40 protein-coding genes (2 of these 40 running past the window's edge) are annotated in these 57671 nt (G+C 50.5%); 21 read left to right on the top strand and 19 right to left on the bottom strand.

The window, feature by feature from the left end:
- The 5 genes from CFF01_RS14790 to CFF01_RS14810 all read right to left on the bottom strand — a co-directional run.
- Positions 1-2528, bottom strand: the 5' portion of a protein-coding gene (locus CFF01_RS14790; RefSeq protein WP_198387061.1) for an endonuclease. Its footprint begins 115 nt before the window's first position; only the first 2528 of its 2643 coding nucleotides appear in the window; the start codon lies at positions 2526-2528; its stop codon lies off the left edge, out of view.
- A 75-nt stretch (positions 2529-2603) separates the two neighbouring features.
- Positions 2604-5816 carry an ExeM/NucH family extracellular endonuclease gene (locus tag CFF01_RS14795; RefSeq protein ID WP_088905299.1) on the bottom strand — a complete coding sequence of 1071 codons (3213 nt, stop codon included), beginning with the start codon at positions 5814-5816 and terminating at the stop codon, positions 2604-2606.
- Between the two features lie 32 nt (positions 5817-5848).
- The gene (locus CFF01_RS14800) at positions 5849-6901 is read right to left on the bottom strand and encodes a hypothetical protein (protein ID WP_088905300.1); all 1053 of its coding nucleotides are present in this window, start codon (positions 6899-6901) and stop codon (positions 5849-5851) included.
- A gap of 1024 nt (positions 6902-7925) precedes the next feature.
- On the bottom strand, positions 7926-8591 hold the full coding sequence (locus CFF01_RS14805; protein WP_033540616.1) for a helix-turn-helix transcriptional regulator: 666 nt from the start codon (positions 8589-8591) through the stop codon (positions 7926-7928).
- 259 nt (positions 8592-8850) lie between these two features.
- Positions 8851-9456 carry a DUF2238 domain-containing protein gene (locus CFF01_RS14810; RefSeq protein WP_033540617.1) on the bottom strand — a complete coding sequence of 202 codons (606 nt, stop codon included), beginning with the start codon at positions 9454-9456 and terminating at the stop codon, positions 8851-8853.
- A gap of 426 nt (positions 9457-9882) precedes the next feature.
- Between CFF01_RS14810 and serA the strand changes: the two genes are divergently transcribed.
- Together serA and ygfZ are read left to right on the top strand one after the other, a co-directional pair.
- Entirely contained in the window at positions 9883-11112 is a 1230-nt protein-coding gene (gene serA, locus CFF01_RS14815; RefSeq protein WP_033540618.1) for a phosphoglycerate dehydrogenase, read from the top strand.
- A 261-nt stretch (positions 11113-11373) separates the two neighbouring features.
- Positions 11374-12345: a tRNA-modifying protein YgfZ gene (gene ygfZ, locus CFF01_RS14820; RefSeq protein ID WP_088905301.1), complete on the top strand. Its 972-nt coding sequence runs from the start codon at positions 11374-11376 to the stop codon at positions 12343-12345.
- A 68-nt stretch (positions 12346-12413) separates the two neighbouring features.
- Here ygfZ and CFF01_RS14825 read toward each other — a convergent pair whose 3' ends face one another.
- Together CFF01_RS14825 and CFF01_RS14830 are read right to left on the bottom strand one after the other, a co-directional pair.
- Entirely contained in the window at positions 12414-13433 is a 1020-nt protein-coding gene (locus CFF01_RS14825) for a response regulator (RefSeq protein WP_088905302.1), read from the bottom strand.
- Positions 13434-13592: 159 nt separating this feature from the next.
- Positions 13593-18887: a PAS domain S-box protein gene (locus CFF01_RS14830; protein ID WP_088905303.1), complete on the bottom strand. Its 5295-nt coding sequence runs from the start codon at positions 18885-18887 to the stop codon at positions 13593-13595.
- 504 nt (positions 18888-19391) lie between these two features.
- On the opposite strand from CFF01_RS14830, the gene CFF01_RS14835 reads away from it, so the two are divergent.
- The 11 genes from CFF01_RS14835 to CFF01_RS14885 all read left to right on the top strand — a co-directional run bounded on the left by CFF01_RS14835 (position 19392) and on the right by CFF01_RS14885 (position 31623).
- Positions 19392-20057 carry an ABC transporter ATP-binding protein gene (locus tag CFF01_RS14835; protein ID WP_088905304.1) on the top strand — a complete coding sequence of 222 codons (666 nt, stop codon included), beginning with the start codon at positions 19392-19394 and terminating at the stop codon, positions 20055-20057.
- Entirely contained in the window at positions 20050-22740 is a 2691-nt protein-coding gene (locus CFF01_RS14840; protein WP_088905305.1) for an ABC transporter permease, read from the top strand. Before CFF01_RS14835 ends, CFF01_RS14840 begins: the two co-directional genes overlap by 8 nt.
- On the top strand, positions 22737-23837 hold the full coding sequence (locus CFF01_RS14845) for a lipocalin-like domain-containing protein (RefSeq protein ID WP_088905306.1): 1101 nt from the start codon (positions 22737-22739) through the stop codon (positions 23835-23837). The genes CFF01_RS14840 and CFF01_RS14845 overlap by 4 nt, the downstream gene beginning before the upstream one ends.
- Before the next feature lie 611 nt (positions 23838-24448).
- The gene (locus tag CFF01_RS14850) at positions 24449-24718 is read left to right on the top strand and encodes a chaperone NapD (RefSeq protein WP_033540625.1); all 270 of its coding nucleotides are present in this window, start codon (positions 24449-24451) and stop codon (positions 24716-24718) included.
- Positions 24715-27198, top strand: a complete 2484-nt coding sequence (gene napA, locus CFF01_RS14855; RefSeq protein WP_088905307.1) for a nitrate reductase catalytic subunit NapA — start codon at positions 24715-24717, stop codon at positions 27196-27198. The genes CFF01_RS14850 and napA overlap by 4 nt, the downstream gene beginning before the upstream one ends.
- Before the next feature lie 58 nt (positions 27199-27256).
- The gene (gene napG / locus CFF01_RS14860) at positions 27257-27988 is read left to right on the top strand and encodes a ferredoxin-type protein NapG (protein ID WP_088905308.1); all 732 of its coding nucleotides are present in this window, start codon (positions 27257-27259) and stop codon (positions 27986-27988) included.
- An 8-nt stretch (positions 27989-27996) separates the two neighbouring features.
- The gene (napH, locus tag CFF01_RS14865; RefSeq protein WP_232479450.1) at positions 27997-28884 is read left to right on the top strand and encodes a quinol dehydrogenase ferredoxin subunit NapH; all 888 of its coding nucleotides are present in this window, start codon (positions 27997-27999) and stop codon (positions 28882-28884) included.
- On the top strand, positions 28881-29303 hold the full coding sequence (locus tag CFF01_RS14870; protein WP_033540628.1) for a nitrate reductase cytochrome c-type subunit: 423 nt from the start codon (positions 28881-28883) through the stop codon (positions 29301-29303). Before napH ends, CFF01_RS14870 begins: the two co-directional genes overlap by 4 nt.
- Before the next feature lie 812 nt (positions 29304-30115).
- Positions 30116-30400, top strand: a complete 285-nt coding sequence (locus tag CFF01_RS14875; protein ID WP_198387176.1) for a hypothetical protein — start codon at positions 30116-30118, stop codon at positions 30398-30400.
- Between the two features lie 58 nt (positions 30401-30458).
- Positions 30459-31055, top strand: a complete 597-nt coding sequence (locus CFF01_RS14880) for a glutathione S-transferase family protein (RefSeq protein WP_088905310.1) — start codon at positions 30459-30461, stop codon at positions 31053-31055.
- 70 nt (positions 31056-31125) lie between these two features.
- The gene (locus CFF01_RS14885; RefSeq protein ID WP_088905311.1) at positions 31126-31623 is read left to right on the top strand and encodes an AAA family ATPase; all 498 of its coding nucleotides are present in this window, start codon (positions 31126-31128) and stop codon (positions 31621-31623) included.
- Between the two features lie 635 nt (positions 31624-32258).
- Here the strand turns inward: CFF01_RS14885 and deoC are convergent.
- From deoC to xapA, 3 genes are all read right to left on the bottom strand, one after another.
- Positions 32259-33032 carry a deoxyribose-phosphate aldolase gene (deoC, locus tag CFF01_RS14890; protein ID WP_088905312.1) on the bottom strand — a complete coding sequence of 258 codons (774 nt, stop codon included), beginning with the start codon at positions 33030-33032 and terminating at the stop codon, positions 32259-32261.
- 96 nt (positions 33033-33128) lie between these two features.
- A complete protein-coding gene (locus CFF01_RS14895; RefSeq protein ID WP_088905313.1) occupies positions 33129-34391 on the bottom strand; it encodes a NupC/NupG family nucleoside CNT transporter in 1263 nt (420 codons plus the stop codon).
- Between the two features lie 8 nt (positions 34392-34399).
- Positions 34400-35230 carry a xanthosine phosphorylase gene (gene xapA, locus CFF01_RS14900; protein WP_088905314.1) on the bottom strand — a complete coding sequence of 277 codons (831 nt, stop codon included), beginning with the start codon at positions 35228-35230 and terminating at the stop codon, positions 34400-34402.
- 166 nt (positions 35231-35396) lie between these two features.
- Between xapA and CFF01_RS14905 the strand changes: the two genes are divergently transcribed.
- From CFF01_RS14905 to CFF01_RS14915, 3 genes are all read left to right on the top strand, one after another.
- The gene (locus CFF01_RS14905) at positions 35397-36299 is read left to right on the top strand and encodes a LysR family transcriptional regulator (protein ID WP_198387063.1); all 903 of its coding nucleotides are present in this window, start codon (positions 35397-35399) and stop codon (positions 36297-36299) included.
- 822 nt (positions 36300-37121) lie between these two features.
- Complete coding sequence (locus CFF01_RS14910) at positions 37122-37586, top strand: DNA polymerase III subunit chi (RefSeq protein ID WP_088905315.1); 465 nt, start codon at positions 37122-37124, stop codon at positions 37584-37586.
- Positions 37587-37606: 20 nt separating this feature from the next.
- On the top strand, positions 37607-40486 hold the full coding sequence (locus CFF01_RS14915; RefSeq protein WP_088905316.1) for a valine--tRNA ligase: 2880 nt from the start codon (positions 37607-37609) through the stop codon (positions 40484-40486).
- 107 nt (positions 40487-40593) lie between these two features.
- On the opposite strand, the gene CFF01_RS14920 is transcribed toward CFF01_RS14915, so the two are convergent.
- Entirely contained in the window at positions 40594-42249 is a 1656-nt protein-coding gene (locus tag CFF01_RS14920; RefSeq protein ID WP_232479451.1) for a methyl-accepting chemotaxis protein, read from the bottom strand.
- Between the two features lie 596 nt (positions 42250-42845).
- Here CFF01_RS14920 and CFF01_RS14925 point away from each other — a divergent pair.
- Both CFF01_RS14925 and CFF01_RS14930 read left to right on the top strand, forming a co-directional pair.
- Positions 42846-45809, top strand: a complete 2964-nt coding sequence (locus CFF01_RS14925) for an ImpA family metalloprotease (RefSeq protein WP_088905318.1) — start codon at positions 42846-42848, stop codon at positions 45807-45809.
- 435 nt (positions 45810-46244) lie between these two features.
- Complete coding sequence (locus tag CFF01_RS14930; RefSeq protein ID WP_088905319.1) at positions 46245-47783, top strand: MFS transporter; 1539 nt, start codon at positions 46245-46247, stop codon at positions 47781-47783.
- A 15-nt stretch (positions 47784-47798) separates the two neighbouring features.
- Here CFF01_RS14930 and CFF01_RS14935 read toward each other — a convergent pair whose 3' ends face one another.
- From CFF01_RS14935 to CFF01_RS14955, 5 genes are all read right to left on the bottom strand, one after another.
- Entirely contained in the window at positions 47799-49847 is a 2049-nt protein-coding gene (locus CFF01_RS14935; RefSeq protein WP_088905320.1) for an EAL domain-containing protein, read from the bottom strand.
- A 207-nt stretch (positions 49848-50054) separates the two neighbouring features.
- Positions 50055-52352 (bottom strand): OmcA/MtrC family decaheme c-type cytochrome, encoded by a 2298-nt coding sequence (locus CFF01_RS14940; protein WP_088905321.1) that lies wholly within the window; start codon positions 52350-52352, stop codon positions 50055-50057.
- A 159-nt stretch (positions 52353-52511) separates the two neighbouring features.
- The gene (locus CFF01_RS14945) at positions 52512-53477 is read right to left on the bottom strand and encodes a LysR family transcriptional regulator (protein WP_088905322.1); all 966 of its coding nucleotides are present in this window, start codon (positions 53475-53477) and stop codon (positions 52512-52514) included.
- Positions 53478-53637: 160 nt separating this feature from the next.
- Positions 53638-54348 carry a pseudouridine synthase gene (locus CFF01_RS14950; RefSeq protein WP_088905323.1) on the bottom strand — a complete coding sequence of 237 codons (711 nt, stop codon included), beginning with the start codon at positions 54346-54348 and terminating at the stop codon, positions 53638-53640.
- On the bottom strand, positions 54338-54979 hold the full coding sequence (locus tag CFF01_RS14955) for a helix-turn-helix transcriptional regulator (RefSeq protein WP_232479452.1): 642 nt from the start codon (positions 54977-54979) through the stop codon (positions 54338-54340). Before CFF01_RS14955 ends, CFF01_RS14950 begins: the two co-directional genes overlap by 11 nt.
- A gap of 139 nt (positions 54980-55118) precedes the next feature.
- On the opposite strand from CFF01_RS14955, the gene CFF01_RS14960 reads away from it, so the two are divergent.
- Complete coding sequence (locus CFF01_RS14960; RefSeq protein ID WP_088905325.1) at positions 55119-55724, top strand: NADPH-dependent FMN reductase; 606 nt, start codon at positions 55119-55121, stop codon at positions 55722-55724.
- A gap of 70 nt (positions 55725-55794) precedes the next feature.
- The gene (locus CFF01_RS14965) at positions 55795-56223 is read left to right on the top strand and encodes a VOC family protein (protein ID WP_088905326.1); all 429 of its coding nucleotides are present in this window, start codon (positions 55795-55797) and stop codon (positions 56221-56223) included.
- A gap of 40 nt (positions 56224-56263) precedes the next feature.
- Here the strand turns inward: CFF01_RS14965 and CFF01_RS14970 are convergent, their stop codons facing one another.
- The 3 genes from CFF01_RS14970 to CFF01_RS14980 all read right to left on the bottom strand — a co-directional run bounded on the left by CFF01_RS14970 (position 56264) and on the right by CFF01_RS14980 (position 57213).
- Positions 56264-56512: a hypothetical protein gene (locus tag CFF01_RS14970; protein WP_088905327.1), complete on the bottom strand. Its 249-nt coding sequence runs from the start codon at positions 56510-56512 to the stop codon at positions 56264-56266.
- A gap of 15 nt (positions 56513-56527) precedes the next feature.
- Positions 56528-56782 (bottom strand): hypothetical protein, encoded by a 255-nt coding sequence (locus CFF01_RS14975; protein WP_088905328.1) that lies wholly within the window; start codon positions 56780-56782, stop codon positions 56528-56530.
- A gap of 101 nt (positions 56783-56883) precedes the next feature.
- Complete coding sequence (locus tag CFF01_RS14980; RefSeq protein WP_088905329.1) at positions 56884-57213, bottom strand: DUF1971 domain-containing protein; 330 nt, start codon at positions 57211-57213, stop codon at positions 56884-56886.
- Positions 57214-57365: 152 nt separating this feature from the next.
- On the opposite strand from CFF01_RS14980, the gene CFF01_RS14985 reads away from it, so the two are divergent.
- Positions 57366-57671: the 5' portion of a YcxB family protein gene (locus CFF01_RS14985; RefSeq protein ID WP_088905330.1), read on the top strand. It continues 177 nt past the right edge of the window; 306 of the gene's 483 nt are visible here — the first part of the coding sequence; its start codon is at positions 57366-57368; the stop codon falls past the right edge of the window.

Raw genomic sequence — 57671 nt, forward strand, 5'->3', positions numbered from 1 at the left:
ATGCTAACAAACTCGCTGACGCTTTCTCCGTCAACAGTTACCGTGAGCTCAAACACAAGCTCTTGGTCAATATTGACGCTAGGTGACGTCACATCAAGTGTCAGGCCAGTAGCGGTATACTCTGCCGAACTTCCAGATACCTGCTTCCAGCTATAGCTAGCGCCTTCTGGCGCATCGGCAACAGTTGCTGTGATAGAAGTAGCATCACCTTCGTTCACTATGGTGGTACCGGCAAACTCCACATTCAGACTCAAAGGCACATTGATCACGCTTAAGCTCACCGCTTTGCTTGTTTGCAAAGTGCCGTCGCTGATGGTCACAGTAAAGTTCAACGTCTCGTCGGCGTTAACCATTGGTGCAGTCAGAGACAATATTGCCTGGTCACCAACAAGCGTTTTCTCTTCACCAAGGACTTGCTCCCACTTATAAGTCAGAGCAACGCCTTCACCAGCAGTGATTGCAGAAGCGTCTAGGGTGTATTCAGCGCCTTCGGTGACACTCTCAGGCGTTACAAGATCACCGTCGACCACCAAAACGGGGTTTGGGTCGTCACCACAGACGGCACCATACACTTCTTGCACTAACTCTGGACGGTCAATGAAAGGATTACGGTTACCCTGGTATTTATATACCTGGTTGTTACGGTTCTGCTCATAACTATCAACAGGGTCTAACTTGTTCCATGCATACAGCGTACAGAGCGTACCAATCAGCGGAGCGCTATCCTCGTCTGTCGTCGTTAAACGATCAACGGCAACGAGATCAGGCATATTAGTCGTCGCGGTATCGGTTCCTTGATAGCGGGTATCCATATACATGATCATACGGGCGACATCGCCTTTCACTTGATCGCGAGGCTCCCAGCAGTCGGTAGTCAAGTCCAGATAGTTACCGGTACCCACACCATTAAATAGCACCTCTTCACCTGTATCCTTACAGGCTCCAAAGTCATTATTGCTTCGCGCCGTGTTGATACCAGGATCAGAAGGACGTAGGTGATGGGCATCGGTATACCCCCACTGAGACTCGCTTGGGAAGCCATGGCTCTTGGCCCAAACGTGTTCACGGTTCCACTTGCCGACACCACTACCGCTCGTCTGGTTGTCGTACTTGGAAATCGACTCACCTGTGTAGATTTCGATAACATTTTTATCGTTAGCGGAATCTTGGTCAGCGTAGGTCAATGCACTCCATACCTGCTTATAAGTCAGTTGCTTATGATCTTTAGCAATGATAACTGACAAGGCATTCTTCAACTCTTCTGCATTGGCAAATTCGCCACTCAAAACCTCTGAGTAATAGATTTCGCCATTGAAACTAGCAGGATCGGCAACCGGAGTCAGGGTCTCACAACCCGTACAAGGACCTGTTTCTGGCTTTGGCTCTGGAGGCGTGACAGAACCATCACATGCCCCCTCACCAGCACAACCCAGACCATCAGCGGTATCGCTATCAAATACGGCCCATTGGTTGTTGGCACCTGGGAAATCGGCTTCGGCTACCGTGTCACCAGCAGTGACACTGGCTTTACGACGCAGGGTCTTATTTTGAGTAGAGAAGTTGGCGTCGTTTGGATCTGTCCAGGCAGACCCCGGATCTTCACCGCGCTTCCCGAAGCGATCGATAACCACATCATCTTTGGTCAATACCAGCGCATCGTCACCGTTAAAGTAAGTGACGGTAGATGCACTGCCTTTCTTAAACGCTTCAGCGGCACTTGCGTTGTGGAATATAACGCTCTTGCCTGGCTCCAGAATGCCAGTCAACGTCTCTGTATTACCTGGATCAGTGCTTCCGTTGCCAAACAGGGTCAGCTTATAAACGTTGGCATCCAGATCGATAGCACTGCCACCGACGTTGGAAATCTCAATCGCTTTATTGTTGCTGCTGCCTTCAATATATTCGGTAATCAAGAGTACGCCAGGCGTCGCTTCAGAACTACAAGCGCCTTCACCCGGGCAGCCAAGGCCGTCAGATGTGTCTTGGTCGAAGACCACCCATTGATTGTCAGTACCGGGGAAATCCGCCTCGGCTAAAGTATCTCCAGTGGTGACGCTGGCTTTACGACGCAGTGTCTTATTTGCAGTAGAGAAATTCGCATCGTTTGAATCCGTCCAAGCCGAGCCCGGATCTTCACCACGCTTACCGAAACGATCGATGACTGCATCGTCTTTGGTCAATACCAAGGCATCATCACCGTTGAAGTAAGTGACGGTAGATGCACTGCCTTTCTTGAACTCTTCAGCGGCACTCGCGTTGTGGAAAATAACGCTCTTGCCAGGCTCCAGCGTACCAGTCAGCGTCTCGGTATTACCTGGGGCAGTGCTTCCGTTGCCAAACAGCGTCAGCTTGTAAACATTGGCATCAAGATCGATAGCGCTGCTACCTAGGTTGGAAATTTCAACGGCTTTGTTGTTGCTGCTGCCTTCGATGTATTCTGTAATCACTAAATTAGCACTGGCACCTGTTGATAGGCTGCCCAAAACCATAGCAGTAGCCGCAGCAACTGCATTCTTTTTAATTCTCATAATCGTATCTCTATTTAAATCCTTGATGGGAAACGCACTGCCCAAAGGCAGGCGTTTCATTATCGAGATCAACGCTTATTTGCGAAGACGACGGCGCATAACAGCCAGCCCGAACAGGGACAACAAGCTGATGAAGCCGGTGCTACCAGCCTTACCATTACCGCCAGTGTGATCGACTTCCTCTTCGACAATGTCTGCAATCAAGGCGTCGCGGTTAGATACCTTAGCTCGGAACTCTTGCTTAGATCCTGCTACCAGTTCACCATCACGCAGTAGGCTTACGGTGACCTTGTAGATAGCTGACGGCGCGCCAAAGACCTCGAAATTCACCAAAGCTGTCTCTTCATTCGCAATGACAACATTAGGCAGAACCATTTGGGTCAAATCTAAGCGCTGTTCATCATCTGCTGGCGTCATGCTGATGGTCGCAACATCGCCAACTTGAACAATGTCAGCTGGGAGCTGGTAAGGAACCTTGATCAGTTTTCTCAGTTTTGGCAGGTTAAGCGGCACGTTAGCATCCGCATCACCTGGCTTATAACTCAGGGTAATGAGTGCTGGGTCGTGGTCCGACGCGCGATAGATGTCTGGTTTATAGAACTTATGCGTACCAGTACCGTCGATGCTTCCTTTAAAGCGATTTTGATAGTCATACAGCCCTGTCTCTGCCGCATTAACATGCCAGTCAGTCGCATCAATCACGCGATCTTTTAGAGAGGGTGAGATCAAGATATGGTCAAGTGAACCAATTTCGTCACTGAATGAGTAACTCCATGGTGTCTTGCCCTTCTCCTTAAACTTTTCACCAACGATATCTATGTAGCCATAGGTCTTAGTGATAGTGACCGGAGAGCCATCTTCGTTAAACTGGGGCTTAGGTCCAAGGAAAGTGTGGCTAGCGGTAACAATCGTCTTGTTACGTGGGTTCTCAGTAAGCACCAGTACTGGATCTTCTTTACCATAGGCGTTCAAATCACCAAGGATAATCTTATCCCCTGGAATATCTTCCATCTCTTCGCCTAAGTGCACAGCGCCAGCGACGCGGAACTCGGCACAAGATCCTTGGTAATCAAGATCCGGAGCAGTACGGTTGTTCCAAGTCGTGGCATTACCAAACTCAACACCTTGCCACTCTTCCCAACAAGTAGAGCCTTTTGACTTAAAGTGATTGACTGATAACGTCAAGCGCTTACCTGTTTGGTTAATGATAAAGGTTACAACCAAGGCATCACGATGGTAATTCTGACCGTTCTCAAGAATCTCCTCGTACTGATCTTTGATCACCTCACCGAGATTGTTCACTATGGTAGGCGCTTTCTGTTGAGGCATTGGGATAACGCGAGTACGTTCAATGCTCATCTTGCTTGGACGATATATGATACCGGTAGCGATGGCGTCAGAACCAATGGCGTCCAGGTTATCCAACATTTGATTGCCGTTGTTGTCGAAGCCAACAAACACATAACGGTTCTCTGTGGAGTTAGGGCCATTATAATCTTGAGCGCGCTCTTCCACATACTCGATATTGACCTGGTTGACGATCTCAGCGATAGCACTGGCATCACCAAAACCGTTGTTTTCAATCTCCATCAGGGCCATTACATCGGCATCCTGAGCACGGATAATTTCTACCAGCTTAGCTCTCTGATTAATGTATTCATCATAGCTATCTGCACCTCGGCTTTGACCATAGTTGTTATTGTCGCCACCGAAAGGAGAGTTGAAGAAGTTAAACAGGTTCTGACTGGCAACGCGGATAGCAAACTCATCTTTTGCCACGTTCTCTTTCAGATCAGGCTTAGTCGTACGCGGTAGGTTGTGAATAAAGTTATCACTGGTCAACTGGTTGGTGATCGTCAGGCTGTAATCCTGATCATACTTGTCAGTACCTGGGATCAACTCAGTTTCATATTGACTGATCACACCCTGGGCGTTAACCAGACTATCGTCGATACGAATATAGTTGGTGTGTGGGTCACTGTTGAAACCAGCGTAATAAGGTATTTCGGTACCATTTGACTTAGTGGCACTTTCAATCACTAAACGATAGTCATTGTTTTGCTCATAGGCCGCCTTAGACTCAGGGCTTCCCGCAACATGCAAATGGTTGGGCTGCAAGTTAGGACGCTTATAAGCCGCCACCATGTTGTTACGGTTATGCCCTTTTTGACTGTCGAGGTAGTTGTAACTGAAGCTGCGAGTGATACGCATATCTTGGTTACCTTCAGTCTGAGGATCCAGATCTGTAGGCAAGCTAACTAACATACCTTCGTAACGCTCTAGGGTCTTATCGAAAGAGCCGTTATCGGCTTCTAGCACTTCAATGGGAGTCGCGACGGTTACGGATATGCTGGAGTCGGTAACTTCCCAAGTATCTGCAGCAAGCGTAGTTTGGCCTTCCAATTCAGTGACAACGCTGCCAAGGCAAACCTTCTTACCCACCATACCGCTGTCTGCACTGCCACTCTTAACGAAGATACCGTCAGAGGTCATTGGGTCGCCATCAACTTGCACATCCCGCAGATAAAAACCTTTATTGGGTAGAGATACAACTGCAGTAACAATACCTTCTACGGCAACCTTCTCGTTCTCTATAGGAGAGACAAATCCAGTTCCTTGAATAGCATTAATGCGAGTAAGGTTCTCACACACAAAGGGGACATATGCTTCGGCAAAGTTGGGCGCACCTACCGTTTCAGTAGTGAGTTCAAGTTGTTCCCATTGAGATGCATTGTACTTATCTGATTGAGGTGGTGGATTGCCATCTAGAGTCAACCTGCGGCGAAGAGTGACGTTCTTAGCCCAAAAACTGGTGTCATCGACACCACCAATACGGTCTATGGGTTTGCCATCATGTTGGATGAAAAATCCGTCATTCCCGCTTAAGTCTAAATGGGAATAGGTCGATGGGTCGCCATCACTAATTACGTAGGTTCCACCGTTACCCGTTACCGTATCTTTGTAGTCTTGGCTGGCATCCTTATTAAGAATGACCAAAGACTTACCAGGTTCAATGGTTGCTCCAGTCAAAAGAGGAGTACCATCCGCCTTTTTCAGTTCATTATTGTATTTACCGTTACCACGCAAAAATGCTTTGGTTGTATCGGTGAAAGTAAAGGCTTCTGTTGCATGAGTATTGGTGATCTCAACAGCGCTCATTTCTGCACCAGGATCGGCAGGGTAATGATCTTTTTGGGTCATTTCGGTGATCAGCAGGTCTTCAACGCCAGCAAAGGCGCCCATGCTGATGGTGCTGGCAATGGCCAGCGACAGGAAACTTTTCTTCATAGTAAACTCTATAAAATTGAATTCGATTCGGACTAGAAGTAGATACGCGCGTACGCATAGCCAGCTTCAGGGGCTTCGCCAACTCGGCCTTCTACAGACAGCACGATGTCGCGGGCAGGACGATAGTTGAAACCTAAACTGGCCCACTGACGCTCTTTTCCGTACTCAGGTGGCAGCTCAGAGTAGTCGTAATTCGGACCGATCAAATCCCAGCCCTCGTACTCTTCATGGTTTACAGAACCAATTAATTCCCAATGTTCATTCAGATCGTACTTAGCACTAACCGTTAGCCCCTGATTACGGAAGGTCTGATAATCTAAGTGCACTTCACCACTCTTGCGTGTGGATAGGTCTTCATCTTCTAAAAAGCCATTTAAACCAATAGAAAAATCAGGCATCACTTTCAGTCGAACACCCACCCCTATCTGTTGCTGTTCACCATATTTACTGATGCCGTTAGAACCGCCGCGAGTTTCTAAGCCAACCACGACAGATACCAGATCAGACATCCAGCCAACATATCCGTTAACTATGTCACCTTGCAGAGCACCACTCTTGTGTTCACCCTCGTATGAGTAAGAAACGCCGAAAATAAGGTTTTCAAACGCAGCTTGATATTTAACAGTGTTTTCTTGATCACCGGCTTCACCCGTTTCAACAGACTTGTTGAAAGTGAAGTCACCAAAGTGGTCATAATCGTCGAATGCAGTATCGGTTAAGCCGAGTTCAATCCACTGGTTATCGGTTAAGAGATAGCCTACGTACAATTTGTCGATGGCCAACTCAAACTCACCGTCGCCGCCAAGCCAGTTACGACGTTGGTAATCGAGTTCAAGACGATAGGTAAACTGTTGACGTTGACCCTCCACGCCCATGGTGGCGAAGCTATCATCGACATAGCCCTTGGTATCGTAAAACTCATCATGGTTGTAATCTGGATGAGTATCAAAATGCCCACCAACACCTACTTCACCATATAAGCGAACGTGATCACCTTGATTATCACCATCTAACATCACCGCGCTCACTGAACCCGCACTAAGCATTGTGGCGGTAGCGATTGCAACTACAGATTTTTTTAACATTCCTGTTACTTCCAATTAGTAATTTGTCAGCCAATAGTTGAAGGCCGAACTTAAAATTAAAAATGTTTATTAGTAAATTCTTAAACTGCCAACTACTTAGGTAGGTGGAGCACTCGATGGCGATATCGACGATACCTTGATTACGCTTTTCATATATCAACCCCATTTTTATAATAATCACGCTAAATCCCATTAACGTGCGCCGCGATTGTTGCAAAATGTAGCAACAAAAAAAAGAAGGGTTAGTCACATTTGAAGTGCATAAATGGTTGTTAAGAAAAGAAAAATAGCCCAGGAATGACCACAACAAAGAACAAGCTAAAAACACGTAGAGCATAAACTCTAACTAATCATAGGCTTAACAAAAAACAAGGTTGCCTGTTATTTTTGTGTAACTTGATGTGAAATTTGAATGTTTTTTTTATGAAAAACTAAATTTAGATCACTAAACTGCCACTACAAACTAGAGGTGGGTCGTAAAATCGGTAAATCTGCCGTTTTTAACCACACTTTAAAGTAGAAGTTATCAGCCCCTCATTGGTAACCCGCCATGATTAGAATGATTTAAGCACTCTCGAATGTACAACCAGAACCACCAAGGTTTTATACCTTCTCCGATAACTCAAACAGGCATTTACTGACCTTTAATACTGCGGTTTTGCCGTTAAAATTTAACTGATGGAATATGGTGATTTTGTAATTGCAGAATGCCAGTGTTTAACTCAAGAGAAATTTCAACTCTTAGTAGCAAGAATAGTAGCGATGACTTTTTTTGGGGGGGGAGATTAGAAATCGATCTATAAACTTAAAAACTTATTGTAGAAATAAGATGTGGCCTTGAATAACAAGGTGCCAACGCAACTCTTGATGATTAGGTTTATCGAAGGGCGCCATAAAAATCAGAGTCCGAACTGAATTTGACTCATTTTTACCCAGCGCCATTTTTCAATTAAGTCCACACAAACATCGATAATTGAAGCTTTCAATCAAGGGGATATATGGACTTTGTGCTTAGCGTTCCTACCTAAGAACAAAACTCGAAATGACAGGCGTTCGCCTGAGACCAGCGCAGCAGCTCGACACGATTGCGTGACTGTGTCTTACGAAAGATAGAAGAGATATGGGCCTTCACCGTATGCTCGCTGATACAAAGACGATCGGCAATCTCCTTATTGCGGGCACCGCTTGAGACCAGCTGTATGATGGTGCGCTCGCGGCTGGTTAACTTTTGCAGCATGGCCACCATGTCTTGAGTCAGCTCCACCCCGCTATCTTGGCGGTTAACGAGTTGGCGGAACACCTTAGAGATCAGAGGTCTGTCATACCATAGCTCGTCATTCACCATCTTACGCAGGCCAGTTAACAAGAGATCCATCCGCTGGTCGGAAAAGAGTAAACCGCGTACGCCAAGTAATAGCGCCGATTCGGGCTCCAGGGTGCCGCGATCCACATGATAGAGGGCCAGAGGCACATGGGGGAGTAAACGGGCGACAATCAGGGGCACACCCTTGCTATCTAACGCTGCGCCTTTTTGAGCGATCAGATAAAAACTGTTGCGGTCTCGCTCAGGATCTAAGTCGCTGACCTGACGCGCTATACGTGTCTTTAACCCGATAGATTCGGCCAGAACGGCCAAATGACATTGTGTCGAATCTTGATGCAGGAACACCAGTTCATCAATTTTACTCATACGCTTCTCTCCCTGAAAAGCATTTCATCGCATCATCAATCATAATGAGTTCAGCTATCCCTATTATTTATCTTTATGAACTTCCTTTCCAAAGTCCAAGTCATCACCGAATTCAATCGACCAGGACTAGTAAAAAAGTGTGTCAGCTATATTAGCTAACTCTGGTGAGAATAGTTATCACTATTGGTTATATCAAGCTAATTTATCACATCAGAAGCATATAATAATGCTTCTGATGCCGGAGACAAGCTACAGATTATTATTGCTTTTTCAATTTTTGCAGCAGACTATCATGCCAGCGAGACAGTAAAATGACACACGCTAGGGCGCCGATCAAGGCCATCCCCATGTCTGACTGAGTGTCCCACACATAGCCCTGGGTACCGAGAAATGCCTCGGCATCTTCGCCCGTTGCCAACGCCACCCACCACTCGATCAATTCATAGAAGGCCGACAATGCCAAGGCAAAGCAACACACCACAAAATGACACCAGGCTCCAGGTTTCACCACCTCAAGACGCAGAAACACCTCTCTTGCCAATAACGCAGGGATAAAGCCCTGGGCAAAATGGCCCACCTTGTCATAGTTATTGCGTTCGCTGCCCATCCATTCGGCTATGGTGTCAAACAAGGGCACCTCGGCGTAGGTATAGTGTCCGCCAACCATAAGAACAACGGCGTGTATCAAAATCAGGCCATAGGCCAGTGAAGTCAGCGGAAAACGTTTGCGGGTGAAATAGAGGATAGGCAAGGCGATCAACGCAGGGACAACCTCTAAAAACCAGGTAAAGCTATCTTTAGGTTCAATCCCTGACCAGATCAGCACGGCGAAAAAAATTGTGAGCCACACAGTGCTTTTATTCAAAATAAGAACTCCTTAGATGATATTGTTTTAATATCAGAATAATAACTTTAGCCATCTAGCCCTCCACACTGACCAAAAAAGGTGCTATTTTGTGGAGGCATTGACATGCAACAGATAAAAATCACCATAAGAACAGGGCTTGTAGACCTTTCTGGGCGCATTTTTACGGCAACACAGGTACTTTGCGCTTAATCACTTTCTCTTTGTAGTCATTCTACACAAGTAAGCAAGAAAACAGCATAGAGTCACCATTAACCTTGCGCTGCAAGGCTAAGCGTCCTGCCGCTATCGATGTTAATCGCTTAATCTGGATTTGCACCAAGTATTAGGCCATTGAGATCTAAGGGGAACAGGTCTGTGGGTAATAAAAGCCGCCCTAAAAGCGATACTGACCTAGCAACAACCGACAAAGAGGGTACCTAAATCATGGCGAAACATTCGCTGGACAAGGATAAGATCAAGATCCTGCTGTTGGAAGGCGTCCACCAATCTGCGGTAGATGTATTCAAGCGTGCAGGTTACAACAACATCGAATATCACAAGGCATCACTGGGGGAAGAGGCGCTGCTAGCCTCGATTAAAGATGCACACTTTGTTGGCATTCGATCTCGTACCCAACTGACCAAGAGCGTGCTGGAACAGGCGGAAAAACTGGTCGGGATAGGTTGCTTCTGTATCGGTACCAACCAGGTTGACCTTGCTGCGGCAGAAAAACTGGGCATTCCTGTTTTTAACGCTCCTTTCTCCAATACCCGCTCGGTCGCCGAACTGGTACTGGGTGAGATCATCATGTTACTGCGTGGTATTCCACAACGTAATGCCCTGGCTCATCGTGGCGGTTGGCTCAAGAGTGCATCTGGTAGCTTCGAAGCCCGTGGTAAGACTCTCGGCGTGATTGGCTATGGTCATATTGGTACTCAGCTGGGGATTCTGGCCGAAACCTTAGGCATGCGTGTTATCTTCTTTGATATCGAAGACAAGCTTCCCCTAGGTAACGCGCAGCAGATCCACTCGCTAGAGCAACTGCTTTCCCTAGCCGATGTGGTCAGTTTGCACGTGCCTGAAACCCCGCAAACCAAGAACATGATTGGCAGCAAAGAGCTGGCAGCTATGCGTCAAGGTAGCATTTTGATCAATGCTTCACGGGGGACTGTGGTGGATATCGATGCCCTGGCCGAATCGATCCGCTGCGAGCATATCGTCGGCGCCGCCATCGACGTCTTCCCGGTTGAACCTAAGTCCAACGATGACGAGTTTATCAGCCCACTACGCGGCCTGGACAATGTCCTGCTGACCCCTCACGTTGGCGGCAGCACTCAGGAAGCGCAAGAGAATATCGGCATCGAAGTGGCTGGTAAACTGGCGAAATACTCAGATAACGGCTCAACCATGACGGCCGTTAACTTCCCTGAAGTATCGCTGGCTCAGCATAAAGACACCTCACGTCTGCTGCATATTCACCACAACCGTCCCGGTATTCTGATCAAGATTAACCAGGCCTTCGCCGAGAAGGGAATCAACATCGCGGCCCAGTACCTGCAAACTACGGCAGAGATTGGTTACGTGGTGATGGAGGTCAACTCAGATCAGGCCGATGAGGCCCTCGAAGAGATGAAGGCGATCGACGGCACTATCAGAACCCGTCTGCTGCACTAAGCGCAAACTCGCTCTTCCCCAAAAGGCATCACCTAGGTGATGCCTTTTTAATGCCCGAAGGCTCTCATCCTGGTTTCGCCGATAGGCTTTGCTGGCGCTAAAAAGCAATTTACTTCATAAATTTAACCAATTCCCGGCATCATTTTGAAGATTCATCCTCCGCCCCCTTTAAAATTAATCCTGCGCCACTATATTAATGACAATGAACCCATAAAGGTTACAATCGACCTTTAGCCTCTCCCATTCGCCCAGGAACATGATATGACGCTTACCGTTTCTCAACCTCAATGGTCTCTTACCGAAAAACTGCCTCCCGTCGTCTTCTGCCAACTGTCTCATCTTGGCCTTATCTCAGTCACGGGCGAGCAGGGACGCAGCTTTATTCATGGTCAGGTCACGACAGATATCAGCTCGCTGACAGACGACCAATGGCGCTGGGGCGCGCACTGCGACCCTAAAGGAAAAATGCTGGCTAGCTTCAGAACCTTCTCCCATCAAAAGGCCCTGTTGCTCTTGATGCCCAAAGAAACCCTGGCCTTAGATCTGCCTCAGCTACAAAAGTATGCTGTATTTAGCAAGGCTGAGCTGGTCGATGATAGCGCTAACTGGTTATTGCTGGGCGTGACAGGCCTTGATGCCGCTAACTGGATGAGCCAACACTTTGGGGAGCTAAGCCCATCACTCACCACAGTACCAGGCGGCGTTATCTTACGTGACGGCGAGCGTTTCATTCTCGCTATCAAGAGAGAGGCTCAGGCAGAGTTACTGGCCAAGATAGAGCAGCCCATCTACGACTATAGCGTCTGGCAGGCCGAGGAAATTGCCGCCGGGCTGCCCAATATTTATGCCCGTCACCAGGGGCAATTTGTGCCGCAGATGTGTAACCTGCAGGCAGTCGATGGCATCAGCTTCACCAAAGGCTGCTACATGGGCCAGGAAACCGTGGCCCGCATGAAATACCGCGGCGGCAATAAGCGCGCCCTCTATATTGCTAAAGGCACCGCCAGCCACGCGCTACGTCAAGATGCGCAGCTTGAGATGCAAATGGAAGAGGGAGAAGGCTATCGCCGTGCTGGCAGCATACTGGAATCCGTACAACGTGACGGTCAATTGCTGCTAACCGCCGTACTACCCAATGATACCGCCATGAGCGCCAAGCTCAGAGTGGCAGGCGATGAGGCCTCCGAGCTGTCCCTGGTACCACTGCCCTACTCGCTGGATGAAGAAGAGTAAGTCAGCACAAAAAAGGCGCGATAAGCGCCTTTTTTTATTACTTGCTGTTTTAACTAGGTTCTTCTTAATTATTCATTGTCGTTATGGGTATCGCGGATCTTCACCGCCTCACCGACGATCACCTTGAAATGCTCCACCAGCTCAGGGTCAAAATGTTTACCCGCTTCACGCTCAATCAGCGCCAGGGTATCTTCTATGCTCCAGGCCTTCTTATAGGGTCTGATGGAAGTCAGGGCATCGAACACATCCGCAATAGCGACGATGCGCCCCTCGATGGGAATATCTTTTCCCGCCAGCCCACTGGGATAACCCGAGCCATCCCACTTTTCATGGTGAGTCAGTGCGATACGCCGCGCCATCTCCAGCAGGGGATCCGGATGCTCGCCGATGATCTCGGCGCCTATCTCGGCGTGACGCTGCATCTCTTGCCATTCATCTTGGTCTAACTTGGCAGGTTTCTTCAAGATGGCATCTGGGGTGCCTATCTTGCCGATATCATGCATGGGCGAGGCGTTGTAGATCAGCTCACAAAAACGCTCTGACATCCCGGCCTGGCGGGCCAACAAACGCGCATAATGACTCATGCGAATAACATGCATCCCTGTCTCGTTATCCTTGTACTCGGCGGCGCGCCCCAGTCGGCGTATGATCTCCAGGCGAGTGTCCGTCAGCTCTTGAGTACGCGCCTTAACCTCCTGCTCTAATAAACGCTTCTGATCATAGAGGGCAAGATGAGTCTTTACCCTGGCCTTCACCACGGGAGCGCTGACAGGTTTGGTGATATAGTCCACCGCACCGAGCTCAAAGCCCTGGGTTTCATCGGAGACATCGGTCAGGGCGGTCACAAAGATCACCGGAATATGGCTGGTCTGAGGCTCCTGCTTGAGGCGTTTACACACCTCATAGCCATTCATCCCCGGCATCATGACATCGAGTAAAATGAGATCCGGGGCATTCTTAGTCGCGATCGCCAGGGCCTTGGGGCCATCGATCGCCACCTTAACCTTGTACTCATCGCCTAAGATCCCCACCAAGATATCGATATTCTCAGGGGTGTCGTCCACAACCAATATCGTGGCCTTCTCCATCAATCCCTCTCCTTTTGCGCCCCGTTGGGCTAATCACAATTGAGTATAGTTGGCACTCGGCCTAGGCAGAGTATTGCTTTCACTCTTACTCTAAGCGTTCTTCCTCTAAGCACTCTTTCTCAACGCTCCAGTCCAAGCTTTTGGCTTAGATCATCAAACTTAAGCAAATATCTCTTCAACCAGCTCTATCGCTTCGTCAAACTGGTAGGCGTTGACCATATTCAGCACTGGCACCATCTTCTGCGCCAATGACGATGGCAGGCGCTCGCGAATAGACTCGACCTTAGCTACCGCCTCAGAGTCCGCCTCTTCGAGCATCTGTAGCAAGGCCTTTATCTCGCTATCCAGCTCTTGGGGTGTCATCTCGGGCTGCGTTTGAGCTGCACCGGCCCCCAGCAGATTGTCATCACCGCCTGTCTGTCGCAGCCAATCGCCGATGGCGCCGCACAGACTGTCGATAAGCTCACCCATCTGCTCCAGCGCCTCTTTAATATCGGCCTCAGGCGTTTGACTCAGACTCGACTCTATCTGTTTAGCCATCTCGACTAACTCTGGGCAACAGAGGTTACCCGCCACCCCTTTCAGGGTATGGGCATAACGAATCGCCTCCTCATGCTGGCCCTGACTCAAGGCGGTGGCGATAAGCTCAGCGCAGCGAGACTGGCCGGTGTAGAAGCGCTCGAATATTCTGCGATACAAACGGGCAGAGTTTTGAACCAGCTGTAATCCCTTGTCCACATCCAGCAAAGGATGAGAAGGCCAATAAGCATCTTCCACCTCAAGGGGTGCGCTTTGCCCCTCTGCGGTATCTGAGGCAGAACGATTATTCCCCAGATATTCCAGCAGCGTCTTATAGAGGAGTGAGACCTCTATCGGCTTGGCGATATGGTCATTCATGCCCGCCCGCAAGCACATCTCCTTGTCACCGGCCATGGCGTTAGCCGTCATGGCGATCACCGGCAGCGAGGCCCAATCGGGGTTCTTGCGTAGCTCTGCCGTGGCCTGATAACCGTCCATCACGGGCATCTGACAATCCATCAACACCAGGTCGAAGCTCTGCATCGCCAGCTTCTCCAGGGCCACCTGCCCATTCTCGGCGATAGAGAGCACAACCCCTACCTGCTCGAGAAACTCGCTGGCGACCTCTTGGTTCATCTCGTTATCTTCCACCAGCAAGATTCGCTTACCCTTGAGCTGGGCCAATAATGCCTGACTGATCTCTTTGCCCTTGCGGCGCACAGACACGGCCCCCTCCTTACCCAGGGCCGACATGATGCCGTCCAGCAACCTGGAGGCGCTGATTGGCTTAGTGATATAGCCGGTGATCCCCGCCTGCTCCGCCTTGTCGATAAAATCACTGTCAGCATGGGCTGAGACGATCAAGATCTTAGGCGGGGTCGGCAGCAGAGACAGCATCTGCTTTGAAGTCTCCAGACCATCCATCTCAGGCATACGCCAGTCGATCAAGGCCACCTGGTAATCTGTCTCCTGACAACGGGTCAGGGCCTCACTACCGCTACGCACCGTATCGACGCTAAAGCCCATGCTCTCAAGGGTGCTGCGTAAAATATCCCTGGCGGTGGCGTTATCGTCGGCCACCAGAATGCGCATCCCTTCCAGCTCCTGCTCCACCTTGATCAGCTGGCTGTCAGAGATCTTAAAGCGGACGCTGAAGAAAAAGGTGCTGCCGTTGCCAAACTGGCTCTCCACGCCAATCTCACCGCCCATGAGTTCCACCAACTGCTTACAAATCGCCAAGCCGAGACCTGTGCCGCCATACTTGCGCGTCGTCGAACTGTCCGCCTGACTAAATGACTTAAACAACTTGGCGCGCTGCTCCTCGGTGAGGCCGATACCGTTGTCGCGCACGCTAAATTTCAGCAGTATCTCCTCATCCTCTCGCACCAGCTGGCTGATCGAGAGCATCACCTCTCCCTGCTCGGTAAACTTAATAGCGTTATTCATTAAATTGATTAGCACCTGACCCAGGCGCAACGGGTCGCCCACCAAGTGGCGCGGAATATTGGGCGCTACGGCAAACAACAGCTCCAACTGTTTGTCGGCCGCCTTGGCCGAGAACATGTCGCTGAGATCTTCAAGCAAGGTATCGAGCTGGAAGGGCACGGCCTCGATATCCAACTTGCCCGCCTCAATTTTAGAGAAATCCAGGATATCGTTGATGATCCCCAGCAGTGACTTAGAGGCGCGATCTATCTTCTCCACATAATTTTGCTGTTTCTTATCCAGCTCTGTCTGTAAACAGAGCTGCGACATGCCTATGATGGCATTCATCGGCGTGCGGATCTCGTGCGACATGTTGGCCAGGAAGTCACTCTTAGCCTTGCTGGCGGCATCGGCGGCATCCTTGGCCAAAATAAGCTCCTGCGACAGCTGCTTAAGGGAGCTGATATCCGCCATAGAGATCACCGCAGAGCGATACTCTCCCTGCTTGTCCGATAGCCCTGTCATGTTGGCATCCATCCACATGGCCTGGCCGCTATGATTGATCAGGCGGATATCCAAGTTGGCACTATCGCCACCATCACTCATCAGTGACTTGAAGCGATTCTTCGCCTCCAGCCCCTGCTCTGGGTCTTGATAATCGAAGAAGAGACTGCCCTTAAGCTGCGCCCTGGGTAGCTGCATGTAATGACTAAATTGCTCGTTGCAGTCCAGGATGACACCACGCTCATCGACATTCACAATCCCTATGCCGGCGTTATCAAACAGCGCCCTGAAATGCGCCTCGCGTTTGGCCAGTTCTCTGTCCATCCGCTTACGCTCTGTAATATCCATGAGATAGCCATGCCACACTAAGCTGCCATCTGCCTCCCTGTCACCGCGGGCGCCCGCCTGCAACCAGCGCTCCTCACCCGATGGATGCAGGTAACGAAACTCTTCGGTCCACTTGAGCCCTGAGTCACTTTTCCCCGACAAGGCCCGAATAATGCGGGGACGTTCGGAGTCGACAATACAGTTAGCCACCAGGTCAAAGTTGGCCAATAGCTGATCGCGATGAAAACCTAACGTGGTAATACAGGCACTGGAGAGGAAGGTAAAGTAACGCTTGTCATTGTCGAACCAGCGCAGCTGATAAACGGTATTGGGAATGGATTCTGTGATGGTCTCAAGCTGCTGCTGAGACTGGGCAATCTTCTCCTGAGCCAGCTTACTCTGAGTGATATCCTGAATGCTGCCATCAAACCAGAGCGCCTTGCCCTCATCGTCGTAGCTGGCCTTACCCTTTTCATGCACCCAATGGACACTGCCATCTCTGTGCTGAATACGGTACTGCACCTCGAAGGTCTGCTGCTCGGCGATCCCTTTGTTGATCGCCGCATCTGCCAGCGCCCTATCGGCTTCAAGGATCAAACTGGCAAAAGTGCGCTTACTGCTTTCGATAAAGTCTTCGGCGCCGTAGCCGGTGATCTCGGCAATATTGTCGCTAACATACTCCATCACCCAGCTCTCACCCAGACGGGTACGATAGACAGCGCCGGGAATATTGCTCACCAGACCGCGAAAACGACTCTCGCTGTCTTTAATCCGCTTAGCGATCGCCAACTCCTCGGTCATATCCCGCACCGAAGCGGCGACCTGACGCTTACCATCAACATCGGCTGGCAACAGGCCTAAGCTAACTTCCACCGAAAACAGACTGCCATCGGCCTTCTTGGCTTTCAGGGTTCGCCCCAATCCCTGCCCCATGCGGCGATCGACCCCTTCGCTGACAAACTTAGCCCTGAGCGCCGCATGATTGTCCACGGTATCGGGCACCAGCTGATCGACACTCAAGGCCAACATCTGCTGCGCATCATACCCAAACAGCTGCTGACAACGACTGTTGCTAAAGACTATCTTGCCCTGCTCATCGACAATCAGCATCGCCTCGGGGGCCGACTCCAGCACGGCATTGGACCAGGCCGCCGCCGAGAACTGCTCGGTCACATCGTTAAACAACATCTCGATAGAGAGGAGTTCACCGTTATCGGCCAGCAGCGGCTGCATAAAGAGATCCAACCGTCGTAACGTGCCGTTGGCGGCAATCATCTCCACCTGATGGGGTGGCACGCTATTGCCCTGCAGGGCACTGTCCATATACTCCCAGTTCACCTCGTTGATGGGGTTATCGGAGAACATGCGCTGATATTTGCGTTTGAGCAGATCTGGGCTTACGCCCAAGACCTTCTCAACCCCGGCGCTGACCTGGGCTATCTGGCCGTCGGGCTCAAGGGAGCAGTAAAACGATTTATCGCTCATGCCATCAATCAACTTGGCAAAGCGGTTCCCCCGGGAATCCAGTAGCGCCTCTTCACGCTGAGCCAGCACCTCGGCCAGTTCATTAAACTTATCTGTCAGGGTCACCACCTCGCTCACGGCGCCTCTGGGGCTGTCGATGCGCTTGGTCTTACCCGCGCCGAAGGCAACTATCCCCGCCGCCAGACGCTCGATGGGTAGCGACAGGCGCCTGGCGGTGAGATAGCCAGTTAAGTAAAGCACTATCGAGATAAGCAGTAAGGTGATCACCAGCGAAGAGAGGCCCATATAAAGCTGATGATAGAGTTTCTCCTCATGGGTCATCATCACCACGCGCCAGTTGAGCTTAGGCACCACACCGACGCTGGCCAGATAGGCCTGGCCATCTTTGGCTATCATGCGACTATTGCCAGATTCAGCCCCACCGATTAATTGCAGAAAGTCCTGATTTTCACTCGACGAAGACAGCCAGTTATCCTTGCCCTGAGACATAATCAACTGACTGTTTGGATGGTAGATAAGTTGCCCGTTCTCATCTAATACCAGCATACGATCCGCCTCGATGCCCGCCATACTCGGTAAGGTATCTAACGCCAGATCGACCGTCACTACCCCCCAGTAGGGACGCGACGGGCCAAAGGGTTGTGAGAAGGTGATCATCAAGATATTACCGGCGCCCTCATCGAAATAGGGCAGCGACCAGTAACCGTCGATATTATCGATAGCCTCGCTCCACCAGGCCCACTGACCATCGGTGTAGTCATAGCTATCGGCGCCGATATCCAGCATCTTTATCCCCGCTTGGTCGCGGTAGACATAGGGAGCATAAGGTTTTTGATTGTCTGTGAGTTCGGGGCGAAAGGCGATGGCGCTGGCGTAGAAATCTGTCTGGCGCTCCAGGCGACGGGTGAGCAGGAGTTTAAGCTCGGCATCCTCAGCGAATAATTTGTCATGGCCCATTTGCCCCAGCAGATCGGCAAAGGTGCGGGTATCTTGTTCGGCAAAGGAGAGGAAATAATGAACCCGTCGGGCCACCATTTCCGCCTGTTTCTCCAGATCGCCGTAGAGGTATTTTTCCTCGGCCTGATAATTAAACCAGGCATAGAGACTAAAGACCATGGCCATGATGGCAATTAGCGGCAAGGCAATTTGTACAAGTATCCGGCTACGAAAGGTACGAAGTCTGCTCATATCCATAATCCACAGTGCTATCGGCGCTTGACCCTAAGGCCCTGCTGTTGCTTACATCTATCCTCACCTAACTCCCCAAAAAGCGGGGCTATAGGTGCCGTATTAGCGCTCACTCTCTTGTGTCTGTCATTGCCGTTTTCTGACACAAAATCTGGTTCTTCAAAATAGTGAAAACTTGCTAACTTCATGATGAACCAGAAAAATACTTGTTCATTAAATCACCTTGCTTAACCGTAATCAACAACTTAACAACATCTTTACCCATTAGGTTTTAAGTATAAAACAGGCGAAAAATAAGCGACTTTTTATATTTCTCTCCCCCATCAGCCCTATTTCTTAGGCATCAAGGGATCGCACCGAGCACTTGATACGTATAGTGAGCAAAGCGCAGGCTAACTGCCATCACATCCCCTACTGATTGCACCTTGCAATCTGCTATCGATAGGGTTATCAATGGGTTTCATCATACTTTGCCAGATATAGATTCAGGCAAAAACCTAAGGACAGACAATGACGAGTGTCGCGACGCTAAGTGAGATCTCTAAAGGGTTTAACGATGGCGATAAGTTTCATCTGGTATTGGATAAACTGGATTTAACCCTCAACCAGGGAGAAACCGTGGCGCTCACCGGCCCCAGCGGCAGCGGCAAGAGCACCCTGCTCAATATTATCGCTGGCTTCGAGCGCCCCACCAGCGGCACCCTGACCCTGCTCGATCAGGCCAGTACCCATTGGGACGACAGACGCTGGAGTCAGTTCAGACATCATCAGTTGGGCGTGGTCTTTCAGCAGTTCAACCTGCTTACCCCGCTCAATGTGGAAGACAATATCGCCTTTCCGCTGCATCTTAATGGCGCGGCCTGGAATAGCTGGTGCGATCATCTCACCGACGCACTGGGCCTAAGGCCACTCCTAAAACGTCATGTGGATGCCTTATCGGGCGGTCAGCAGCAAAGGGTCGCCATCGCCAGAGCACTGGCCCATAAGCCCGCCTTACTGCTGGCCGACGAACCCACAGGCAACCTGGATCAGACCACCAGCCTTGAGGTGATGGAGCTTATCTGCGCCCTGGCAGGCGAAAACAACACCAGTATCTTGATGGTGACCCACTCAATGGAATGCGCCGCTTTTATGCAGCGCCGCTGGCATCTGGATCTCGGGCGGGTACATGAGTAGCCCTAAGCGCTCGTCCCATAAGGGCGAAAACATAAATAGCCCTAAGCCTTCGTCCCACAAGGGCGAAAACATAAATAGCCCTAAGCGCTCGCCCCATAAGGGCGAAAACATAAATAGCCCTAAGCGCTCGTCCCTTTGGTTAGCCACCCGTCAGACCCTGAGGGTCTTTAACGCTCACTATCGTCAGGCGCCCCTGCAAGCGGGCGCGATTCTGATCGGTATCATATTAGCCGTCACCTTATTGACCGGAGTGAGGGCCACCAACGAAAGCGCCATCGACAGCTACAGCGAGGCCGCCGAGCTACTGAGCCATCAGGCCAGCTCTCTCATCATGCCGCGCACGGGCCAAGCCCTTGATGAAAGCCTCTACTTTACCCTAAGGCAGCGAGGCTTCTCCCACAGCCTTGCCGTACTCGAGGGGCGGGCGCTGGATCAACACCAGCAGGCTTGGCAGATAGAGGGCAGCGATCTGGTTGCCGCGCTGGCGGCGGTATCAACGGCGCCAACCCAAGAGAGCACAAACCAAGAGTCAAACCACAAGAAAGACGCACCACCTGTGCCATCGATACGGGGAGAGCTCCCCCTTGGCGCCCTGTTGGCCGGCGAGCCTTTGGTATTAATGAGTCAAAGCCGGGCTGACGCTCTAGAAGGCGGGCAGCTCATTCTCAATGGCACCTTACTGACAGTGCAGGCCATCGACGACAGTTATCAGCTGGGGGATCGCCTGCTTATGGATATCTCGCTGGCGCAAACAGTGTTAGCTAAACCTGGAGAGCTTAGCTACATCGCCCTGTTCAGTGAACCCGGCGCCAGACAGGCCGAGCTTGAACAGCTACTCAGTGATAAGGTCAGTCTGGTTGAGAGTGATAACGGCGAGGCGATGAAGGCGCTGACAAACAGTTTTCATCTCAACCTCACCGCCATGAGCCTGCTGGCCTTTGTTGTCGGGCTGTTTATCGCCTATAACGGCGTGCGCTATAGCCTGCTCAAGCGCAAGCGACTCATCATACAACTGCAACAGCAAGGGGTGCGGCGCAGCGCCATCATGCTCGCCTTAGGCATGGAGCTTATGGTGCTGGTGCTGCTGGGCTCACTTATCGGCTTTATTCTGGGGCTTCAGCTAAGCTACTGGCTGCAACCTATGGTATCGGTCACTCTGGAGCAGCTCTATGGCGCCCACATACTGCCCGGCAGCTGGCGTTGGCAGTGGCTGGCCCAGGCTAGCCTGCTCACTCTGGTCGCCGCGCTGCTCGCCTGTAGCTCCTTGCTGCGCGAGCTGATACATCAACCACTTGCCCAGGGCAGTGGCCAGCTCAGCCTGCAACGCAGTGCGACCAAGGCGCAAAATCGCCTCATGCTGGTCGCCCTTCTTCTCGGTGGCATCACCCTGATACTCATGCCACTCAGCCAGGACTATAAATTCACCATGGCCTTACTGGGGCTTGTGGTGCTGGCCATCCCCATGGCCTTACCTTATCTGCTAAGAAAGCTTATCGGCCTAATACAGGGCCTGAGTCCAAAGGGACTTATCGCTTATCAAATTGCCGAAACCAAAGAGTTATTACCGCCTCTCTCACTGGCCATGATGGCCATGCTACTGGCGCTAACAGCCAACATCGCCATGAACAGCCTGGTGGGCAGCTTCGAGATCACCCTCAAACAATGGCTGGATGCCAGACTGCATGCCCAGCTTTATCTGCGACCACCCGCCAGTCAGATGATCGAGGTGGAAAAGGCGCTGGCACAATCGCCTGAGGTGACGGGACTCTATAAGCAGTGGCAGATTAAGACGCGCTATCAGCAGACCCCTATCTTTTTGCTGACGCGAGATCCTTACTCTATCGAGCACACCACCATCATCAAACAGGCCCAGCCTGAACTGTGGCAGGCGTTTTTCTCATCAATGCCTGACTCAGCGTCGCATTCCACAACGCCGCATTCCTCAACGCCGCTGGTCCTGGTCAGCGAACCCTTTGCCATCAAGCATGGCAAGCAACTGGGGAATAAGATTCAGCTCGCCGCACTTGGGGAGACACCATTGACCATAGCCGCCATCTATTATGATTACGGCAATCCCTACGGCGAGGTGATCATCGCGCCAGCCCTGTGGCAAGAGGCGCAGCTCGGCGAGACACCGCTCAGCCTGGCGCTCACCTATGATGGCGACCTAGATAACTTAAGCCAGCAGTTACAGGCGCGCTTCAACCTGCCCGATGCACTGGTCTACAGCCAGGAGAAGATAAAGTCCCAGGCGATCACCATGTTTAAGCGCACCTTCTCTATCACTCAGGTGCTCAATAGCCTGACCCTGATGGTGGCCGCCATCGGCCTGTTCAGTGCTTGCTATATGCTGACCCAGGCTCGGCTGGCTCCCATCGCCCGCCTCTACGCCCTGGGGGTGAATCGCCGCCAGCTGGTGCAAATGATCGTCGGTCAGATGCTCTTAATGGTGCTGCTCACCTGCCTGGTGGCGCTACCGACGGGGGCACTGCTGGGCTATCTATTGATCCACAAGGTGACACTGCAGGCCTTTGGCTGGAGTATCGCCATGGTCTGGGACTGGCAGGCCTATCTGCAACTGGTGGGGCTGGCATTACTCGCCAGCGCCTTGGCTGTCGCTTTCCCCCTCTACCAACAGACCAGACGCCCATTGATCTCAAGCCTACAGAGGGAGGTGCTATGACACGCTTACTAATGCTCAGTCTCATCGCTCTGCTACTGGGCTGTGATAAGCCTAAAGAGGAAACGGCGGGCGCCATGGGTAACCTTATGGGCTCTAACACAGAAGGTTATGCCCAGGTCATCAAAGGCAAAGCGCTTAGCTTTCCCAAGGATCACCAGGCCCATAATGATTTTAGGCAAGAGTGGTGGTATCTGACCGCCAACCTCACCACAGAATCTGGTGAGCCTCTCGGGGTGCAGTGGACCCAATTTCGTATCGCCCTGTCACCAGGCTCAACTGAATCACCCCTTGACTCAGCCAGTGCAAGCTCCTCCTGGGCGACCAATCAGCTCTATATGGCCCATAGCGCACTGACCACAAGTGATAAACACCTGACGCAGGAGCGCTGGTCTCGCGGCCACCCTGAACTGGCAGGCACCAGCACGGCGCCGCTAACAATAAAGCTCGATGAGTGGCGCTGGCAGAGTCAGGGCGAGCAGCTGTTTCCCGCCGAGTTACAGGTCGTTGGCGACAAGATGAGTTACCAGTTAACCCTTAAGAGTGACGCGCCGTTGCAACTGCAGGGCGATCAGGGCTACAGCATCAAAAACGCCAGTGGTAAGGTGGCCTCCTACTACTACAGCCAACCCTTTATCGAGATCAGTGGCAGGGTCAAGATCGACGGCCAAACCCAAAAAGTGACGGGTAAAGGCTGGTTAGATCGCGAGTGGAGCTCACAATTTTTAGACCGACATCAACAAGGCTGGGATTGGTTTGCCCTGCGCCTGGATGATGGCTCGGCGCTGATGCTGTTTCAGCTCAGAACAAACACCCAGGAGAAACCCTTCTTCAGCGCCCGGCGCATGTATCCAGATGGCCGCGGCCGCAACATAGAGAGCCAGGCCATCACAATGAAAGCCACCGACTGGCAACAGATAGGCGAGTCAAGCTACCCTGTGGCCTGGCAGATCGCCATCCCCAGCGAGCAGCTAAAGCTCACGATCTCGCCCCTCAATCCAGACAGTCTGATGCCCCTGAGCGTGCGCTACTGGGAAGGGCCTATCCAGATAAGCGGCTCCCATCAGGGCCAAGGGTATATGGAGCTCACCGGCTACTAGCGGCTCGTCACTAGCTGGTCGTTACTAGCTGATCGTCACTAGCTGGTCGCCAATGGCGAGCAGCCCATCAGCGCTATATACCTATGATGATATAAGCGTCATCCATGTTTACCGGGCTCGCCCTCACCTTCTTATAAGATGAAATGAGCCAAGTTAACCCGGGCCGACAAGGCCTTGTGGTCTCAAGGTATATAGCAGTCACCGGCAAGCGCGCCGCCGATGCTTTTCAATCTTGGATATTCCCCTTGCATCCCGTCGCGGGATAAATCGCTAAATTAGCACAAACCCAATTAATTTAAGGCTTTCACGCGAGTTTAAAAACCTCGTTTTATCGTGCGTTTTAAATCGGTCGCTAGGCAATATTGGACAAATTATCCAAGCTTGTTGAGGTAAAAATCAGCCAATGTCCAGCGCTAAATCCTGTTTAAATTTCGAACTGAGAGTTAGGTCACACGAAAAACTTTGATCTCGATCTACAAAAGCGCCAGTTACCCCTCAAGAGGTATACCCCTATAACCAGCAAGGTTTAGACTGAATCATATCCTTATGCGGTCAACACCCTAAATATCGCCAATATCCCGGGTGTCCAGCCGCCACAACAGGGTTAACCCATGACACAGGAATATCATGTTACCAGCCTGGTGGTTCACGCCTCACCAAGCGCAGTAACTCAAGTTACAGCGGATATCAACGCCCTGGCGGGCGCCGATATCCACGCCGTTACCGACGAGGGTAAGTTAGTCATTACTCTGGAAGGCGCCACCCAAGGTGCCATCCTCGATAACGTCGAAGCCATCAACGCCCTTAGCGGGGTGTTATCAAGCAGTCTTGTCTATCACCAAGTTGAACCATTAGAAGAAAAGAGTGAGGAAACACCATGAGCATTAGCCGTCGCGAGTTTCTAAAAGCCAACGCCGCAGTTGCCGCTGCGACCACGGTTGGTGTCACTCTGCCAGTGAAGATCGTTGAAGCCGCTGAGCAGAATGACAACATCAAGTGGGATAAGGCCCCCTGCCGTTTTTGCGGCGTGGGCTGTAGCGTATTGGTCGGCACCAATAACGGCAAAGTCGTTGCCACCAAGGGCGATCCAGAAAGTCCGGTCAATAAGGGCCTTAACTGTATTAAGGGCTACTTCCTATCCAAAATCATGTACGGTAAAGACCGTCTTACCACGCCGCTACTGCGCATGAAGAATGGCCAGTATGACAAAGAGGGTGAATTTACCCCGGTCAGCTGGGACAAAGCCCTGGATACCATGGCTGAAAAGTGGAAGCACACCCTGAAAACCAAGGGTCCTACCGCCGTCGGCATGTTCGGCTCAGGCCAGTGGACCGTTTGGGAAGGTTACGCCGCCTCTAAACTGCACAAGGCAGGCTTCCTCACCAACAACATAGATCCAAACGCCCGTCACTGTATGGCTTCGGCCGTAGGTGGCTTTATGCGTACCTTCGGTATCGACGAGCCTATGGGCTGTTACGATGACTTAGAAGCCGCCGATCAGTTTGTGCTCTGGGGCGCCAACATGGCCGAGATGCACCCAATCCTTTGGGCACGTTTATCGGATCGTCGCCTAAGTAGCCCTGATAGCCGCGTGCATGTGTTGTCGACCTTCGAAAACCGCAGTTTCGATCTCGCCGACAACCCTATGGTATTCCGCCCTCAGTCTGATCTGGTGATCCTTAACTTCATCGCCAACTACATCATTCAAAACGGTGCGGTGAACAAAGAATTTGTCAGCAAGCACACTAAGTTTGCCCTGGGCACCACAGATATCGGTTATGGTCTGCGTCCTGATCATCCGCTTGAGAAGAAAGCCAAAAACCCAGGCAATGGCAAGTCTAGCGCCATCAGCTTCGACGAGTACGCTAAGTTCGTCAGCACCTACACCCTGGAATACGCCGCCAAGATGAGTGGCGTCGAGCCAGAAAAACTCGAGATCCTGGCCAAGGCCTACGCCGATCCTAAGGTGAAGGTCATGAGCCTGTGGACCATGGGTATCAACCAGCACGTACGTGGTGTTTGGGCTAACAACATGCTCTACAACCTCCACCTGCTGACCGGTAAGATCTCTACCCCAGGTAACAGCCCATTCTCGCTAACCGGTCAACCGTCAGCCTGTGGTACCGCCCGTGAAGTGGGTACCTTCGCGCACCGTCTACCTGCCGACATGGTTGTGGCCAATCCTAAGCACAGAGCCGTGACCGAAAAGCTATGGCAAGTACCAGAAGGCACAATTCCGCCTAAGCCCGGTTTCCACGCCGTACTGCAGAGCCGCATGCTCAAAGATGGCAAGCTCAACTGTTACTGGACCATGTGTACCAACAACATGCAGGCTGGCCCTAACATCAACGATGAGATCTACCCAGGTTTCCGTAACCCAGAAAACTTCATCGTGGTGTCAGATCCTTACCCAACGGTCACCGCCATGGCTGCCGACCTGATTCTGCCGACCGCCATGTGGGTCGAGAAAGAAGGTGCCTATGGTAACGCCGAGCGCCGTACCCATATGTGGCACCAGCAGGTCAAGGCACCAGAAGGCGCCAAGTCTGACCTTTGGCAGCTAGTTGAGTTCTCTAAGCGCTTCAAGGTATCAGAAGTTTGGCCAGCAGAACTGGTAGCCAAGAAGCCTGAATACGCTGACAAGACGCTCTATGATGTGCTGTTTGCCAACGGGGTGATCAACAAGTTCCCCACCTCAGACTGTAAGGGTGAGCTAAACGATGAGTCAGAAGCCTTCGGCTTCTACCTGCAAAAGGGTATCTTCGAAGAGTACGCCCAGTTCGGTCGCGGCCATGCCCACGACTTAGCCGACTTCGACACCTACCACGAGACCCGCGGTCTGCGCTGGCCTGTGGTCAATGGCAAAGAGACGCTGCGCCGCTTCGTCGAAGGTAGCGACCCTTATGTCAAAGCCGGTGAAGGCTTTAACTTCTACGGTAAGCCAGACGGTAAGGCGGTGATCTTCGCTCTACCTTACGAGCCTGCCGCCGAAGAGCCGAACGAAGAATACGATCTCTGGATGTCGACGGGCCGCGTGCTCGAACATTGGCATACAGGGTCTATGACCGCCCGCGTTCCCGAGCTGTATCGCGCCTACCCAGATGCACAGATCTTCATGCATCCGGAAGACGCCAAGGCCCGTGGTCTACAACGTGGTGATGAAGTGGTCGTGGCCTCGCCTCGCGGTGAAGTCAAGACACGTGTTGAAACCAAAGGCCGGAACAAACCGCCACGAGGCGTGGTATTTATGCCATTCTTCGATGCGCGCCAACTGGTCAACAAGTTGTTACTGGACGCCACAGATCCTCTCTCGAAAGAGACAGATTTCAAGAAGTGTCCGGTAAAAGTGATGAAAGCCTAAAGCGGTTCAGTGAACCCTTTAATCGCTTGAGTTAAACATCGAATACGAAGAGCTAGATATGAGCCAGGTCAATCGCAATAGTAAAACTAAGGGGGTCAATCGCCGCCAGTTCTTAGCCACTACGGCTAAGGCAGGTTGCGCTATGGGTCTCTTAGGGCTAGGTGTCAGTGGGGTTGCCAAGCAATCCTCGCACCTGGACCCTATGGCGGTTCGACCACCTGGCGCCTTGGATGAGCAAGATTTTCTGTCGGCCTGTGTACGCTGCGGACTCTGTGTTGAGGCCTGCCCCTACGACACCCTGAAACTGGCTCGCTGGTTTGAGGGTGCCCCCACGGGTACGCCTTACTTCACGACCCGCAAAGTGCCCTGTGAGATGTGCGAAGATATCCCCTGTGTGAAAGCCTGCCCTTCGGGTTCGCTGGATCACGGCTTGACCAATATCGAAGAGGCCAAGATGGGGATAGCGGTACTGATCGACGAGAAAAACTGTCTCAACTTCAAAGGGCTGCGTTGTGACGTCTGTTACCGCGTCTGCCCCTTGATCGACAACGCCATCACGCTCGAACGGCAGCGTAACCACCGCAGCGACCACCACGCCATGTTTATCCCCACGGTCAACAGCGACACCTGTACCGGCTGTGGCAAGTGTGAACATGCCTGCGTGTTGGAAGAAGCGGCCATTAAGGTGCTGCCGGCTCATATTGCGCTCGGTAAAACCGCAACCCACGATACCTATATCAACACAGAAGAGACCACGCTGGAGATGTTGAATAAGGGGCTCACACTATGAAGAACGGCATGAGTAATACGAAGATGACAGCGCCAGGCGCGGCTCAGACACGTTTCGCTCAGGCGGCGATCGATGAACTAGGCTGGTGGCGTGCCCACAAGTTCCTGTTCCTGCGTCGTGCCAGTCAGCTGTGTGTGCTGCTGACCTTTGCCATCGGCCCCTGGATGGGGCTCTGGATACTCAAAGGTAATCTCTCTTCCAGCGAGTTGCTGGGGGCTGTGCCCCTGTCAGATCCCCTGGTCACCCTGCAGGTGCTGATGACGGGACACCTTCCCGAAACCGCGCTGCTTGTCGGTGCGCTCATCATAGCGCTGTTCTACCTGCTTGCGGGTGGACGGGTGTTCTGCAGCTGGGTCTGCCCGGTCAACCTGGTCACCGACGCTGCCAGCTGGCTAAGACGCAAACTGCGTCTGCCACGCACCGCCGAGATGCCCAGGAACCTGCGCTACTACCTGCTGGCCCTGGTGCTACTACTGCCCTTGGTCACAGGCATTACCGCATGGGAGTGGGTCAACCCAGTGCCTATCCTCTACCGCGCCCTGCTGTTTGGTGCCGGTAGTGGGCTATGGATACTGGCGATGATCTTCTTGCTGGATCTCTTCATTAGTGAACGGGCCTGGTGTGGTCACCTGTGTCCCACCGGCGCCCTGTTTGCCCTGCTGGGCAAGGCGAGCCCGGTTAAGGTCTCTGCGGTCAATGCCAAGGCATGCGACAACTGTATGGATTGTTTTGAGGTGTGTCCCGAGCGGCAGGTGTTAAAGCCTGCTCTTAAAGGCGACAACCCCATGATAGTCGACAGTGATTGCACTCAGTGCGGCCGATGTATCGATGTTTGTGCCCAACGCGTTTTCCAGTATCAAAATAGAATTGCCCTAAAGGCGGAGAACAACCAATGAAAAAAGTACTCACTTTAGTCGCGCTGATGGCGCTAGGTGCCTGTTCCGGTCAGCAAAGCGACATTGCGGCCGAACCTGTGAATATCAGTTCACTCGGAAAAGGCGAGATCACCGCGGTACGTGCCGCTGACGAGATGCCGACCTATCCAAGCAGAGGTCAGTCAATCGAGCGTGGCTTCGTCCACCAGCCACCGCTGATCCCGCACAAGGCCGACTACCCAATCAGCATCAAGAAGAATGGCTGTATGACCTGTCACAGCCCAGAGAAAGCTAAGCGCATGAAGGCGACCGAGATTCACGCGTCGCACATTCTGCCAGACAGCAAGCTCAACTATGAGTATTTCAACTGTACTCAGTGTCACGTGCCACAGGCGGAAAACAAGCAGAAGTTGGTTGAGAATAATTTCTCGAATCAATAAAACTTGAAGTTCGGGTCTTGCAGACTTGAACGTTAGACGCTGAAAACATAAAAACCACCCGACAAAGGGTGGTTTTTTATTGCCTGGCCGCAACCTTGGCCTAGCTAGTTGTTAGCATCTAACCGTATTGCCGTTTGGCCTCGCGCTGATAATCGCACCTTCATGGCAATCTATCGCCTGCCTAGCGGGGATGGAGACACATTGTAATTAATGTGCGAAAAACTCAGTGTTAGAGTTAACGTCGCGGTCGTTGGCTAAGTCGATTTGAAGGTCGCACCTTCGCTGTAACCTAACGCCTGCCCGGCGGGGGAATATGGAGACACATTGTAATTAGTGTTTGAGAAACAGAATATTAGCGCTAAGCGTCATGGTCATTGGCTAAGTGAATTTGAAGGTCGCACCTTCATGGCAATCTAACGCCTGCCCGGCGGGGGTTGTGCAAACACTATTTTGGCTCGCCGCAAGCACATCCATGTGGGCTCTGCGAAATCATCCATGATTTCGAAGGCCAAAATCGTGTTTACACTGAGTATCTAACGTCTCTTCGATTTAACTTCATTAGTTATCGATAGAATAAACCAAGCATACTTCTAGCACGGCGGTACTGACCTACATGGATGTAGGGAATGCCAAAAAATGTAGGGAACATTTTTGGCCATGCCGCCGAGAGCCAAAAGTGTGCTTACACCCGTATCTAACGTCTCTTCGACTTAACTTGATCTGTTTCTGCCTTTGCTAGGGCATTAAGTCCGGTTGATTTTTCCTATCTAACACCCATTTAAATTAAGACGGTGAATTGATAGGTTAGGCAAATGGATCTTGTAGGGCGATTGGGTGGCTGGGAGCCACTATTATGCTATTTCGTGGCAGGCTTTCTCTTTATCCTGCTTCTGTGGGCACTGGCAAGGCTGGTCGGCTGGGCCAAGGGGATGCCCACTGGGGCTTATCTCGCCTTGGCGTTATTTCCTTTAATTTCGTTATTTCCCATACCGCCGAGTGAGATCAAAAAATTGCAGCGTATTAAACAAGAAGAGGTTAAACGGGAGCAGGAGTCTTGCGACCCGGCTAGCGATGAGCCGCCCTCGGGTGCTTTGTAATGAGCGAGTTCTGTAAAAAACGTCTGTTTGGCAGGCGTTAATAACATAAGGAGTATGTGTGAAAATCTACGGCGATCTGCAGTCTGGTAACTGCTACAAGGTGAAGTTGTTGTGCGCCCTGTTGGGCATTGAACATGAATGGATTTATGTGGATATTCTCGCGGGCGATACCGGCAATAGCGAGTTTCTGGCCAAGAACCCCAACGGCAAGATCCCCCTGCTGGAGCTCGATGATGGCCGCTGCCTCAGCGAGTCCAACGCCATCTTGAACTATCTCGCCACCGACAGCGAACTCCTGCCCAAAGACAGCTTTGCCCTCGCCAAAGTGCAGCAATGGCAGTTCTTCGAGCAATACAGCCATGAGCCCTATATTGCCGTGGCACGCTTTATCGCCAAATACCTCGGGCTGCCGGACGATCGCCGCGCCGACTATGAGTCAAAACAACAAGGCGGCCACAAGGCGCTGGCGGTGATGGAAGGCCAGCTGCAAGAGACGCCCTATTTAACCGGCGAGCAGCTGACCACGGCCGACGTCGCTCTGTATGGCTACACCCATGTGGCCGACGAAGGCGGATTCGATCTCAATCACTACCCGGCGATTCAATCATGGCTTAAGCGCATCGCCGCGCACCCCAAATATATGGCTATGGTTTAATATCACCAATACCTAATATAGCTGCGGTATAAGCATGTAAAAATGGCCTAACACGGATAAGGGACAATAGATGACACATAAGGGAAAACTCTTCTTTTTCTGCGGCAAAATGGGCGCGGGCAAGTCGACCAAGGCAAGACAAATCGCCGATGAAAAAGGGGCGCTGTTACTGTCGGAAGATGAATGGTTAGCGGCTCACTTTCCCAATCAGATTGAGTCATTTGACGACTATATTCACTATTCAAGCCTCATCAAACCCTTCATCAGAAACCATGTGGCACACCTGATAAATATCGGCACTAAGGTGGTGATGGATTTTCCCGCCAACACTAGGAAGCAGCGGCAGTGGTTTATCTCGCTCTGCCACGAGCTAGCTTGCGAGCATCAGCTCATCTATCTGGAGCTCAGCGATCAGCAGTGCCTGGCTCAAATAGGCAAGCGGCGCCAGGAACAGCCAGAACGCGCCCACTTCGATAACGAAACCATGTTCCATCATGTGACGCAATATTTTGAGCCGCCAACCGACGATGAAGGTCTGAATATATTGCTAGTCAAAGGGGATGACTAAGTTTGAAGTAAAAGGTTGCCCCCTTTATTTGCTTTAACCGAATTTGGCTGCATTGTAATTTATTGAAAGTATTTGAGGGTCGTACCTTCATGGCAACCTATCGCCTACCCGACGGGGGAATAGGGAGACACATTGTAATTAGTGTCTGAGAAACTGAATATTAGCGCTAAGCGTCATAGTCATTGACTAAGTGGATTTGAAGGTCGCACCTTCGCTGCAATCTAACGCCTGCCCGGCGGGGGTTGTGCAAGCACTCTTTTGGCACGCCGAGGTTCCGTCCCTGGAGGCTTCACGGCGGCGTCCATGCCGCCGAGAGCCAAAAGTGTGCTTACACCCGTATCTAACGTCTCTTCGATTTAACCTCACTGAATTCTCCCAGAGACAAGCAATTATTTTTCGATAAAAAGCAGGCAAATATGTGACATTACATATTGATGGCCACTAACAAGATAGATTAAAGTATAACCAGTTAAGGACAGAGCTAGGCCAACTCGACTCAAACATCGACCACGCCATTCAGGGAATGAAAAGCCAACCACCATGAGCCAATCAACTCCCTTAAAAAGTTAACTCTGACCCCATTTATTCATTTATTTAAAGAGAATCAAGGACGAGGATAATCGCTTTACGTGCCATCAGTAATCTCCTTGCTCCATTTGAGATTCAGCACCAAGTGTTTTGAGTAAATCAACCAATAAGCTTGAAGTACCGAATCGATAATGTTGAGCATTCAACCAATCACGACCCATTATATTGGAAGCAGATTCTAGATAATCCTTGGCATCCTCAGTGGTCTTTACGCCGCCAGCGGCTTTAAATCCTACTTTATCTTGTGCCCCTAAGTCATAAATGGTCTGAACCATAATGCGAGCAGCTTCAGGTGTGGCATTGATAAGAACTTTTCCGGTTGAAGTTTTGACAAAATCAGCTCCAGCACGAATAGATAACTCAGTCGCCTTTCGGATTAAGTCTTCTGTTTTAAGCTCACCAGATTCAATAATTACCTTTAAAGTGACATCCCCACAAAGCTCTTTTGCAGATTTGATCATTTCAAAACCAATCTGTTCATTGCCTGCCATTAAAGCTCTGTATGGGAAAACGATATCTATTTCATCGGCACCATAAGCTAACGCAGCACTGGTCTCTGCTAATGCGATATTTAGATCGTCATTACCGTGAGGGAAATTAACGACTGTGGCTACCTTAATGTCCTTTGTTCCCTGCTTTTTAAGCTGTTTCTTAGCAACTGGAATAAATCTCGGAAATATGCAGATTGCAGCAGTCATGCCAAAAGGAGTTGCAGCGTTTTGGCATAATTTGATGATACATTCATCAGTTTCGACATTAGTTAATGTAGTTAAATCTAAAAGGCCAATGGTTTTTTTTGCGACAGTTGAAAAAGTGTCCATTACAAATCCTAGTAACTATATGAAAGATGGAGGCTAGTAACTATATGAAAGATGGAGGAGCGATTTCACAACATGGCTCCTCCATAGAGGGAAGAATTAGATAACAAATGAGATAAAGATACCTGCAATGGCTGCACTTAATAAGTTCGAGCAACTTGCCGCAATTAAGGTGCGTACACCGTATTTCGCAATAAAGTCGGTACGTGATGGGCAAAGTGTGCCTAAGCCACCAATTAAGATGCCGATTGAAGCAATGTTAGCAAAACCACATAGTGCGAAGCTGATGATAACTTTGGTTTTTTCATCTAAAACTTGTAAGCCAGCTTGAGCGACTAAAGCAGGATCTTGCAAGTATGGTGATAAGTCTGAGTAAGCCACAAACTCATTTACAATCAGCTTTTTACCTATCATCGCGCCCGCAATGCCAATATCGGCTAGCGGCACACCTAATAAGAAAGCTAATGGCGAGAAGATCCAACCTAAGATAAGTTCTAAGGTTAAGGTCATACCGAACATATCACCCACGCCGCCTAAAATGGTATTTACTAGCGTGACTAAACCGATCATGGCAATCAACATAGCACCGATGGCTGCTGCTAGTTTTAGGCCGCTCATAGCACCTTCACCTGCCGCCGCTAACAAGTTAACTGGTGGTTTCTCGGTAAAAGTAATCGAGTTACTAATGGTATAAGTAGGTTGCTCAGTTTCTGGCACCATTAATTTTGCGAACAAGATACCGCCAGGCACAGCCATAAATGACGCTGCAAGCAAGTATTCCATGTTCACGCCCATCATAGCGTAACCAGCTAATACTGTGCCTGAAACAGAAGCCATACCACCACACATGATGGCGAAAAATTCTGAGTCAGACATTTTTGGCATATATGGCTTAACCACTAATGGCGCTTCACTTTGGCCGACAAAAGCGTTAGATACTGCCGACATAGATTCAGCTTGGCTAGTACCAATGACTTTAGACACCGCGCCGCCAATAATGCGGATCACGTATTGCATTACACCTAAGTAATACAGCACAGAGATTAATGCCGAGAAGAACACCACTAGCGGTAATACATTCAGCGCAAACACAAAACCAATGCCTTCGACCGAGAAGTTAACTAAGTTACCAAATAAGAATTGGATACCCGATTTACCACTGTCTAATACAGCATGCACGCCGTGAGACATGCCTTCTAAAGTTGCGCGACCAAATGGTACATAAAGTACGAACGCACCAATGGCCATTTGTAAGGCGAAAGCCGAGCTAACCACTCGCAATGAAATGGCCTTTCGATTGACTGAGCATAAGTAGCCGATGGCGATTAATGCAGCAATGCCTAAAAATCCGATAGCAAACATACAAGCTCCTACGAGTTGAAGTGGCTCTTCATAAATTCATTAATTAGCTTGATAAAGTTAGCTTCAGCTAACTTAGCGCACTTCAAGGTCTGGTCGTGTGAAAGCTCAACATCACCTAAACCTTCAGCCATGTTAGTGATAGCGCAAACAGCTAGCACAGGTAGGCCACAGTGAGCTGCTGAAATAACTTCGGGTACCACAGACATGCCAACCACATCGCCGCCGATAATTTGCATCATGCGGATTTCCGCAGGGGTTTCAAAGTTAGGGCCAGTGTAAGATACAAAGACACCTTCATTTAAAGTAATGTCGTTTTGCGTAGCAATGGCGAGCGCTTCTCGGCGTAAGTCTTTGTCATATGCGTTAGCTAAGCTAAAGAAGCGTGGGCCGTATGCTTCATCATTTGGACCGCACATTGGTGATTCAGGCATGGTATTGATGTGATCGTTAAAGGCAACTAGTGAACCAACATCAATGCGATCTGGGCGTAATGAACCCGCAGCGTTAGTCACAAGTAAGAACTCACAACCTAAGCGTTTGAAAACACGAACAGGTGTGGTCATCACTTTCATGCTTTGGTGTTCATAGTAGTGGCCACGACCTTTCATGCAAATCACTTCAACGCCATTCATAGTGCCTAATACTAATTCACCTGAGTGACCTTGTACTGTACTTACAGGGAAACCTGCTAGCTCTTCATATGGGATCACAACTTTGTCTTGTAGTTCATCCGCAATGACGCCTAAACCTGAACCTAAAATAAAGGCCGCTTTAGGTGAGAAATTAGGTTTACGTTCTTGGATAGTGTTAATCGCTACTACAACTGGATCTGTGCTCATAATGTACCTCTGAGTGAGTTAAGTGGCTTGATAGTAGCAGAGCGTTTTTTGCTGAACATCGCCAAAAACCTGTTAATCATGCTATATTTCAGCATGATTAATGCGATCCTAAACGGCTTTGGGTTGGTGTTATTAGTGCTGATAATATGCGAATGGAAGTGGATTTATGAAAAAAACCAATGAATTCATAGATAAGATTACTTTAAAGATGCTGCGTTATTTTTATGAACTAGCGCAAACCGAGCATTTTGGTAAAGCTGCCAGTAACTTAAATATCACCAACTCGCCTCTGAGTAGCCAAATTAAGGAGCTGGAAGGGCTTTTAGGAGTGAAATTACTGACAAGAAACTCCAGAAATGTGAGCTTGACCACAGCAGGTGGGGTGCTAAAACTTGAGTGCGATCATCTTTTTCGCTCTTTTGACCATGCCATGCTCAAAGTGCAGCATGCTGATCGCAAGCAAAGTCAGCAGATTAAATTGGGTATTGTCAGTTCGGCATTTTGGGCTGGCTTAGGCGATATGGTGAAAGGCTTCAATCACGCTTATCCTGATTACAGTATCGACATGTTGGAAATGTCACCCCGTATGCAAAAGCAGGCGATTTTAGATAAAAGTATTGATATTGGCATAGTACGCTTTGCCGATGCGCTAGATATTCATCCTTTATCTAGCAAGCCATTAACTAATGAGCGCTTTGTTGTGGCAATGGCACAAGATCACCCGTTATCTGCGAGTAGTCAGTTATCATTGCCTGAACTTCGTAGTCAGAATTTCACTTTTATGCGCCGCGAAAACTCAGCATCTGCATCACTAATTATTAATGAATGTAGCCAAGCGGGTTTTGTGCCCGAGGTGGCTAAAGAATTTGTCGAGCCGACCAGCTTAATGGCTTATGTTGCAATTAGTCAGTCGGTTGCGATTGTGCCCTCAAGTTTTACCGCCCATCAATGGGACGGCATCGAGTTTGTGCCGTTAAAGGAGAAAATTCCCGCCAGCTTATGTGCGATATTTGACCCTAGAGCCATGTCTGATGCGGCTAAATTATTAGTCGATAGCATGGCTCATTAAAGCGGTTTATTAAATTCCTAGTGTCATCAGCCCCTAACTAATTGCCACTTCTTTATCATTAGCAAGAGTAAGTGGGGTCAGAGTAAACATTCCCTAAAATTCATGTCTCTCTCATTTAGCTTTTCTCCATACAAGGCTAAATCGAAGAGATGGATAACTCGGTGTAGGTACGGCTGTGACCTTCCGTGACAGGGATGTCACGGCAGAGCCTACAGGGAATGTACTTGAACAACATCCCTGTTTAAGGGCCAGTTCGGCATCCATGCCTCTCGTTCGTTGGCTCAAAGCTGCGCTTCACTCTCCGTGTCACAGCAGTACCTGCGCATAAAGATCGCTCTTTTGCCCCCCTGCAATCGCGACATTGGCGCATCCATGCACTGCACCTACTGCCAAGCCATTAAAAACAATGAAGCATTGGTCTTCAGCAGGCAAAACTCAATTCCAAAAGGCTTTGGCTTACCAACCCCACCTCAAATACTTCGTGTACCCAAACACAGCTAAATCGAAGATAGATAATCACCCAGTGTAAACACATTTTTGACCTTCCGAGGCATGGATGCCGAGGCAGAGCTCACAGGGATGTGCTTGTAGCGTGTCAAAAATGTGTTTGCACATGAGCCCACCGCAGGTGATAGGTTGAAATAAAGGTTAACGTTACCAGTAACTGGTAAACACCAATCAAAGTTAACCGCTAACACAAAAATATTACCCAATTTGTTATTCGACAAATCCCCTCCCCCTCTGGTTTAACGCCCCCTTTTAGGTGTAGAATTCTCTCTTTCGTCAACGCCTAGCCATACTCGAGCAACATAGAGCCAGATAATGCCTAACGCCTTGTTTTATTTGATGCCACAAGCAGCTTCTGCCGCAACCGATGTTGCCAAGGCAGAGCGCGAGAATGTCTATCTGTTTGCCTGTCGGCTCGCCAAGCAGGCATATCGCGATCAACAACTGGTCTATATCCACTGTAATGATCAACAGCAGGCCTATGAGATTGACGAAATATTATGGCAATTTGAGCCCACAGCATTTGTGCCCCACAACCTCAAAGGTGAAGGGCCAACGGGTGGTGCGCCAGTAGAGATAGGCTTTGATAAACTGGGCCCCAATAAAAATCGTCATCTTCTGATTAATCTTGCAGACCAAGCGCCGCAATTTGCGGTAAACTTTGGCCAGATTATCGACTTCGTTGCCAACGATGCTGCTATGAAAGCGACCGCGCGCGATCGCTATCGCCAGTATCGCGAGTTAGGGATCCCCCTAACGACCCAACAACCAATTAATTAGTTTGAGAAGCACACGCTCCTATGGAAAAGACATACAACCCACAGTCAATCGAACAGGCTCTGTACCAGAACTGGGAAGAGAAAGGTTACTTTAAGCCGCACGGCGATGAGTCGAAGGGCAATTACTGCATCATGATCCCGCCGCCAAACGTGACTGGTAGCCTGCACATGGGTCATGCCTTCCAAGACACCATCATGGATACCCTGACCCGTTACCATCGCATGAAGGGTAAGAATACCCTGTGGCAAGTGGGTACCGACCACGCGGGTATCGCCACTCAGATGTTGGTGGAGCGCAAAGTCGAAGCCGAAGAGGGCAAGAGCCGTCACGACCTGGGCCGTGAGACCTTTATCGACCGTATCTGGGATTGGAAAAACCAATCTGGTGGCACCATCACCAAGCAGCTGCGTCGTCTGGGCGCCTCGGTCGATTGGGATCGTGAGCGTTTCACCATGGACGAAGGCATGTCTGCCGCGGTGCAAGAGGTGTTTGTGCGTCTGTACAACGACGAGCTCATCTACCGTGGTAAGCGCCTGGTTAACTGGGATCCTAAGCTACACACCGCCATCTCTGATCTCGAAGTCGAGAACAAAGAGAAGCAGGGCAGCATGTGGCATTTCCGCTACCCGCTGGCCGATGGCGCGCTGACCGCCGACGGTAAAGACTACCTAGAAGTCGCCACCACGCGTCCAGAAACCATGCTGGGTGACAGCGCGGTTGCCGTACATCCTGACGACGAGCGTTATCAGTCGCTGATCGGCAAGTTTATCCTGCTGCCTATCGTTAACCGCCGCATCCCTATCGTGGCCGACGACTATGTGGATATGGAGTTTGGTACCGGCTGCGTGAAGATCACCCCGGCCCACGACTTCAACGACTATGAGGTAGGTAAGCGTCATAACCTGCCCATGTTCAACATCTTAACGATTGATGCGGCTATTCGCTCAACGGCTGAAGTGGTTAACACCGACGGCACCGCCAACAACGAGTTAGATAACAGCCTGCCAGAGCGCTTTGCCGGCATGGACCGTTTCAAGGCCCGCACTGCTATCGTCGAAGAGTTCGAGTCACTCGGCCTGCTGGGCAAGATTGACCCACACGCCCTCAAGGTGCCTTACGGCGACCGCTCTGGCGTAGTGATCGAGCCGCTACTGACCGACCAATGGTATGTGGCCGTAGCCCCTATGGCCAAGACGGCCATCGAAGCGGTTGAGAACGGCGACATCAAGTTTGTGCCGCAGCAGTATGAAAACATGTACTTCTCTTGGATGCGCGACATTCAAGACTGGTGTATCTCGCGTCAGCTGTGGTGGGGTCACCGTATCCCAGCCTGGTACGACGAAGCCGGTAAGGTGTATGTGGGCCGCGACGAAGCCGAAGTTCGCGCCAAGCATAACCTCGACGATTCAGTGGTGCTACGCCAAGACCCAGACGTACTGGATACCTGGTTCAGCTCAGCGCTGTGGACCTTCTCAACCCTAGGCTGGCCAGACGATACCGAGGCGCTTAAGACCTTCCACCCAACCGATGTGTTGGTGACAGGTTTCGACATCATCTTCTTCTGGGTGGCGCGCATGATCATGATGACCATGCACTTCATCAAAGACGAAGATGGCAAACCGCAGGTACCGTTCAAGACGGTCTATGTGACCGGTCTTATCCGTGACGAGCAGGGCAACAAGATGTCCAAGTCTAAGGGTAACGTACTGGATCCGCTGGATATGATCGACGGTATCGATCTCGAGGCCTTAGTTGAGAAGCGCACCGGCAACATGATGCAGCCACAGCTGGCCGCTAAGATCGAGAAGAGCACCCGTAAAGAGTTTAGCGATGGCATCGAGGCCCACGGCACCGACGCCCTGCGTTTCACCCTGGCAGCCATGGCCTCTACCGGCCGTGACATCAACTGGGACATGAAGCGTCTGGACGGTTACCGCAGCTTCTGTAACAAGATCTGGAACGCGTCGCGCTATGTGTTGATGAACACAGAAGAGCAAGATTGTGGCCCTCAGTCTCCAAACGGAAAAGCTGATGGCGAAATGCAGCTGTCACTGGCGGATCGCTGGATCGTCGGCCTGTTTAACCAAACGGTTAAGACCTTTGACGAGCACATGGAAAACTACCGTTTCGACCTGGCGGCCAATACCCTGTACGAGTTCACCTGGAACCAGTTCTGTGACTGGTATCTGGAGCTGACCAAGCCTGTACTGCAAAACGGCACCGAGGCGGAGCAGCGCGGTACCCGTCACACCCTAGTGACGGTACTGGAAGCCATGCAACGTCTGCTGCATCCTATGATGCCATACCTGACAGAGACCATCTGGCAGCGCGTTAAGCCGCTGGCGGGCGTCGAGGGGGATACCCTGATGCTGGCCGAGTTCCCTGAATATCAGGCGGACAAGGTGGATGAAACCGCCATGGCGGATCTGGAGTGGGTTAAGCAGGTGATCGTTGCCGTGCGAAACATCCGCGCCGAGCTGAACATAGCCCCAAGCAAGCCACTTAATGCCCTGCTACGCAGCGTTAGCGCGCAAGACAAGGCACGCGTCGAAGCTAACCAGACCTTCTTTGCGACTCTGGCCAAACTGGAATCTATGACGATTCTGGCGGACGGTGACACAGCGCCTATGTCGACCACTCAGTTGGTTGGCGAGATGGAGCTGTTGATCCCTATGGCTGGCCTTATCGATGTGGCCGCCGAGATGGCGCGTATCGACAAGCAACTTGAAAAGCTTGCGGGTGAAGCTAAGCGTATCGAAGGCAAGCTCAATAACCAGGGCTTCGTGGCCAAGGCGCCGGAAGCGGTTATCGAGAAGGAGCGCGCCAAGCTGGCCGAGTTCCAACGCGATATGGATAAGCTCAGCGAGCAGAAGACCGAGCTGGCTAAGCTCGAGGGCTAAGCTGGAAAGCTAATCCGGTTTGAGATACTAAAAAGGCAGTCAGTTGACTGCCTTTTTTCTTATCTGCTGTTTTTCGCCTAGACCTCGCGTGACCTCTTAATAGCCGACTACACCTTATAGTGGGCGATATCCGCCTCCATAGATTCTGCCAGTCTGGCCAGATCTTCGGTGGCATCACTGCTCTGTCTGGCGCCCTCGGCGGTCTGATCTGAGATCTCGCTGATATTGGTGATGTTGATATTGATCTCCTCGGTCACCGAGCTCTGCTCCTCTGAGGCGGTCGCTATCTGGGCGTTGAGGGCATTGATCTCCTCTATGCTGTTTAAGATCTGCTGCAGGGCGCCGCGCACCAGCAGAGACTTATCCACACTGAGTTTAACCTGCTCGGTACCGCTCTGCATCATCTGCATCGAACCACGCGCCCCCTGTTGCAGACGCTGGATCATCTTCTGAATCTCCTCGGTCGAGTCCTGGGTACGTTTGGCCAAGGAGCGCACCTCATCGGCGACCACGGCAAAGCCTCTGCCCTGCTCGCCCGCCCGCGCCGCCTCAATCGCGGCGTTAAGTGCCAGCAGGTTGGTCTGCTCAGAAATCCCCTGGATCACATCGACCACGCTGCCTATCTCATCGGAATGCTGCGCGAGTAGCGTCATCGCCTCACTGGCGCTAGTCAGTTCCTGAGACAGGGCTTCGATAACAGCGATACTCTCATCCACCACACCCTGGGCGCCATGGGCGGCCTCGTTGGCTTCATGGGAGGCGCTAGCGGCCGATGCGGCGCTCTGAGCCACTTCGCGCACAGTGGCGGTAAATTCATGGATGGCGGTGGCGATCAGCTGGGTCTGCTGTTGTTGATCCAGCACATTTCGCTGAGTCTGGGTTGAGACCACGGCATTCTCTTCAGCCGCGCTGGCCAGGCGCGAGGTGGAGGCATGAGTATTGGTCACCGCCTGCTGGAAATCGCTTGCGATGCGGTTCACATGTTCGGCAATGTGGGCAAACTCATCCTGTCCGCCCAACCGGATCCGCTTGGTCAAATCCCCGGCAGCAATATCCACCGCCGTCTCTTCCAGTTGCACCACAGATTGGCTGACCCTGCGTATGATAAATACCGAGCTGGCAGTAATGGTCAACATGGCGACACCTGAGAAGATGGCCACCAGCCAGATATAAAGAGAAACGGTTTCCTCAGAGTCCTGGTAACTGGCTTTAGCTTCGGCTATCTGCAAATCCAGGAAAGCCTGAGCCTGGGCCGTGATGTCCTTAAACAGCGGATTGATATTTTCCAGCAAGAGTTGATTGGAACGCTGGTAATCGCCCTGGCTTAGCGCCTCGATAGCGGGGTTAAAGCCTTCTTGAGTGACCTTATCGAGCAGTGAGACTAAACGATTCACCTGAGTACGCTCATCACTATCGAGATCCGACGCTAAGATCTGGTTATCTATAATGTCATGCAGCAACTTAATCGATTCACGGCTCGACTCCACATGAAAGCTCAGTGGGTGATTGTGCATATCTGCAAAGGCGTTATCGGGAGCATGCTGAAACCCGAGGAGCAGACCACTGCGGGCCATCTCCAATTCATGCAAAATCTTTCCGGCCCTGATGCTGTGTTGCATCCCCTGACCATAAAGCTCACCAATCGACGCCCCCGCATCTAACATGCCGGTAATGCCTTTGTAGCCAAGAAACACAAAGGCAAAGATGATTAAAAAGACATTCAGTTTTAACTGAAAACGAACCGACTTAATACGATCCATCATTCCTACTCCCTGTTGAGACATCAACTTCCCCTAAGACCTTTGCCATCGCGCATTTTGACTTACCCGCAAAGCTTGTATAACGCCGACTCTGCCAGCTTGTTCAAAGCCTAAATAATTTAAAACTTAAGCCATATAAAGCATTAGCCATTTAAAACATAAATCATTTAAAACAAAGGTATTTCACGCAGCGCAATCTATAGTACTTTTACTTATAGCATTAAAGTAACAGTACTGTGACATACCCAATAAGTAATAGATCACATTTAGCCAAAGTTTTTGGAAATCACCTCAATGACGGTGCACTTCGCCCTGCAAACTGAGTTAAAAGGTCAGGGTCAAAGCTTCTCTTGGGCACAGCTGAAAATTAATGGTTAGCTCGCAGTGAGGTGAAAGGGCTTAGCAGTGAGACGCTCATCGAGGCGGCGCCTGACAAGCCGGCCCTGGTCGACGAGGCACAGTAGAAGGCTAGCGTCAAAAAAACAAAGACGTCAAAATATCGACTTAACCATTGTTTTTATTGAATAATTCTTAATTTTGATTTGATTTCAGCAGCAAATGCTATCAGAATGTCACAAATTGAAAATGAGGGGTTAACAATGAAACCATGGATACTCGCTATCGCCTTAGGGTTATCGGCCTGCGGCGGTTCAGAGGATAGCAATACGGATGCGGGCAACGGAGGCGTGGTGACGCCACCACTGGCACAGGCGCCGAGTATCGACCTGGGACCAGATCAACAAATCTGGAATCATGAAACCCTCTCACTTACCGCGAACGTCACCCTATTTAATCCGGGCAGCGCGACCTACCAATGGCAACAAACCCAAGGCCCAGAGATCACACTAACCGGTCTTAACAGCGATACCCTCACCCTGAATGCCAGTGAGCTGATGCAGGATGAGGAGATAATGGTCTCCCTGACGGTGACAGACGCTGCAGGCCTGAGTAGCCAGGATAGCCTCACTCTTAAACTGAAAGACAAGATCAGCGCCGCCAGTCAGAGCGGTGATGCCGATCTCATCAAAGATCTGGAGCCTAAGGTGATCGCCCGCGGCCTCAAGCTGATCCAAGACTATCGCAGCGCCCACAAGCACTTTTTAAGCACCATCTATCAGGCAGACAGGGTCAGCTATGATTCGGGCCAACACTCGCAGATGATTCAGATGCCGCTGGCCAGTAAAGGGTTTCCTATTAACCAGAGTTTCGAGCTGATAAGGGGCAATCAGGGACGCCTATTTGCGGCGGCCAGCGACCTCAATGGCCAGCGTAACGCCGCCTTTGGTACAGATATCATCTCCAGCATGCAAGGCGGCAATAACTTGAGCTTTGAGCCCAGCATGATGCGACTGCTGGCCTGGTTAACCGGTGAGAAGCAAGAGACTGTCGCCGCCAGCAAGCAGGTGCGTCTATTCCTCATCAGCGACTGGAGTAAGAGTCGCATCACCACCTGGCTCGCCAGTCACTATCCCAACTGGCAGGTGAGCCGCTGTGAGGTCGCCAGCGAATTGGCGAGCTGCCTGGGCGAAGCCGAACTGGTGATCACAGGCTCTATCGAATCCTTTGATGAACCCCTGGTGTCGGCGAGACTCGACGCCCTGCAAGAGGCCAAGACACCGCTTTTGTATCTGCACATGCACAGCTGGAACAGTGTGCCGCTGACTCAAACCGTACTCGGCGCCATGGGGTTTGCCATGCAGGGACCTGGTGGTCCGGGCAATTTCTATAGTCCAGACAAGGCGGACTGGAGCGACTACCTCGCCATGCAAGCCGCCAAACCGTCGCTGACCCAGGAAGCCCTCTGGCTCGAGCTGCTGGAAAGCGAAACCCCAGGCTTTAATCTGGCCAGCTGCGCGGACACCTGCGATCCCCTCTTTAGCGAGACCTATCGCACAACCCTTAGCCATATCCAAAACAGTATCAAACGTCTGGACACAGAGAAGACGGCTATCTTCGATACCTCTGAGTATCAGCTGTACAAGTATCTGATTCTACTCGGCGATCGTTACCGTAGCGAGATAACATACCCCATGGATGTCTCCACTACCGCGCCGATGAGCTACCTTAAGGCCCTCTTTGCCGACAGTAGCGTTTACAACACCCGTCACCTCAATCCTGTGCCACAGGATCTGGGTAATTTCAGCCGCACCGACTTCTCCCATATTAATCCGGTAGATAAAACGGTTTCCCTGACCAGTAAGGCGCCGTTTCGCGCCGCGGGCGTCTACGCCCTACCGGGACAGACCTTTAAGGTAAAGCGCACAGACACCAATGCGGTAGAAACCAAGATCTTTATCAATACTCAACGTTCAGGTTCTACTCACGAATATGCCAGCAATGGCTATAACCGCCCCAAGTATCTGCAGTCGCCAGCCATAGCGATAAAGCCGGGAGAAACCCTTACCCTTACCTCTCCCTATGGTGGCCCAGTGCAGATAAGGTTTAGCGACAATGATCAGATAGTCGAATTCAGCTTTAGCCAGGTCGGCCTGCACCCCTTCTGGCGCGACGGCATGGATGAGCAGAGTTTCCTACAAGCCTTGACCAAGGGCGACTATGATTGGGCCGAGCTAGCCACAGCGCATTTTGAGGTGCATTCACGGCTCAATAAGATGCAAGAGACCATGAGCAAGGAGTCCATGTGGGACACGCCGCTGAAGATGAGCCAGGCCATCGGCAGCTATGTGCACAACTATCCCCACTTATTAGCTGGCTTTAAGGGCCCGGGTATCGACAGCGTCGACGAAATCGTTAACTTTGCGGCGACTAAGGGTTGGCAGCTCAATCAGTTAGATATGGTTAAACATATGAATGCCGACCAACCTACCTGTGGTTCGGGCTGCTCGGGTAACCCCTACGATGCTTCTTGGTCATTTAGCCCTACGGGCCATGGCGATATCCACGAGCTTGGCCATGGACTGGAGCGAAAACGCCTTAGATTCGATGGCCACGAGGGGCACGCCTCCACCAACCCTTACTCCTATTACACTAAGTCACGGGCCTATATTGAGACAGGTAAGCTTCCCCAATGCCAGGGCCTGTCGATTCAGGATGAGTTTGAAGTATTACAGGCCAGTCAGCGCCAGGCCGATCCCTTCGCCTATGTGCAGGCGGCCAACCTCACCAGCTGGTCGAGCGGTATGGCGACCATGTTGCAAACTATGATTGCCGCCCAGAAAAAGGGGGCGCTGCAAAATGGTTGGCATCTGCTGGCCAGACTGCACATATTGCTGCGGGAGTTTGAGCGCGCTCAGGCCGATGAGACCAGCTGGCTGGCCAAGCGTGACCAACTGGGCTTTAGCCATTTCGACCTGGCCGCGGCCAAGGAGCTAAGTAACAACGACTTTCTGATGATCGCCATGAGCTTCTCCACCGGGCTCGACTATCGCGACTTCTACCAGATGTGGGGACTGACTACCTCTGAGGCCGCCAAGACCCAGGTCGCCAGCTTCGCTTATCCTGCCGTGCCCAAGGCTATCTATGTCTATGCGCCGGGAGATTACTGTTATGGCCTAGATCTACAAGCCGTTGCCGTCGATGGCGAACAGGCCTGGCCGCTATAGTTTGGCCCAATTTGGTCAGTTGCTTTCCCCTTGACGACAGGAAAACCGTTGTTGTCACCCCCTTTTTGGCGAGCCGGAGTGCTCGCTTTTTTTTACCTGCTCATCACACCAGCGTCACTCAATGTGAATGGTTTTGGTCTTTAAGGTCATTTTTAGGTAAAGTGTGCTGTCAAATGTGCAGTGCTCGCCTCGGTAGCGAGTGCTTATCATACCAATCACAGTAAATAGGCGTTCAGAAATGGCGTAACAAATACGTTTAATAACAAGGGTTAATTTTTCGATAAGTCGTTATTCTACAGTCGAAAATAGTAACGCGGTTACCAAACGTGTTAACAAGCTAGGATGTTCGGCGATTTACTAGCATAGGTATCACTAACCAACACTAGATGTTGCAGATTAAGCAGCACAACAAAACGATAAAAATTGAGGAAGGGTATGAGCGACGCCAATGATGCTTACGCAGAAAATGATCTGCGCGAAGTCAAGCAGCTGGGAATGTGGGCCTCCATTGCCAGTTTAAGTTACATTTTCTGGATCGTCGGCGGCATGGAGCTGGTCGAACGTATCGCCTACTATGGTGTGAAAGCCAGTGCCGGTCTTTATGCCAAGGCGCCTGTGTCTGAAGGCGGACTGGGGATCAGTCTGCATGACTATGGTGTCATCATCTCTATCTGGGCCTTGATGCAAACCTTTATCCCAGTGTTTACCGGCGGGATCTCAGACCGTGTTGGTTACAAGGAAACCATCTTCGCCTCGACCGTGATTAAGATCTCCGGTTATCTGGTCATGGCCTTCTTTCCTAACTTCTGGGGCTTCCTCTTCGGCGCCATGCTACTGGCCGGCGGCACAGGGATATTTAAACCCGGGATCCAGGGTACACTGGTCCTCTCGACGGGACGCCAAAATACCTCAATGGCCTGGGGCATCTTCTATCAGGTGGTGAATATCGGTGGTTTCCTCGGCCCACTGGTGGCGGTTCATATGCGCCAGCTCTCCTGGGACAACGTCTTCTATGCCTGCGCCGCCATCATCTCGCTCAACTTCCTCTTCCTACTGGCCTACAAGGAGCCAGGCAAAGAGGAGCGCATGGAGCGCAACCGTCAGATAAAAAGTGGCGAGATCACACAGCAAGCCCTGTGGAAAGACGCCCTACATGAGCTGAAAAAGCCGGTTGTGATCTACTATATGCTGGTATTTGCTGGCTTCTGGTTCCTGTTTAACGCACTGTTTGACGTGCTACCAATTCATATTGCCGAGTGGGTCGATACCAGTGTGATCGTTACCAGCCTGTTTGGCAGTGAGGGTACCTCAAACGGCGTATTACAGTTCTGGCTGGGCCTGGATAACTCGGGCACTAAGGTGATGCCTGAGGGCATGCTGAACCTTAACGCAGGTATGATCATGACCAGCTGCTTCCTGGTGGCGGCGCTTACCGCGAAATACCGCATTACTACCGCCATGCTTGCAGGCTGTTTGCTCAGCATTATTGCCTTCGTTCTTATCGGTGCCACCAACGCCGCCTGGATGATCGTCCTGGCGATTGCCATGTTCTCCTTCGGCGAGATGATGATCAGCCCTAAGAAGAACGAGTTTATGGGTAACATCGCCCCTAAGGGCAAGAAGGCTATGTATCTGGGCTTCGTAATGCTGCCTCAAGGGATAGGCTGGGGACTGGAAGGCTATTTTGGCCCTAAACTCTATGAGATGTACGCATCGAAAGAGATCTTCTCTCGTGAGCTGCTTCTTGAGCGCGGCATGAGCGCCAGCGATGTCGCCGCCATTCCACAAGGGGAAGCCTTCACCACCTTGGTCAGCTTCACCGGCGAGTCGGCGCAAGCGCTTACAACCCTGCTGTATAACGCCCATAACATAGGCATGGCCTGGTATATCATTGCCGCCATCGGCACCATCTCAGCGGTAGGGATCTTTATCTACGGCAAATGGCTGCTGAACTTACAGCGCGCCCAAGCCTAACGCAGTTAAGGGAGCCTATGGCTCCCTTTTTATTTGTGTCTCGACCGCTTTTTTCCCAAAGCCCTGCTGTAACAAGGCGTAGCGCTTGGCTTCATCGGCCGGCATGGCTTTGGCGTATAACCAACCTTGCACTGTCTCGACCCCCACTGACGCCACGAAGCGCTCTTCAGCCTTAGTCTCAACCCCTTCGGCAACTAAGTTAAAGCCCAAACTTCTGCACAACATACAGGTGTGACGATATAAGACCTGCCCTTTGTGATGTTTGATATTGTCCAAAATAGAGCGATCCAACTTTACTCCCTCTATGGTGATCTTACTCAGCAGGCTAATACTGGAAAAGCCGGTACCAAAATCATCGAGCACGAAAGAGAATCCATATTGGCGCAGATAGGCCATACTGGCCTCTACAGCATCGAGATCGGCCACAAACATAGACTCGAGCACCTCAATATCCACCCGTTCGGCCATATCGCCCAGCTGCTCTATAAGCATCGCCTGAATATCCGGGCTTAACACGCTATTTGGGTTTAAGTTGATACTGACCCTGGGATAGAAGTCCTGATGCGCCCATCGCTGCATATCGTCACGCAGCCGCTTAATCACAAAACTGTCGATTAAGTTGAAATAGCCAGCCTGATCGAAGGCGGGAATAAAATAGGGACCCACCACCTTACCCTGCTCGTTTCGCAGCCTAAGTAGCGCTTCATAGCCGACAACATGCCTGTTACTCAGGCTAAGCTTAGGTTGGTAGTAGAGCAGCAACTCGCCGTTGAGCACCTCTTTAATGGTCTTTTCCAGGTTAAGGTTGGCCGCTAGCTCCTCCGATTGCTGCCGCGCATAGTTTCGCTCACTCATCTGGTCGATATCGTGCTGCAGTTGTACCCGCTTAATCAGGTCTCGCTCAAACCCTTTATTGCTCACCAAGAGGCTATATCGCCTGACGAAAGGCAGATAGATAAACACCCCGGCACATACTAAAAGCAGCTGCACTAAAGGTAGCGCCAGACTGCCCCCTGCCACATAACCATTGAGAAATATCGGTGTGACCCAGGCAAAGCCATTGCCAGTAAAACTTATCCAGCCAGCGTTGATCAGCAAGACCCCTATCAGGGTATTAAACAGGGGCAGCAACACGAAAGGCAGCATCAACCTGGGGTTAAAGATGATTGGCAAGCCATAGATCAAAATTTCATTGATGTTAAACAGCGCAAATGGCAAGGCAAGCTTAGCCACATTGACGGCATTGCGATCTTTAGAGGCAATAAATAAGGCGATCAACAAAGAATGAGTGGCCCCACTGCCACCTAAGAGCACAAACAGATCGGTAAATTGCGACAGCGTCAGATTGGGGGCTACCGACTGCAGCCCATTGTCCACACCGAGCACCAACATATAGGCGATATCACCATGAACACCGAAACACCAAAGAACATGGGTTGCAAGCACACGAACAAATAGCTGAAACACAGTACCACTGGCGGCCAGTGAGTCGGCCAGCGAGCTAAACACCTGCCCCATTAATTCACTGACCAGGTAGGTGCCACTGGTAATAATGACAAAGCAAAGAATTAAGGGAATAAACAGATTGAGGTGCAACTTGAGGTAACTGCTCAAACTCGTGCTCTGTAACAGATTAAGCGCCTTAATGCCCATCAGGTAACGCAGCAGATAGGCCACCAAAATCGGCGTAATAATGGCTCTGGCATCGCCAAACAGAAAATCGAACCCTTGGTTCGTCTCCCAAATAACGCTCCCATGAATATGCAAGGCGATTTGAGTACCGATAGAAAGCGATGCCACCACCACGGCCGACACGTGCAGATATTTGGCAAAATGAAATGAAAGCGACAGCAGCGCCATTAAGGGAAAAAAGCTAAACAGAAGATGACCGAACTGACTCAGCCATACATAGGCATCACTGGTTTGCCAGCCTGGCTGCCACACATCCACCAAAGCCAGCACCAGCGCCAGTAATGAGTTCACAAAGATAAAAGGCAAGAGTGCAATAAAAGACTCTTTTATCGCTATTAAAAACAGGCTGGAGGAGGTTTCTTTGACCGCCAATGTGGATGCTCTACTTTGGCCTAACAGGTCTATTTAACTTAGACCAAGATAGGGAAAACAGACAATTAGCCAGTCCAATAGCGCCCCTTGGGCAAAAAAGCCGGGCACAAAAAGGGGGAACCTAAATCAGGTTCCCCAAGATTACGACTTTCTCAGTGGGCAGTTAGCAGGGGTATGCCCACTTAGCGAGAGTTATTATTGTAGGCTCTAGTGAGCGCCTCCGGCGTGAACTTTATCAACACCGTATGTCTTGCCTTCGGCGTGACAGGTTGCACAAGACTCGATAGGCAGGTCAGCAGTTGTATCTGGCTTACCTTCAACTGTCGCACCGTTGCTCTCGAAGTGAGCGAGTGCAGAGGCACTGTAGTGACAAGAGCGGCATGACTCTGCTACAGGGCTAACAAACTGAGTACCTGCTGCATCGACAGCGATTGCGCGTTTACCAGAAGTCAAACCTCCATCTGCTGCGAAGAACTTGGCACCATCTTTATGACAAGCCTGACAATCGGTTGCCAATGCTGGGTAGCCAATCACTTCCAAATCAGAATTTAGGTGAATAGCAGGGAAACCTCTGTTGTCATCCCACAGACCAGTATGGAAACGGTGAGCTACTGTAACAAGATCTCTATTGTGGAATGTCAAACCTTCAAGAGTCTTGAATATTGGCTTACCATCAGCATCTACCTCGTCGCTCTTATACTCGACAGGCACGTGGTATGAACCACCCCAAGTATTGTTGTGACAACCAACACACTGGTCGAAGCGTTCATTACCATAGTGCTTAGCAACAGTTAATGAACCGTGACATGAATTACACTTAGCTTCATCAGCAGTGATAGACGCAGGATTACTTTGTCTAGCAGGAGTCGCACCGCTACCATCTGCAGTAGCTAGATTCCAATATGTTGGTGCCATTGTGACCCCCACATACTCAATATCTGCATCTGCACATTTAGCCAGCATTCCTTTGGCATCGGCACATACAGAGAAGCGTGGAGTGATCGCAATACTCTTACCATCGAAATCGAGGCCGTCTTTCTGTAATGTTACCACTAACTTACCACCAACGGCTGGCGTACCATTTAAGGACAAGTACTTAGTAGCATTACCAAAGTAAGTACCTTTAGCATCAACCCAGCCCAACATCATACGGTCATAGTTAGTGTATTCACTGAAGTCAAAGCCGTCAGCGATAGGTGCACCGTCTACAGTCACATCAAATGTGACCACAATTTCATCAAGTGCAGGAGAAACATTTTCAGTATAAGCTACTGAGCTAACACTAATTTCCATTGAATCTGTCGCAATAGCTCTAGATCCAACTTTATGTACCTTCTGTGGACTCAGATTACCAATGTGACAGTTCATACATTGTGAATCATCAGCCTGTGGCAACTGGAACTCAGAGTGGCCTTCACCAGTTTCAAAGTTCACAGTAAGGTGACAACCTACACAAGCTTCTGCATAAACATTGTCGTTCCACTGAGTGCCATTGTCGTGACAGGTAGTACACTCATTGAGTTCAGATGGGAAGTGAACATCACCAAACTCTTCTAACGCTTCACCTTTAACCCAACCATAAGGCGCTACATGACCAGCAACGTGTATGGTATGGATCATCGCATTAAAGTTAGCGTTCCAGCCTTTTTCAGGATCGTACTGGTCTGAGGCATAAGCTGGGTTATGACATGTAATACAGTTTTCCACTTTCTGATAGTTATGGTGAGCACCGATGTTAGCAATGCGTTGATCGCCTTCACCATAGCCCATTAACTCACTGTGACACTGAATACAAGCAGCATTGGATACTGAATCTTTCTCAGATACGGCCAACTCACCCGTTGCAGGAATAAAGTCGAGCGGAGTAGAAAGCAATTTATCAGAGATTGATACGCCAGTAGCGTCGGTCACGTTATAGGTACGCACCATGACGCGGAACATGCTGTTAGGATCGCCATCGGCAACCACTACAGGCGCATTGCCATCATGTTCCCATGTACCTGTATAAGTACCTGGGTTTTCAGGATCTTCTACCAAGGTACAAGCATCAACTTCGGCGCCGCCACGTGCTGTCGCCTTACCCGTCGGCGTACAGTACATGCTAGAGCCAAACTCGTTGACCAAGGCATTATTTGACCAGAGCATAGGAGCACCAGTATCGGTGGGGTTAGCGATCTGGTTCGTCACATACAGAGCAACCTTGTCCAGACCGGTAAACGGAACATCATCTCCTTTAGCATTTTTACCTGTCGCGGTGAACTTAATAGAGAAGTCATCAGCTCCTACTACTACGATGTCGGCAGGTTCTAGAGTTAGTTTGAAGTCTGCGGCAGTGGCTACAGCATCAACGGTCGATCCCGCTGGTGCACCAGGGGCTCCAGGAGTACCAGGAACGCCTGGTTCACCAGGGGCTCCATCTTTACCGTCATCACCATCACTACACGCGCTCACACCAATGGCACAGAAGAGTGCCATGGCTAATAAGGTAATTTTATTTTTTTTCATCGCCATATCCCTTTGTAGGTATTTTCTGCTATTGCAGTACCTCAAATATAAGGGAGTGGCGATAAATTGTTAGGTAATTGAGTCCAAGTTGTGACTGCAATTTAAAGATTCATTAACAGAAATTTCAAAATTTGAAACCGTTAATTTCAAATTTTGAAATTAACATTTGACGAGTAGCTGCTTGATAAGCTGGATAATTAATTCTCGCTGCTCTAAAGAGTAACGACGATATTCCGCCGGATTTTCAAGTAATAGGTACTGTGGTGACATGCTTTCACCGTGTAACCTCGCCACCTCCTCGTCGGAGAGTCGTACCACACGCAGCCCCGGCAAACTGCCACAAATATCCGCCTCTGAGCAGGGCAAGAAGGCCACCGAGTTCATGGTCAGCAGGTGGCTATACCATTCATCACGCGAGCTGACTCTTTCTATGCTGTCGATATCGGCACCGTGTTGGCGAGCAAACACCTCTAAGGGATCGATCTTGTCGTTAAACCCTTTACCGTCCAAGCAGAGAAAAGGATGACGACAGACGGTTTCCAGGGTCAAAGGTTCGCTCTGGGACCAGATAGCATGTTCTTCGTTGGCCGCCAGACAAACACCACCCAACTCACCCAAGGACTCTACCGACAGGTGGTGTTCGCTACAGGCATCAAAAGTAATGCCCATATCCAGCTCGCCGTTATGAATAAGATCGGCAGAATCATCCCCCCAAATCACAAACTGCAGCTGACTAAAGGCATCTCTGGCGTTGCTGCGGGAATAAGCCAATGACAGGCTGGCCAAGATACTCGGAGTGACTGCGATTCGCAGACGTTCACTGGCCAGCTCACTGCTCTTTTCACAGATAGACTGTTCTATTTTTAAAACGGCTTCACAGAACTGACATACGGGCTCATAGAGAAATTCAGCCATGGGGGTTGGCTTGAGGCCAAGTTGTCGCCGATAAAACAACTCATCATCAAAAGTAGCACGTAACATATTCAAACAACGGCTAATTTTAGGTGCGGAAACGTTTAACTGTTTCGCAGCGATATTGGCGTGTCCGGTTTGAAAAATGACTTTAAACACCATCAAACAAAACACATCGAGTTCGCTGATTTTCTTTAAGGTTTGATTGCTCATCGACACTATTGTTTATTTGAGTAATCGAATATTTATAACACAGGATTTACAGTAAACGATATAGCCATTAGTCACACATTTAGCGATGGCTTGTCTAACTCAGCGGTAAGTGCTAGAAGACGCTTCTATGACAAACCTCAGCCCTATGAGTCTCATCATCTCACTGGGATATACTAGCTACCTCTTCGTCCGTTAGCGCTCGGAACTCACCAGGTTCAAGTGACTCATCCAGGTGAATATTGCCCACGGCGAATCGGTGCAATGTCATGACCTGATTACGGAATCGGCCAAACATACGCTTGATCTGATGATAGCGTCCCTCTAGCAAGCTAACCCGCGCAAGGTGGCTATCGAGGATCTCCAGCTCTGCAGGCTGAGTGGTAATATTTTCATAGGCAAAATAAAATCCTTCGGCGAAGGCTTTCACATAAGCCTGAGTCAGCGGAGCCTTCAGGCCAACCAGATACTGCTTCGCCACCTTATGCTCGGGAGACATGATCTGTTTCGACCAACGGCTGTCGTTGGTGAGCAGCACCAGGCCCGAGGTGTTAAGATCCAGACGCCCGACGATATGCAGCCCCTTGTCCTGATATGCAGGCAAGAGATCCATCACTGTCTTGTGCTGGGTATCCTTAGTCGCACTCACCACACCCACGGGTTTATGTAACATCAGGTAGATGGCCTGCTCCTGTCTGAGCACTTCACCATCGAGCATAACCACCGAAAACTGATCTATCTGCCAGTCGGCATCTCTCACCACAAACCCATCGACACTCACCCGGCCTTTCGCCAACAGGAGCCGCACCTGCTTGCGCGGGATCTGACATTGCTGGCTGATAAATCTGTCTAACCGGGCACGTTTAGCTGACATCATCGCTCGCCACTGGGGCTACCTTATAAGCACAACGTCTGGCACCAGCAATGATATGCTCCTCACGGCTAACCTCTGCCATACCAATAAAAAGCTCTTGGAATAACTGTAACTCTGAGCGACAAAAGTTGGCGCAGCGGCTGGCAGCGGCGCAGATAGGACAGTGATTTTCCATTAGCCAGTAGACACCATCTTGCTCCTCTATGGTTGCTACATAACCTTCCTGAGTTCTGATCTCAGCCAGGGTTTCCAACTTTTCGACCAGGCCGCTATGGGCCGACAGTGCCTCTTGATAGATGCGCTTGCTAGTCTGCTCTCGGTGCGCGATGAGCTGCTCCAGCCCCTGATCACCAAAGACCACACGTACCGAGTCAACCAGCTGACTGCTTAACTCATCGTGGCGATCGGGAAATTTTTGGTAGCTTTTCTCGGTAAGCGCCCAATAACGGGTGGGACGACCGCGACTGGCCTTTCTATCTTCGAAGCTCAAGATCCCCTCCTCTTCCAGTGCCTGCAGATGCTGTCTAATCCCCATGGTGGTTAGTGCAAACTGCTCGGCTAACACCTTGGCGGTGCAGGGCCCCTGGATCTTGATGTAATCGATGATTTTATCGCTGGTCTTCTTACTCACCGCTGTCTCCCCTTGACTCATGTGAGCCCATTATTACCTATCCTGCAGTTAAGTAAACTTTTTTATTTACTTTAGTCTTTACAAAATTAAGTAAAGCAATTACTGTACAAAATAATAAATAAACAAAAGGATTTACATAATGAAACTTCTCATCGTCAGTGCCAGTCAACGTCCGGGCTCCCAAAGTGCCAGAGTCGCCGGATACCTTAGCGAACACGCTAACCAATTCAATGAGATACACCATATAGAGTTATGCCAACACGCCTTGCCTTTCTGGGATGGCGATAGAGAAAGCGCCGCACTCCAAGCGAGCGACTGGCATCGCATCAGCCCTCTGGTAAAACAGGCCGATGCCTTGATTCTTATCACGCCAGAATGGGGTGGCATGGCCTCCCCCATACTGAAAAACTTTCTCTTGTTATGCGATAACCAGGATACCGCCCACAAACCCGCCCTGTTAGTGGCGGTCACCAGTGGTATCAGCGGCAGCTATCCCATCGCAGAGCTCAAGATGAATGCGCTGAAAAACAATAAGCTGGTGCCGACTCCCGATCACCTAATCATACGTAATGTCGAGCAGGTACTGGGAGAGAGGGTGGTCGATAGCAGAGATCAAGGGCTTAGAGAACGCATTGGTTATAGTCTGCATATGCTGGCTCAATACTCAGTAGCACTGAGCAGCATACGCCAACAGCACCAAGACCTGCCCTATCCTAAACAGCAAGAGTATGTGTATGGCATGTAGCCTAGGATAAAAACTAAATCATTAAAATTTCGATGGAATATCTTAAATCTAACTAAGAAGGAATTTAATCATGATTCATCTGGAACACATTAATCTCGTCGTCACCGACATAGACAGGGCGCTTAACTTCTATCGCGCGGCCTTTCCACACTGGACAGTCCGTGGCGGCGGTCAGGGCTCTTGGTATGGCAAACCCAGAAACTGGATCCACTTTGGCGATGACTATCAATACATTGCTTTTAACGACGATGGCGAAGGCGAAAACCGCGATCTCAAAGGTCATCAAGTGGGACTGGCTCATTTCGCCTTTGTGACCCAAGATCTCGATGGCGTGATCACCAGGCTCAATCAGGCGGGCTTCGAGGTCGACAAAGCGGGACAAGAAGATCCCTATCGCCGCAACGTCTACTTTATCGACCCAAACGGCTATGAGGTGGAGTTTGTGCAATATCTCAGCGATCTGCCGGCGCAGCGTAATCGTTACGATCTCCCCAGCTAACGCAAGATAAAACCATATGCCCTAGGGGATAAACTCGCGTTTATCCCAAATAAACCAGTAGGGTAAACAGCAATAGGTAAAAGAAGAAGCCTGCCAGATAGACGCTGTATAAATCATTCTTTGCCAGACGTTTCTCCTGATGAAACAGCGCTGGCCAATACAGGGGCTTTTGCACCCGACCAAAGGTGAGCCCCCCAATCACCACGGCGCCCGTGGTATAGAGCACAAAGGAGAGTATGATCTCCCAGAAAAACCAGATGAATAGTTCGGTTAGACTCGCTGCCAACATAGTCCGCTCCCCTGATTAAGCTGCCATCTTGCTGAGAAACCAAACAAAGCCTACTGCTGCCAGCACAAAGATGATCACCATAATGGTGAGCGTCTTAGAGCGCGCCATAGATTGCAGCAGGGCAAACCCTGTGTCCATCTCACACAGCGCTTGCCAAAATGAGGTGGGTACTAGTGACTGAGACCCTAACGGCTCCCTATTTAGTGGATTATTCTGCTTTGCAACATCTTGTGGGTCGTGCGGCTTTACAGCCTCTTGATTGGGCGTCATCTGCTTTCCTTAGCAAGAGAGGATTTAGGTCACTGTAAAACCTCAACAATATAAAGTCAGGTTAACTTTTATTCACCTTTTTTCGGTCACAGCAGCTAATCTCACTCTGCTGCTGATACCTCTTCAGTCAATCCCTGGGGCTTAATAAAGAAGTGAATTTCAAACTGAGTATCTTGAGTCAAGGGCTCGATGCTGTGCCAGTAGCCAGGGTGAGAGATAGCGGTCTCATTTGCCCCAAGCTTTATCTCCCTCTCCACCTGCCCCTGCTTATCCCGATAACCGAAAAACAGCAGTTCTCCCTGAATCACATGGATCTGCTCATAAACACCGGGACGGGTAAAATGACGTTCCCGATAGATGGCAGGCATATCCTGCACGCCAAAGACTGGCGTCTTCTTACACTTCACATATCCTTTAGGCACAAATGACATCTTAAGCTCCCTTTGCAGCGCCATATAAGCCGATTCATCAGATAGCTAAACTTAGCGCATATTTCAGCAAATATCTAAACCTGGCCTTTGGCGAGATTGCACTTCGCTTAGATAGCGTTACACTGTGCGAAAACTCAGATAACGATATTCCCATGACAGCTTCATTTCATTACAGCAAACACTTTATCTTAGACAAGGCATACTATGGCGAGTGTTTCGACGCCTCGGTGACACAGGCCCCACAATTAGCCGACTACACTAAAGCTATCGGCTTCCTCTTGGCGGGATTGGCATTATTGATGACGGGCGTTAACGCCTATGCCTCTTGGTTTATTGTTGGACTCGGCGTCTTAGAGGCGCTCAGCGTTAAATACAAACGCCCTTGGTACCTGTGGCGCCAGATGATGAGTAAGGCGGCGGGCAATGAGGCTTGCCTCACCTTGGATGAAGAGGGGATC

The sequence above is a fragment of the Shewanella marisflavi genome, from assembly GCF_002215585.1.
GTDB lineage: Bacteria > Pseudomonadota > Gammaproteobacteria > Enterobacterales > Shewanellaceae > Shewanella > Shewanella marisflavi.

Excerpts from the sequence above, each read along its gene's own strand:
- CFF01_RS14795 (WP_088905299.1), bottom strand. The coding sequence starts at position 5,816 with ATGAAGAAAAGTTTCCTGTCGCTGGCCATTGCCAGCACCATCAGCATG.
- CFF01_RS14800 (WP_088905300.1), bottom strand. The coding sequence starts at position 6,901 with ATGTTAAAAAAATCTGTAGTTGCAATCGCTACCGCCACAATGCTTAGT.
- CFF01_RS14805 (WP_033540616.1), bottom strand. The coding sequence starts at position 8,591 with ATGAGTAAAATTGATGAACTGGTGTTCCTGCATCAAGATTCGACACAA.
- serA (WP_033540618.1), top strand. The coding sequence starts at position 9,883 with ATGGCGAAACATTCGCTGGACAAGGATAAGATCAAGATCCTGCTGTTG.
- ygfZ (WP_088905301.1), top strand. The coding sequence starts at position 11,374 with ATGACGCTTACCGTTTCTCAACCTCAATGGTCTCTTACCGAAAAACTG.
- CFF01_RS14825 (WP_088905302.1), bottom strand. The coding sequence starts at position 13,433 with ATGGAGAAGGCCACGATATTGGTTGTGGACGACACCCCTGAGAATATC.
- CFF01_RS14830 (WP_088905303.1), bottom strand. The coding sequence starts at position 18,887 with ATGGATATGAGCAGACTTCGTACCTTTCGTAGCCGGATACTTGTACAA.
- CFF01_RS14835 (WP_088905304.1), top strand. The coding sequence starts at position 19,392 with ATGACGAGTGTCGCGACGCTAAGTGAGATCTCTAAAGGGTTTAACGAT.
- CFF01_RS14840 (WP_088905305.1), top strand. The coding sequence starts at position 20,050 with ATGAGTAGCCCTAAGCGCTCGTCCCATAAGGGCGAAAACATAAATAGC.
- CFF01_RS14845 (WP_088905306.1), top strand. The coding sequence starts at position 22,737 with ATGACACGCTTACTAATGCTCAGTCTCATCGCTCTGCTACTGGGCTGT.
- CFF01_RS14850 (WP_033540625.1), top strand. The coding sequence starts at position 24,449 with ATGACACAGGAATATCATGTTACCAGCCTGGTGGTTCACGCCTCACCA.
- napA (WP_088905307.1), top strand. The coding sequence starts at position 24,715 with ATGAGCATTAGCCGTCGCGAGTTTCTAAAAGCCAACGCCGCAGTTGCC.
- napG (WP_088905308.1), top strand. The coding sequence starts at position 27,257 with ATGAGCCAGGTCAATCGCAATAGTAAAACTAAGGGGGTCAATCGCCGC.
- napH (WP_232479450.1), top strand. The coding sequence starts at position 27,997 with ATGAGTAATACGAAGATGACAGCGCCAGGCGCGGCTCAGACACGTTTC.
- CFF01_RS14870 (WP_033540628.1), top strand. The coding sequence starts at position 28,881 with ATGAAAAAAGTACTCACTTTAGTCGCGCTGATGGCGCTAGGTGCCTGT.
- CFF01_RS14875 (WP_198387176.1), top strand. The coding sequence starts at position 30,116 with ATGGATCTTGTAGGGCGATTGGGTGGCTGGGAGCCACTATTATGCTAT.
- CFF01_RS14885 (WP_088905311.1), top strand. The coding sequence starts at position 31,126 with ATGACACATAAGGGAAAACTCTTCTTTTTCTGCGGCAAAATGGGCGCG.
- deoC (WP_088905312.1), bottom strand. The coding sequence starts at position 33,032 with ATGGACACTTTTTCAACTGTCGCAAAAAAAACCATTGGCCTTTTAGAT.
- CFF01_RS14895 (WP_088905313.1), bottom strand. The coding sequence starts at position 34,391 with ATGTTTGCTATCGGATTTTTAGGCATTGCTGCATTAATCGCCATCGGC.
- xapA (WP_088905314.1), bottom strand. The coding sequence starts at position 35,230 with ATGAGCACAGATCCAGTTGTAGTAGCGATTAACACTATCCAAGAACGT.
- CFF01_RS14905 (WP_198387063.1), top strand. The coding sequence starts at position 35,397 with ATGAAAAAAACCAATGAATTCATAGATAAGATTACTTTAAAGATGCTG.
- CFF01_RS14910 (WP_088905315.1), top strand. The coding sequence starts at position 37,122 with ATGCCTAACGCCTTGTTTTATTTGATGCCACAAGCAGCTTCTGCCGCA.
- CFF01_RS14915 (WP_088905316.1), top strand. The coding sequence starts at position 37,607 with ATGGAAAAGACATACAACCCACAGTCAATCGAACAGGCTCTGTACCAG.
- CFF01_RS14920 (WP_232479451.1), bottom strand. The coding sequence starts at position 42,249 with ATGATGGATCGTATTAAGTCGGTTCGTTTTCAGTTAAAACTGAATGTC.
- CFF01_RS14925 (WP_088905318.1), top strand. The coding sequence starts at position 42,846 with ATGAAACCATGGATACTCGCTATCGCCTTAGGGTTATCGGCCTGCGGC.
- CFF01_RS14930 (WP_088905319.1), top strand. The coding sequence starts at position 46,245 with ATGAGCGACGCCAATGATGCTTACGCAGAAAATGATCTGCGCGAAGTC.
- CFF01_RS14940 (WP_088905321.1), bottom strand. The coding sequence starts at position 52,352 with ATGAAAAAAAATAAAATTACCTTATTAGCCATGGCACTCTTCTGTGCC.
- CFF01_RS14945 (WP_088905322.1), bottom strand. The coding sequence starts at position 53,477 with ATGAGCAATCAAACCTTAAAGAAAATCAGCGAACTCGATGTGTTTTGT.
- CFF01_RS14950 (WP_088905323.1), bottom strand. The coding sequence starts at position 54,348 with ATGTCAGCTAAACGTGCCCGGTTAGACAGATTTATCAGCCAGCAATGT.
- CFF01_RS14960 (WP_088905325.1), top strand. The coding sequence starts at position 55,119 with ATGAAACTTCTCATCGTCAGTGCCAGTCAACGTCCGGGCTCCCAAAGT.
- CFF01_RS14965 (WP_088905326.1), top strand. The coding sequence starts at position 55,795 with ATGATTCATCTGGAACACATTAATCTCGTCGTCACCGACATAGACAGG.
- CFF01_RS14970 (WP_088905327.1), bottom strand. The coding sequence starts at position 56,512 with ATGTTGGCAGCGAGTCTAACCGAACTATTCATCTGGTTTTTCTGGGAG.
- CFF01_RS14975 (WP_088905328.1), bottom strand. The coding sequence starts at position 56,782 with ATGACGCCCAATCAAGAGGCTGTAAAGCCGCACGACCCACAAGATGTT.
- CFF01_RS14980 (WP_088905329.1), bottom strand. The coding sequence starts at position 57,213 with ATGTCATTTGTGCCTAAAGGATATGTGAAGTGTAAGAAGACGCCAGTC.